This is a genomic window from Spirabiliibacterium falconis, assembly GCF_014885015.1.
Classification (GTDB): Bacteria; Pseudomonadota; Gammaproteobacteria; order Enterobacterales; family Pasteurellaceae; genus Spirabiliibacterium; species Spirabiliibacterium falconis.
On sequence record NZ_JABMIJ010000004.1, the window covers coordinates 115,344 to 173,014 of the forward strand.

A 57,671-nucleotide genomic window follows, 5' to 3' on the forward strand; every position below is an offset into this window, starting at 1 on the left:
TATATTTGCATGTGAAGAATCAAGTCGCTTCCGCTTTGCTACATTAGGAAGCAAAGTGATGTGTAATGTTGTCAGCCATGAGAAGCTCGCCAGCCTCAGCGACGAGCAAGGCATCTCATTTCCTGATGCCATTCAACAGGCTGGATTCAACCTTGGTAACATTGAATCCGCACGTTGTAAACCGCAACATTATCACGCATTTTTAGAATTACATATTGAACAAGGTCCGCTCCTTGAGCAAGAACATAAAACCATCGGCATTGTAACGGGCATCGCAGCACCTATTCGTGCCATTGCCCGTATTTATGGGCAAGCTGATCACTCAGGTGCCACCGCAATGCAATATCGCCATGATGCACTATTAGCTGGCTGTGAAATCGCATTGGCTCTGGAGCAAAGTGCGGTGAATGCCAAACACAGCAGTGTCGCGACCGTCGGACAAATGTCGGCAAAACCTGGCGTGATGAATGTTGTGCCTGGATTTTGTGAGCTATTGATTGATATTCGTGGTTGCCATCTTGACGCACGAGAATCCATTCTCACCGCACTTCAACAAAAAATCACCACCATTGAAACAACGCGGGGCGTACGCATTGAACTTGAGATCATCTCCAAAGATGGCCCTGTTATGTTAGATTCCGCCTTACAAGATGAACTCATTCGCCAATGTGAACGCCTAAATTACCGCTATGAATTAATGCCAAGTGGTGCAGGGCATGACGCCATGCATATGACCCTTATCTGCCCAAGTGCAATGATTTTTATTCCTTCTATTAAGGGCATTAGCCATAATCCTTTAGAAAATAGCCACTGGCACGATGTGTTAGCAGGTGCAAACCTCCTCAAAGAAACCGTTCTCTCCATTGCAAATACGACCGCACTTTAACGTGCGGTTTTTATGCTCCGCTAAAATAATTTGATATACATCACAAATTCGAAACAAAGCACTTTAACCTGCTGTTTCGTTCCCTGTACACTTCTATCGAAACGTTTCGATGAAAGTATAAGGATGACAGCATAATGAAAAAAACAGCCCTCTTAAATCAACCTATTTCATCACTGATTGCCAGTCTCGGGCACACGGATAGCCTTGTGATATGCGATGCAGGTTTGCCAATTCCAACGCATTCCACCCGAATTGATCTGGCACTAACGTCAGGCGTTCCATCGTTTATACAAACAGTGCAAGCCGTTTCCAGCGAGCTTTTTATTGAAAGTGCGGTTATTGCAGAAGAAATTAAACAGCACAGCCCTGCCATGCACACCCAGCTATTAACACTACTAACCCTGATAGAACAGCAACAGCAGCGTAAAATTTCAGTTACCTATGTTACCCACGCAATATTTAAACAACAAACACAGCAGGCAAAAGGCATTATTCGCACGGGCGAATGTACACCTTATGCCAACATTATTTTACATTCTGGCGTGCCATTTTAGGAGCGGATAATGTCTAACCCTATTTTACATATTCAAGGCATCAATAAAGCCTTTCCTGGTGTAAAAGCGTTAAATAACGCTTGCCTGAATGTTTACCCTGGGCGCGTGATGGCGCTGTTAGGGGAAAATGGTGCGGGCAAATCAACACTGATGAAAGTGTTGACAGGGATTTATCACAAAGACAGCGGCGTGATTCACTATCAAGGCAAAGAGGTTATTTTCGATAATCCTAAACATTCTCAAGAAGCTGGCATCAGTATTATTCATCAAGAATTGAATATTATTGATAATTTAACCATTGCCGAAAACATTTTTCTTGGGCGTGAATTTGTCCACCCTTCTGGTCGTATTAATTGGACAGAAATGTACGCACAAGCCGATCGTTTATTAGCAAAATTGGGCGTAAAGCATGCCAGTTCCACATTGGCAGGCTCATTGTCTATCGGCGATAAACAGATGGTGGAAATCGCAAAAGCCCTTAGCTTTGAATCTCATATTATCATTATGGACGAACCCACTGATGCGTTGACCGATACAGAAACCGAAAGTCTATTTAACATTATTCATGAATTAAAATCTCAAGGGCGTGGCATTGTTTATATCTCCCACCGCTTAAAAGAAATTTTTGAAATTTGCGATGATGTCACGATTTTACGCGACGGAGAATTTATTGCTGAAAAACCCGTCAATCAATTAGATGAAGATCACTTAATTGAATTAATGGTCGGTCGTCGTTTAGATGATCGCTATCCTCATCTGGAAAAACCGATTGGAAAAATAGCCCTTGAGGTTAAACATCTCAGCGGCAGTGGTGTTCACGATGTGAATTTTACGCTTCATCAAGGAGAAATTCTTGGCATTTCTGGGCTGATGGGAGCTGGGCGTAGTGAGCTGATGAAAGTTATCTATGGCGCACTACCTAAAAGTGCGGGTGAAATAGCCCTAAATGGAAAGGTCATTCACATTCGTTCTGCCCAAGATGGGCTGAAAAATGGCATTGTATATATTTCTGAAGACCGAAAAGGCGATGGCTTAATATTGGGCATGTCAGTTAAAGAAAATATGACCTTACCCGCACTTGACTATTTTTCTTGTGTCTTTGGCTATATCAATAAAAAAGAAGAGCACCTCACCGTGGATGATTTTATCCGCCTTTTTAATATAAAAACCCCTAAACGAGAACAAGAAGTTGGTCTCCTTTCAGGCGGCAATCAACAAAAAGTGGCGATTGCTAAGGGGCTGATCACTCGCCCTAATGTCCTTATTTTAGATGAACCTACACGTGGTGTTGATGTCGGGGCAAAAAAAGAAATTTATCAATTGATTAATCAATTTAAAGATCAAGGGTTAAGCATCATTTTAGTGTCATCTGAAATGCCCGAAGTTTTAGGCATGAGCGATCGCATTTTAGTGATGCACGAAGGACGAATAACAGGTGAGTTCACACGGCAACAAGCAACTCAAGAAGCATTACTCGCCGCCGCTATTGGAAAAATATCATAACGAGGATAATAACATGACCGCACTTTCTGCTAATAAAAAATCCTTTCACTTAGGCACATTTTTGCTTGAGCAACGTTCTATTATTGCTCTATTACTGCTCATTGCGATTGTTTCTACCCTAAATCCGCACTTTTTTAGTGTAGATAACTTAATGAATATTTTACGGCAAACCTCTGTCAATGCCATTATTGCGGTTGGGATGACCTTTGTCATTCTTATCGCAGGTATCGATCTGTCCGTCGGTTCAGTGCTGGCCTTAACTGGCGCATTTGCCGCCTCGATGATCAGTGTCGATATGTCTGTCTTTATCGTCATCCCACTCGTTTTATTAAGCGGCTTATTACTTGGTGGCATCAGCGGGCTCATTGTTGCCAAAGGCAATGTGCAAGCCTTTATTGCTACCTTAGTCACAATGACCTTATTGCGTGGTGTAACGATGGTTTACACAGATGGTCGCCCTATCAGTACAGGTTTTTCAGACAATGCTGAATTATTCAACTGGATTGGCAGTGGCTATTTTATCGGTATCCCTGTTCCCATTTGGATTATGGCGTTCGTATTTCTGATTGCGTGGTATATCCTGCAACACACTCGCATGGGGCGTTATATCTACGCACTGGGCGGAAACGAAGCAGCAACGCGACTGTCTGGTATCAATGTTACCCGCATTAAACTGTTTGTTTTTTCGGTTTGTGGCCTACTCTCCGCCTTAGCAGGACTCATTGTCACCTCACGCCTTTCATCAGCCCAACCGACCGCTGGTGTCAGCTATGAATTAGATGCTATTGCCGCCGTTGTTGTGGGAGGCACAAGTTTAATGGGTGGAAAAGGGCGTGTCATGGGCACACTGATTGGTGCATTAATTATTGGTTTTTTAAATAATGCGCTCAATATTCTGGATATTTCATCGTATTACCAAATGATTGCCAAAGCTCTCGTCATTCTTGCTGCCGTATTAGCAGATAACTACCTTGGTAGAGCCAAAGCATAAATTCTCACTCACCTCAAAGGAGATTACTATGAAAAAACTGACAACCATTGCCTCAACACTACTCATGGGGCTTGCCATTAGCACAAGTGCGGTCGCAAAAGAAACCATCGCTCTTGCCGTATCAACACTAGACAATCCATTTTTTGTCACCTTAAAAGAGGGCGCACAAAAAGAAGCCGACAAACTAGGCTACAATTTGCTTGTGTTAGACTCACAAAATGATCCCGCTAAAGAATTAGCCAATGTCGAAGATATTCTTGTGCGAGGAGCCAAAGTCTTGCTCATTAACCCAACTGATTCTCAAGCCGTTGCCAATGCAGTTATTCGTGCCAATAAAAAAGGCATTCCTGTTATCACACTGGATCGCGGTGCAGCAAAAGGCGAGGTCGTCAGCCATATCGCTTCAGACAACGTGGCTGGCGGGAAATTAGCGGGGGACTTTTTAGCTGAAAAATTAGGTGATAACGCCAAAGTGATTCAATTAGAAGGCATCGCAGGCACATCAGCAGCGCGTGAACGCGGAGAAGGTTTTGCCCAAGCGGTGAAAGCACACCAATTTAATCTGCTCGCCTCGCAGCCTGCGGATTTTGACCGCACCAAAGGTCTTAATGTCATGGAAAACTTACTAGCTAGTCATGGCGATGTGCAAGCCGTCTTCGCACAAAATGATGAAATGGCACTAGGGGCATTACGCGCCTTACAATCAGCAAAAAAAGAGGTTATTGTAGTTGGCTTTGATGGAACAGACGACGCACTGCGTGCCGTAAAAGCCAAAAAATTAGCAGCAACCATTGCACAACAACCCGATGTGATTGGGCAACTGGGTGTTGATACAGCAGATAAAGTCCTCAAAGGTGAACAGGTTGAGGCGAAAATTCCTGTTCCGTTAAAAGTGGTTACTGAATAATCTGCCAAAACCGCACTTTGATCTAAAAGTGCGGTTTTCATCTCAAGGAGCTAACATGAAAAAGCAAGCACACATCTGTGTATTGGGAAGTATCAATGTTGATCATATTATCAACGTACCGCACTTTGTTAAACCAGGGGAAACACTGCGTGGCCAGCACTATCATATTGCCTATGGCGGTAAAGGTGCAAATCAAGCCGTTGCCTGCGCCAGACTCGGGGCAAAAACTGATTTTATCGCATGTCTCGGTGATGACGCTATCGCACACGCGATGAAAAAAGCCTTTGAGAAAGATGGCATCACAACAGACTACATTCAAACGGTCAAAAACACGATGACAGGCATCGCCATGATCCAAGTTGCCCACTCTGGCGAAAACAGCATTGTGATTGCCTCTGGCGCAAATGCCGCGTTAGATAGCGATTTTGTTACCAAATGCCAAGCTGCTATTCATCATGCTGATGCGTTATTATTACAGTTAGAAACGCCATTAAGTGGCATCACGCAAGCCATTCATATTGCCAAACACCATAACACGAAAGTGATTCTCAACCCCGCCCCAGCTCAAGCTCTACCAGATGAATTACTTGCCCAGATTGACATTATCACGCCGAATGAAACTGAAGCGGAAATCCTAACAGGGATACACGTCCACGATCCATCCAGCGCACAAAATGCAGCAGATTATCTTCATCATAAAGGTATTAATATTGTCATGATCACACTAGGGGCGAAAGGTGTATTTCTCAGCATCTACAACCATCATGCAAGGTTAATTAAAGGTTTTAGAGTTGAAGCAAAAGATACCACAGCGGCTGGAGATACTTTTAACAGTGCATTTTTGACCGCACTTTTAGAACATGATAATCTTGATGAGGCGATTCGATTTGCACATGCTGCGGCGGCAATTTCTGTCACTCGAGCTGGTGCACAGCCTTCGATACCGACGCGTCAAGAAGTGAATACGTTTTTAACTAAAATGAATGCACCATGCCAACAATGAAAGATATTGCGAAACTGGCGCAGGTTTCGACCTCCACCGTTTCGCACGTAATGAATAATACACGTTATGTCAGCGATGAAGTGCGCCAAAAAGTCTTGCGTGTGGTTCAAGAATTAAACTACACACCATCATCACTGGCGCGTAGCCTCAAAATAAAAGAAACCAATACCATTGGCATGTTGGTTACCGCAAGCGATAATCCTTTTTTCAGCGAGATGATTCGCAGCGTTGAACGCTATTGTCAGCGTAATCACTATAATTTAATTCTCTCTTATACCGATGGCGATACACAACGCTTAAGCAAAAATGTCGATACGCTAATTCGCAAACAAATTGACGGCCTATTGCTAATGTGTTCTGAAAGTGACTGGAAAATTGATGAGCAATTATATCAACGCTTAACTTTGCCTATCGTTATTATGGATTGGTGGCCTACCCCACTTCGTGCAGATAAAATTCACGAAAATTCGGAATATGGCGGCTATTTAGCAACAAAAACGCTCATAGAACACGGACATACACACATTGCTATTATCACAGGAAATCTGAACAAATCAATCGCCCTCAATCGCTTACAAGGCTATAAAACCGCACTTTGTGAGTCGGGCATTGCACTTAATCACGCTTTGATTCTTGAAGGGGATTTCAGCGTAGAAAGTGGCATCAAAAATATGCACACACTCCTACAACAAAGCCCACGCCCAAGTGCAGTTTTTGCCTGCTCTGATACGATTGCTATTGGTGCTTATCACGCTATCTGGCAAGCTGGCTTACAGGTTGGAAAAGACATTTCCATCATTGGTTATGATGATATTCACATGACGCAATACCTCACCCCTCCCCTAAGCACCATTCATCAACCGAAAAACACCATGGCAAAAAATGCAGTGGAAATTTTATTAGATAAAATAAACCACCCACAGCGTGAAAATCGCATTATTCAATTTGAACCCATCCTTGTGCTACGAAATTCTATCTGCCAGCACAAATAATAAGTATAATTTTTTGCATTCTAACTAAATTATGCTATAAATATTATGTGATAAAGATCACATTTTTATAACATTGAAAGGAGAATACTATGGGCTGGATTGCCGCAATTATCGTGGGTGCTTTGATTGGTTGGATCGCAGAAAAATTGATGAAAAGCGATATGGGGCTGTTGATGAATATCATCATCGGAATCATTGGTTCTTCACTTGGCCGCTGGCTGTTTGGCACTATTCTTGGTTTTGACTCTGCGTATATGGCAGGGAGTTTCTCATTTGCAGGCTTATTCTTCGGCGTACTCGGTGCTGCCGTGCTGATTTGGATTTTACGCTTTTTCAAAATAATGAAATAACTGCACAAAAAAAACCGCACTTTTACTATAAAGTGCGGTTTGATTATCCGATTTTTATTATTGCCAATCCGCTAACGCGAATTCGCCATCGGTGAGATAAATCACATCATCCACATCACGCGCAACAATCGTTGCCAAATCGGCTCTGCCCACATAATGTGCAGGCGTTGACACTGCCATACGCAACGCACTACGAATATCAACGTGCATATAACGCACTGCATTTTGCACACATTGCAATAAATTAATATGCGCACCTGCAAGAGAACCGTGTTCGTTGACGAGGCGATCTTCTTTCACAAACACTTTCACGCCCATCAAGTCAAATTCTGTGATTTCTGGTGCGCCAATCGTGTGCATTGAATCCGTGACTAACATTAAATGGTGATCCCCTAGTAAACGATATGCTGTCGCTAAAGAATATGGGCTGCTGTGTACACCATCAGCAATAATGCCAGCATAAAGCCCCAAATCAGCAGCACAACCAATTGGTCCTGGATCACGCCCACTTAACGGACGCATAGCATTATAGAGGTGAGTAATCCCTGTCAGCCCTTCTGCACGCGCAGCCAGCAAATCTTCTGCTGTCGCCATGCTGTGAGCGAGATTAATTTGTGGAATAAATGGCTTAATTCGTGCAATTGTACCCGCTGGAACTTGATCTGGCGCAAGGGAAAGAATACTGTGTTGCAAATACTCGGCATATTTTTCATAACACGCAAAATCCTTTTCATCTGGAATGCGAATATAGCGGGGATTATGCGTCCCTTTTTTCTCTACACACAAAAATGGCCCTTCAAAATGTCCACCAACAAGCCCTTTCATGCCCGCTTTCACCAAATTTGCCACGCTGGCAATGGCTTGGTGATATTTCTCTTGGCTATCGGTAATAAAGGTCGGCAGCATTGCCACTGTACCGTATTGACGATGCCCCGCCAACACTTTGGACAATCCTTCATAATCGCACTGATCATTGACCAGCACACCGCCACCGCCATTGGCTTGGGTTTCCACAAACCCTGGGGTCAAAATGCCGCCCTTGAGGCGTTTGACTAGCGCCCCTTCTGGAACCGCACTTTCTGGCACGAGTTTCTGAGTTTTTCCCTCATCTACAACTAAAGCATAACCTTCTAACAGTGCGCCATTATCAAATACACGCGCACCAGCATAGTATTGAGCCATAACTGATCCTTAACATTACTGAATTGAGCTGACGATATTATGAACCTATTTTAGCAAATTTAATACGGAAAATAAGAAAATAAAACGTAATTTTAAAAGTGCGGTCACACTTTTGGTTTCAGTGCCATCATATAGTTTGCACTCACATCCTCATTCAGCCAAAACTGCCCTGAAAGTGGGTTATAGTGATAACCTCGCATATTCACGCATTGCAAGCGATTATCATCACACCACGCCAACAACTCAGCAGGCTTGATAAATTTGTCATAATCGTGCGTGCCTTTCGGCAACATTTTCAAAACATACTCCGCACCCAATACCACCAGCATCCACGCCTTAAAAGTGCGGTTAATCGTGGAAAAAAACAACACGCCATTTGGCTTAAGTAGCTGTTGACACGCACGCACAACCGCACTTGGGTCTGGCACATGTTCTAACATTTCCATACAGGTAATAACATCGAATTTCTCGCCTTGCTCAGCCACCAAGCTTTCAATCGTTTGCTGACGATAATCAATTTTCAGCCCTTGCATGCTGGCATGTTCACGAGCGATAGCAAGTGGCTGTGGCGACATATCAATACCCACCACCTGTGCTCCCAAGCGAGCCATGCTCTCACTCAAAATACCGCCCCCGCAGCCCACATCCAACACCCGCTTCCCGACAATCCCATCCGCATACTCGCAAATATAGTCCAATCGTTTCGGATTAAGGCGATGAATCGGCTTAAAATCCCCTTCTGGATCCCACCAACTCGCCGCCATTTTGTTAAACTTTTCCACTTCTGCTTGATCAACATTATCCATACTCAACGTCCCTCAACACCGCACTTTTACATGGTGCTAGTATAGCAAATTTTTGTGCAAGACCGCACTTGATAATCTGCTTGCAATGCACTGTTAAATAGGCTATAAACCTTGCAGTTTTATATAATATTCAGTATTACAAGCTGTTAAGGGCGTGCAATGGCAAATACAAGGCAAAAATGGAAATTAGAAACCGATGTGAACGACTGGGTTAAACAACAATTAAATACGCTCGGTTTAAAAAAACACACTGACTACAACGAAGAATCCGCCATGTCGGATTATCTGAAAGAAGCCTTGAAAGGCTCTGCCAAAACCAAAGACAAAACTGCCTTTGGTAAACCCGACTTTCACATCGAAAAATACGCTGTTCCCGTCATTATTGAAAACAAACTGTCTCTCAAAAAGTTGCTTGCTGAAACCAAAGACGGCATCAAAACAGACGACAAATCCATCAATGCCTATGCCGTTAACGGTGCCTTGCACTATGCGCGCAATATGATTGCCAGCAACAAATACAAAGAAGTGATTGCCATTGGCTGTGCGGGCGATGACAGCAGCAATATTGCTATCAAAGTCTATTACGTCTTTGGTAATGCCGAAAACGCCCATAAAGCGCTACCCACCGTTACCACGCTAGACTTTTTGGAAAACCAACAAAGTTTCGCCGAATTCTATCAAGCCGCCAAACTTAGCGAAGCCGATAAACACCGCATTCTCATCACCAGTCAGCAAAAACTCAAAGAATACGCCAAAAAGCTCAACAAACTGATGCACAACCACAACATCACAGCGCCGCAACGGGTGTTATATGTGTCAGGCATGTTGCTGGCGATGCAAGACATCAAAGACACAAACGACAACATCATTCAAGAAGGACTCACGCCAGACGATCTCAAAGGCACGCAAACCGCCAGCAAGCGTGATGGCATACTCATCTCTCAACAAATTAAGGAATATCTCACTGCAAAAAACATTCCTGAAACCAAAAAAAGTCTCATGCTTGCCTCATTCAGTGAAATCAGCAAAGACAGCCAGCGTGATGAAATCACGGAGCTCGATAAAGCCGTCAGCACGCTGCTTAAAGACAAAGCAAGCACCAACAAACAAATCTTCACCTTCATCTTTGAAAACATCTACCAATCCATTGATGGAATGGCTGGGCACATCGACATCATGGGTGAAATGTATTCCGAATTTCTCAAATACGCACTTGGCGACGGCAAAGAAATTGGCATTGTGCTGACCCCGCCATACGTCACCAAAATGATGGCACAAATCCTCAACATCGGCATGGATAACCGTGTGCTCGACCTTGCCACTGGTTCGGCTGGCTTCTTAATTAGCGCTATGGAGCTGATGATCGAACAAGCCGAAAATAAACACGGCAGACACACCACCGCCGCACAAAAGAAAATCCACACCATCAAAACCGAACAACTGCTTGGCATCGAACTCAACGCCGAAATGTACACCCTCGCCGCCACCAACATGATTTTACGCGGCGACGGCTCGAGCAAAATTGAAAAAGGCAGCGCCTTCAACCGCCCCGAAAATCTATTTACCGATTTCAAAGCCGACCGCATTTTGCTCAATCCCCCTTTTAGCTTTGAAGAAAACGGCATGCCCTTCATCGCGCACGGGCTGGATAAACTGCAAAAAGGCGGACTGGGCGCAATTATCATTCAAGACAGCGCAGGCAGCTGCAAAGCCGTTAACACCAATCAGAAAATGTTGAAAAAACACACTCTGCTCGCCAGCATTAAAATGCCAACCGACCTCTTTCAACCCATGGCAGGCGTGCAAACCAGTATTTATGTTTTCCAAGCGCACACACCGCATGACTTTGAAAGATCAGTCAAATTCATCGACTTTCGCAACGATGGCTACAAACGCACCGAACGCAGCCTAAATGAAATCGACTCGCCCAACGCGCGCTACCAAGACATCATCAAAATCTACAAAGCCGGTCTTGCGGCGAAAGTCCACGAAGGGCTATGGCATTTAAACGACATCTATGTTGAAGACTTCATCACCGATAGCGGCGCCGACTGGAACTTTGACCAACACAAAAAAATTGACACCCGCCCGACGCTTGCCGATTTCAAAAAAACTGTCAGTGAGTATCTCGCGTGGGAGGTCTCGAATATCTTAAAAGGACAAAATACGGAAAATGCCAAACTGGGAAAGCGGAAACCCACTTAACCGCACAATTACAAGCAGTTAAGTGGGGCGAATTTAAAATTGGGGATTTGTTTGAAATAGAAACATCAGCTAAACGCTTTGATGCCAATAAAATTACGCTCTCTGAAACAGGCTATCCCTATGTTGTCCGCACCTCACAAAATAACGGCATTAAAGGCTACCTGAAAGAAAACGAATGCTATTTAAATGATGGCAATACCATATCGCTTGGACAAGATACCGCCACCGTTTTTTATCAAAAAACCCCCTATTTTACGGGTGATAAAATTAAAATTGTCAAAGCCAAAACAGGATTTTTGAGTGCTAAAAATGCTCAATTTATTTTGACGCTGATGGAAAAAACGTTCAGCACCTTTTCATGGGGTAGCTCAAGTTTTAACGTAGAAATTTTAAGCAAGCAAAAAATCCAACTTCCCTTGAAACACGGTATTGAATACCAACCCTTGAGGCCGTCTGAAAAAACCGATTTCAGCGGAGAAAATGCCGATACAGACCACCAAAGTGCGGTTGACAAAGCCTATCAAGATTATATCAATCAAATTGATTTTGAATTTATCGAGCGCTTCGTCGCGGAGCTCGAAGCACTCCGCGTCGCGGAGCTCGAAGCGTATTTGCTCGCCACAGGGCTCACAAATACGCAACTTTCTGCTAGTGAGCAGAAAGTAATTGACGAGTTCGCATCAGATATGGTAGGGGGGGTAGAGCATGGCAAAAATTCCGTTTCGACCAAATATTCAACCAAATCAAACAAGGCAGAAGATTGAAAAAAGAAGACCAACTTTCAGGTAGCCTCCCCTTTGTTATGGCAGGCACAACCAATACGGGCGTGGTCAACTACATATCCAACCCCGTTGCCAGTTTTCCCACTAACGCCATTACCGTTGATATTTTTGGCAATACGTTTTATCGCAATTATGCCTTTGGTGCAGGCGATGATACGGGCGTTTACTGGCATGATAAAAATCATTACACCAAAGAAACCATGCTATTTTTCACCGCTGCCATGAGCCGAACATTAGCAGGACGTTTCTCATACGGTAAAAAACTCCGTAGTTCACAAAGTTTAGATATTGAAATGTGGCTGCCTGAAAAAAACGGCGCACCCGACTACGACTACATGCAAACCCTAATTTCTGCCGTGCAAAAATTGGTTATTAAAGACGTTGTCGCTTACGCCGACGCCAAAATCGCCGCCACTAAAGCCGTGATTAATAGGGCATAAATGTGCGGTCAACCGCACTTTCCTTCACGCACAAAAAAACCACGCCTTGGCGTGGTTTTTAAATGTTTGACGATTATAGGTCGTTGGCGTTTTTCTTGAGGTATGCCGCAACGCCGTCTGGGTTGTCTTTCATACCTTCTTTGCCTTTCGCCCATTGTGCTGGGCACACTTCGCCGTGTTCTTCGTGGAATTGAAGTGCGTCAACCATACGCAACATTTCGTCAATGTTACGACCTAATGGTAAGTCATTAACCACTTGGTGGCGAACCACGCCGTTTTTGTCGATAAGGAATGAGGCACGTAATGCCACGCCCGCTTCTGGGTGCTCAATGCCGAATGCTTTGGCGATGTCGTGACGCACGTCAGCAACGAGTGGATATTGCACTTCACCGATACCGCCTTTGTCGGTCGGAGTTTTACGCCATGCGTTGTGGGTAAATTGTGAGTCGATTGAAATACCAATCACTTCCACGCCACGATCTTGGAATTCTTTATAACGGTGGTCGAATGCGATTAGCTCAGATGGGCACACAAAGGTGAAGTCAAGTGGGTAAAAGAATACCACTGCTGCACGGCCTGCAACGTGTTTTTTGAAGTTGAAGTTATCAACAATTTCACCATTGCCTAATACAGCAGACGCTGTAAAATCAGGGGCTTGACGAGTAACTAAAACCATAATTTCTCCTGTTTTAACGTAAGTTTGGCTTGCGCCTTGAGAAAAGCATTGCTGCTTTATATCAAATCATTATACCGCACTTTTGATCAAAAATCCCTACACGAAATCTATTTTAGCAATAGATTTTTCCAATTAACCGCCAATCCTTGCACAATGGAAAATTAACGATTATTGTAATGCTATGATGTTGCAAAAGAGGTATTTATGCAAGAGAAAAAAACAAGTCAACTAGCAACCAGCGTGGTGCATGCTGGGCGTGATAAACGTTACACGCAAAGTGCGGTCAACCCTGTGGTGCAACGTGCGTCATCACTGACCTTTGAAAGCCTTGCACAAAAAAAAGAGGCGACCAAAAATCGTGCGAACAAAGCGTTATTTTATGGACGCCGTGGCACGTTGACCCATTTTGCACTGCAAGATGCCATGTGTGAACTGGAAGGTGGTGCGGGTTGTTACCTGTTCCCCTGTGGGGCTGCGGCGGTAACCAACACGATTTTAGCGTTTGTGAAAAGCGGTGATCACCTGCTTGTCAGTGGTGCCGCCTACGAGCCAACCCAAGAATTTTGCCAGCAAGTGCTCGCACGTTTTAACGTATCAACCACCTTTTATGACCCGATGGATGGGGCTGAGATTGCCAAGCTAATTCGCCCTGAAACCAGGGTGCTTTTTTTAGAATCGCCAAGCTCCCTTACTCTTGAAGTGCCTGATATTCCTGCGATTGTGCAAGCGGCACGAGCGGTCAATCCTGAGATTGTCATTATTATGGATAATACATGGGCGGCGGGTGTACTCTTCCCTGCACTAAAATTCGGGGTCGATATTTCTGTTCAAGCGGGCACCAAATATTTGGTGGGGCATTCTGATGTAATGATCGGTACTGCTGTGGCTAATGCGCGCACATGGGATACCTTGCGTGAGCAGGCCTATTTAATGGGGCAAATGGCAGACGCCGATAGTGCTTACACCACCTTGCGTGGGCTGCGCACCTTAAAAGTGCGGTTAGCACAACATGAAAAGAACAGCCTAGCCGTTGCCAAATGGCTCAGTGAAAGAGAGGAAGTCGCACGCGTATTTCACCCCGCTATGCCAAGCTGCCCAGGGCATAGCTGCTTCAAACGTGATTTTATCGGGGCTAGTGGGCTATTCTCATTTGAATTAAACCGCACGTTAACTCATGAAGAGCTTGAACGCTTTTTCGATCACTTTTCACTGTTCACGATGGCGTACTCGTGGGGCGGATTTGAATCGTTGATTTTATACAATCAACCAAGCGAAATTGCCCGTATCCGCCCAGGCATTACACGCACACTGCAAGGCACCTTAATCCGTGTTCATATCGGGTTAGAAGATGTCGACGATCTGATCGCCGATCTTGACCGTGCTTTTGCACGCATTCAATAAGCCAAACCGCACTTTTCATACAAAGTGCGGTCGAGTTTAACGATATTCGTGCTCGCTGACCGCACTTTTATTGTGTTTGAACATGGTATCTTTAATCACGCCCAAAAGCTCTTGATGGATAATGCTCAAGCGTGGTTTCTCATCAGGCATAAACGCCAATGGGCGGCAAAATTCCATGGTTTTGATGCCTAATCGCGCAGTCAACAAGCCTACCCCCAAGCCTTGCGCTGCACGGGCAGAGAGTTTCGCCATAAGATCTTTTGACAGCCAATCCATGCCAATTTCATGCACTAATTCCGTCGCCCCCGCAAATGCCATATTCACCAGCACCATGCGCAATAGACGAATGCGGCTAAAATAGCCAAGCTCAATGCCGTAGAGCTTAGCAATGCGGTTGATTAATGCCAAATTACGCCACGCCACAAACAGCACATCCACAATCGCCAGCGGGCTGACTGCCACAATCACAGCCGATTCCGCCGCACTTTTGCTCACTAATTTGCGAGCTTGTTTATCAAGATCACGCAAAATGTTCTGCGAAAATAAAAAACGCACTTCCGTTGCACTATGCTCATCGCTGACTTGCTCTTGCCAACGTAACACACGAGCATCGTCGGGGGAAAGTTGCATATTGTGAATAATGGCATGGCATAGCCTGCGTGCTTGTTCATTATCGGCACCAAGTGCGGTCGGGGCATGCAAAAGTTGTTCACTTTCCTGCTGTATTTGGGCACGGCGACGTAAGGTGCGTAACCGCCAATATTCACGCCAAAGTGCGGTTAATCCTAGGCAAACTACGCCGAAAGTCACGATCGCAAACACCAGTGTGATCCATTGATTATGAGAATAACTATCAATAATCCACTGCACCGATTGCGCCACCGTCGCCCCTAAAAAAAGAACAATAATCGCACTGACGAGGCGTTTCCACCAGCGTGGCTTAGGCGTTGCAATCCGTTCAAATTGTGTTTCGATTGGTGTTTCATCACTCAAATCGGGCGTAACTTTTGCTGCCTCAAACTCTTTTTTTGCCTTAAAATCGTCCGTTTTGTGTTCATTATCGGCTGGCAACGTAAAATATTTTTTATCCATATCACTCCAACTTATCGGCAAGCAAAAACTGTAATACACTATCCATACGCAAGTGCGGTATGCGTTCGCCATCAATCAGTGCTTGCGGTTCAAATTGATCAAATTCAAAATGGTTCTTTTCCCAAAAGTCGGCTGTCGGCAGACGCGCTGGCACGCTTCCTGGAAACACAACAACTGGCTTGCCATCTCGGCTGCGTACTCCCTGCAATGCTTTCATTTTTTCGCCGCCCTCTTCCACTAATACTGGCGTGGTGGCACGCACGGCGGCAATGGCCGCGTAATCATTCTCAACGCCAATAAAATTCATATGCTGCCCGCCCTCTTGCATTAATTGTCGCATTAACGCCACTAAATTTGGGATTTGATCGGCGGTAATGTGATCCGCTTTGCTTGCCACAAACAGCAATTTGTCTATTTGTGGCGAAAATAATCGGCTTAATAAAGAGCGTTGCCCGTAGTGAAAATTACTGAATAATTGCCGCAGACTTTCTTTCGTTTCCATAAACGCTTGTTGACTATAATTCAAGGGCGTTAAACAATCTGCTAAAATAATTTGACGATCAAACTGACTAAAATAGCGTTCGTAAAAGCCTTTAACAATCGTGTTACGGTAATACTCATAGCGTTTTTTGAGTATTGAAAAATAGCTATGCTTATCGCTTTTTTCATAGGCTTGCCACTGTGCTTCGCTCAATGTTAGCAGAGGAAAAAACTGCAACGCTGGTGCACCTTGCAATTCGCCTGGCAGGACAAAATGCCCTGGCTGAATATAATGCAATCCCTGTGCTTTACACTGGTGGAGAAAATCGGTGTAAAGCCCCGCCAATGTCGCCAGCACGTCTTCATTCGCCTTTGCACTTAAATCAAGCTGCTCAACCGCACTTTGCCATTTTTCACCGAGCGTAAGACGCACGCCTGAATGTATAGTTTGTAGGCTTTGCGACCACGCTTTAAAATCGAGCCCCAGTAAAGGTAAATCCAACAGCCACTCGCCAGGATAATCTAAGATATTGAGATATAACGTGCTTTCTGATTTAACATGACGTAATAAACTTTTGCTATGACGGTAGCGAATAGCAAGGCGAATAGCACTAATGCCCCGTGTGGACTGACACCACTGTGGTGGATTTTGCCGCAAACTTGCCATATTCGCTTCATAATCAAAGCGTGGGATACTCAAATTTTCTTGTTCCACGCGTTTAACGGCTACAATATCACCACGCCGTGCGGGTGCAAAAAACGGTAAATGAGCCCCATTCGTCTGATTTAAAGTCAACAGTTGGTTGACCAGGCTGGTGATAAAGGCCGTTTTACCACTTTGGCTTAATCCCGTGACCGCAAGATTTAACGAACGGTCAAGCCCTCGGTTGACGAAATCTTCCACTTCACGTTGCAGTTTGCTTAACATAATTAGGCGTTCTCTGATCTAAAGTGCGATGAATTAACATAATTTTCCAGCGTACTGACACGCTGTTTCAGGCTAGAAAGTTGCATCTCAAGCTCAGCAAGTTTGGCATGACTTGCCTGCCCACCCGCCAATGGAGTGCCGTTGAATAGCTGCTGAGAGTAAGGTTGTTCAAAATAGTGATCGGGGGCTTTTTCAAGCATAAATACGCCGGCAAGATAGGCCAATGGCACAAAGAAAAATCCACCAAATAAAAATAATACCACAGCAATCGTGCGTACAACCCATATTTCCAAGCCCGATGATTTCGCAATGCCAGCACATACTCCGGCAATCATACCTTGTTGTGGGTAACGATATAACATAAATCCTCCTGCCTTATTGCGTTTCACGCCAATGGGGTTGGTGATAATCCAATAACGCCTCAAGATTTTCCACCCGCGTACGCAGAGCTTTGCACTCCCGTTGAAGTGCGGTGAGCTGGTTTAAGTCTTCTTGGCTTACCCCCAAATTGATATGCTGCTTACCTTTATAATGGCGATATAACCACAGCGGTAGTACCATTAGGCAGCCAATAAACGCAATGACCGACAATGCGAGAATGTTAAAAATCATTGCAACTCCTCCATTCAAATAAACCGTTTGTATTCCTATTACGAGAAAATAGCAAAATTTCTCAAGATAAACTACAATTACCCTATACGAAGTTAAAACATAAATGATAAATGCGCTGTTTTTTTACCTCTTTTACTTTACCACTACTGCTGTCAGGCTTTGTGCTAACGGCTCACAGTGCGCCACGCGTGCCGACGAGCATTAGCGATAACGGCTTGATCTATTGTACCCATTCCACAGGATTTTCTTTTAATCCACAGACCGTTGATGTGGGTACATCTATGAATATGGTGGCGGAACAGATATATAACAAGTTATTTGAGATAAAAAACAACCAACGCAAAGAGGTCAGCGGTGTGCTTGCCAAGCATTATCGGCTTTCAGCCGATCGCAAAACCTTAATGATTGAGCTACGCAAAGGCGTAAAATTTCATCAAACAGCGTGGTTTACGCCAACACGCGAGCTAAATGCTGATGATGTGGTCTTTTCCTTAAACCGTGTGCTGGGGCGATTAAAAGGCTTCCCTACGCTCGAAAAAACAACGCACACCACCAGCAATAATCCGCAATATCGTATTTATTATGATTTTGCGAAGGAAAATCGCTATCCATACTTTGATAGTATTGATTTTGATAAAAAAATTAAAGCCGTCACTGCGGTTAATCCGTATTTAGTCAAAATTGAATTATTTACCCCTGATGCGTCGATTTTAGAACACCTCGCAAGCCAATATGCTGTGATCTTATCCCAAGAATATGCTCAACAATTAAGCACTGACGACAATATTGCCCAACTCGATACCCTACCCATAGGAACAGGAGCGTATCAAGTGGATGCCTATTTTCGCAACCAATATGTCCGACTAAAACGCAATACAGATTTTTGGGGCAAGCCTGCTCACATTGAGAATATCGTCATCGATCTCTCCACTAGTCACTCAGGGCGGCTTGAAAAAATGCTCAACAACGAGTGTGATATTATGGCATACCCTGAACCAAGCCAAATTAACAATTTGCTACGCAATCGGCGTTTCCATGCCGCAAAAATTGAGGGAATGAATTTGGCATTTTTAGCGTTTAATGTCCATCAAAGTGCGGTCAGCGACGTTGCAACACGCCGAGCCATTGCTCAGGCAATTAATCGCAAACGTATTGTTGAACGTATCTTTTTTAACGCCGCAACAGTGGCTAATTCAATCATTCCACCAAGCTCATGGGCTGCCCAGTTTGGACTGTCACAATTTCACTATGATTACGCCCCTGATAAAGCCAAAACCGCACTTTCAGATAAACATTTATCATTGAATTTTTGGGTGCTGACGGATAATCGTGTTTATAATCCTAGCCCTATTAAAATGGCTGAAATTATCCGCTATGATTTACGCCAAGCTGGCGTTCAGGTCAATATGCGCTACATTCAACGCACTGAGTTTGAGCACTTAATCGAGAAAGACGAAGCCAATTATGACATTATTTTAGGCGGTTGGTTAACAGGCAGCCTTGATCCTAATGGCTTTATGCAACCTATTCTCGGGTGCAGTAGCTCTGCTCACAGCAACAATGTGAGCAACTGGTGTAACCGCACTTTTGATATGCTATTAAGCGATGCACTGAAAAGTCATGCGCTGGAATCACGGGCACGCAACTATGAATTAGCTCAACGCTTAGCACTACATGAGCTTCCGCTAATTCCTATCGCCAATGCTGATCGCATTATGCTATATAATAAACGGGTTGAATCACTGAAAATGCAGCCACTGGGCAGCATTCAATTTTCAGAGTTAACCATAAAACGTAAGGGCAACTGATGTTTTATTATCTCTTTCGCAAAGCCTTGCTTACGGTTATCACGTTGCTGATTCTGTCTTTTATCAGCTTTCATATTTTATTACGCGATCCGCTCAATGACGTCTTAGCACAACCGCACTTTTTTAATGGTTTTTATGACTATGTTGTGCGACTTTTGCAGGGAGATTTTGGGATTAGTTACATTGATGGGCAACCGCTATCGGAGCAAATTCGCTCTGTTTTGCCTGCGACAATTGAACTTTGTTTTCTTGCACTGGCATTGGCCTTATTATTTGGTTTACCGATTGGCTTTCTAGGTGCATTTTATCGCAATCAGTTGTGCGGCAGAATCATTCGCTTTGGTGCTTCATTTGGTATTGCATTGCCGATTTTTTGGATTGCACCTATCGTTTTATATGTCGCTGCCAGCCGTCAATGGGAAATTTCCGCCATTGGGCAATATTATCCGCTGTATGAAATTAACAGTATCACTGGATTTGCTGCGATCGATGTATGGTTTATGGATAGCCCTTATCGTACCAAAATGATTCAAAATGTGTTCCAACACTTATTGTTGCCCGTTTTGGTTTTGATGATTGCGCCATTGATGGAGATTATTCAATCAACCCAATACCGTGCCGAACAAATTTTGCACGAAAATTATGTGAAATTTGCTGAGATTCGCGGTTGGTCACGCCTGAAAATTGCTTATCGTATTTTATTGCGTAATACACTAGCTCCAATGATCCCACAATTAACCCATACATTTACGATGTTGCTGGCGATGTGTATGCTCATTGAAACGATTTTTAGTTGGCCTGGTATTGGGCAATGGCTCATCAACGCCGTAGAACAACAAGACTATAATGCCATTTCGGCTGGCGTTGTGATTATTGGTCTATTCATTTTATTTATTAATGCGTTGGGTGGAATCATTATGTTTTTACTCGATCCATTTAATCGTAAGGGATGGTATGTCAGATAGAAATCCTGCACACTTTCGTCACACTACACCAGTACGTGATATTTGGCACTTATTCAAACAACGCCAAATCGGATTATTTTGTGGCTATATTCTAGCACTACTGTTAATTGCATTGATAGTGTCGCCTTTTCTTGCACCTTATGCTCAAGGCTCTCAATTCCTTGGACAAGAACTCTTGCCTCCCGCGTGGTCGCGTAATGGTAAATTGGCATTTTTCTTTGGAACAGATGATTTAGGGCGTGATTTACTCAGCCGCATTCTTTATGGTTTACGCTATACCTTTGGTGGAGGGTTGCTTGTTACCGTTCTCACATTGTTCATCGGGGGCATTTTAGGCATTTTATCCGGTAGCGGAAAAGGGTTAAGTTTCGGGATACTCGGGCATTTTCTCGATGCGTTTCTTTCTATTCCAATTTTATTATTGGCAATTGTTATTGCAACCCTGATGCAGCCAAGTTTACTCAATGCTATTTTAGCCATTTTGCTCGCATCTTTGCCTTATTTTATCCATCAAGTCTATCAAATGTTGCAGCGTGAAATTCATAAAGATTACATTCAAATGCTACGTTTAGACGGTGCATCACAACATTATTTGTTAAAGCACATTATTTTGCCAAATTTAATCCCACAATTTATTCGCCTTGGCAGTCGCATTTTTATTCTCGCGATTGTCGATATTAGTGCATTAAGTTTTATCTCCCTTGGTGCACAGCCACCTCTGCCTGAATGGGGCACCATGATTCGTGAATATATTGATCTGATTTACTTGGCTCCGTGGCTCGTGATTATCCCAGGGGTTATATTAACCCTGATCATTTTTGTGATTTTACTGTTTTCCGATAGCTTGGCAAAAACCATCGAAAAATACTATCACACCCGCTGATTGAGGAGTAATACATGGCACTTTTAGATATTCGTAACCTCACAGTTGAAGTGAAAACCCCAAACGGTTATGTCAAATTAATTGATAATGTTAGCCTTACCATCAATGAAGGCGATATTTGTGGACTCATAGGGGAATCAGGTTCAGGTAAAAGTTTAATCGCCAAAATTATCTGTAACAGTAGCAAACCAAGCTGGAAAATCAGTGCTGATCGCTTCCGTTTTAATGATATTGAGCTGTTAAAACTACCTGCGATTAAACGCCGCAAATTAATCGGCAAAGAAGTTTCTATGATTTTTCAAGATCCACTGTCTTGCCTCGATCCCAGTAAAAAAGTGGGCAAACAATTAATCTCAGCCATTCCTGCGTTTAGTTACAAAGGGCGCTGGTGGAAATGGTTTGGTTGGAAAAAACGTCGGGTAATCGAATTATTACACCGCATAGGCATAAAAGATCATCAAGACATCATGCGCAGCTACCCTTTTGAGATCACTGAAGGCGAAGCCCAAAAAGTAATGATTGCCATGGCTGTGGTCAATCAGCCTCGTTTATTGGTTGCAGATGAACCCACACACTCCTTAGAAGCAACCGCACAGTTGCAGGTCTTCAAATTGTTGTCAAGTATGAATCAGAATTTGAAAACATCAATTTTACTCACAAGCAACGATCTCAAAACCGTTAGCCAATGGTGCAATCAATTTACCATTTTATATTGCGGGCAAACGGTGGAAAGTGGTAGCCAAGAAGCTATTCTACAACGCCCTCATCACCCTTATACCGTTGCATTATTAAGCTCAATTCCCGATTTTAGCCAACCATTACCGCTTAAAAGTCGTCTCAGCACCCTGCGTGGCAGCATTCCACTTTTGAATAATCTCCCTATTGGTTGTCGTTTGGGGCCACGCTGTTCATATGCACAAAAAAAATGTATCCATAAACCTGCTATGCGTAGAATTAAACAGCATGAATTTGCCTGTCATTTCCCACTCAATTTCCGTGAGCATGACAGCCACAGCACACATATGCCATTTAAGCCATTGACTATTAATACTGATAACCCAATGACACAGGAATAGCACAGAATGGAAAAAAGCAAGTCCATACCATTATTACTGGTTGAGGATCTCAATAAATCTTATCGAGATAATAACACCTTCTGGCGTCCGAGCTATTTTTCTGCGGTCACCGATATTTCGTTTAGCCTTGAAAAAAGCAAAACACTTGCCATTGTAGGGGAAAGTGGCTCAGGCAAATCTACATTGGCAAAAATAATCGGCGGATTAATTGCCCCCGATTCAGGCAAAATTTTCTTTAAAGGGCGTGAATTAACATTTGGCGATTATCAATCACGTTGCCGTCATATTCGTATGGTATCACAAGATCCTGATACCACGCTGATACCGCACTTGAATATTGGGCAAGTGCTCGAAACGCCATTACTACTCACCACCAATTGGGATGAAGAACAACGCACACGCAAAATTTATCAAACGCTCTCATTAGTTGGACTTTATCCTGATCACACCCTCGCCCCGATTCATTCGCTTTCTCAGAGCCAAAAACAACGTGTTGCGCTTGCACGAGCGGTTATTTTAGAACCAGAGATTTTAATTTTAGATAGCGCGCTTGCCTCTATGGATACCTCTGTGAAAACCCAGCTAGTGAATTTGTTGCTAGAATTGCAACAAAAGTTAGGCATATCCTATATCTATCTAGGGCAGCATATGGGAATAATCAAGCATATTGCTGATACGATGCTCGTCATGCAGCAAGGCAATATGGTGGAATATGGCGCAACACGAGACGTATTATCCGATCCTGCTACCGCAGTCACACGCCGCTTTATCGAAAGCCATTTTGGACATAGTTTAGATGATAGTGCGTGGAACACACCATTTGATCGATAAAAGTGCGGTCAGAACGCACCGCACTTTTGATATATTAACGGGTTGAAAGTTGGAAAATCATACATTCCGCTTGGCAGCTAAATTCAAAATTCGCTTTTAATAACACGCCACCCTCGACCTCGGTCATCTCACTGTCAATTTTAACAGGGTCACTTTCTGCATCATGTGCTTTTTGGGTTAAATATGCAAGGGCTTCTTGGGCCTGTGTTTTGTCGGCATAGACTTGTTCAAACTGCACTGAGCAGTCTTCATTATCAATGATCGTGCCAACATCAACACAACAACATACTTTACTTTCTTCCGCTTTACATCTTTGTTCGCTCATATTATATCCTTAACTCAGTCAAAAAAATCTGTGAACATTTTACCATAACTCGCACTCATATTGCGCTTTTTCTTGTCTATTTTACCAGCAAAAAATTAGTAAAGTGGCGTTAATATCACATTATTAAACAAAAATAGTGAAAAAGGCTTGCCCTGTTTTAACCTCTTGTTTACAATCAACCGCACTTTTACTTCAAATGGGCGACATTCTCGCCTAACTTAACGTAATTTAGGAAATGCACTATGCCAACATTAAATAAAATCTCTCAAGCATTGTTAGCCTCACTCCTCACAGTCTCTGCCAGCTCTGCCTTTGCTGCTGCGTTTCAACTCAGTGAGGTGTCAACCTCTGGACTCGGGCGCGCCTATGCAGGTGATGCTGCAGTAGCCGATAATGCAGCGGTGCTTGCAACTAACCCAGCTCTTATGACTCAATTTCAACGCCCTGAAATTTCTGTCGGGGGTGTTTATGTGAGACCTGATGTCAATCTTGAAGGGGTCATTGGTCGAGAGGTTAATGGTCAGTTTATGTCTGCACCTAAAAATGCTAAAAATAATGCAGATCACAGCGACATTGCAAAAGGGGCGATCATTCCAAATCTTTACTATATCCACCCAGTAAATCCAAATGTGATGTTTGGTGGCGGCATTAATGTCAATTATGGACTTGCGACCGAATTTGATGATCACTATAATGCGGGCTTTTTTGCGGGGAAAACCGACTTAACCGCAATTAATTTTAATTTAAGCACAGCATTTCGTATTGACCGCCATTGGAGTCTAGGGGCTGGCTTTAACGCTGTGTATGCAGATGCCTTAGTAGAACGCCACCTAGGTGTAGGTGCATATGTATTGCAGCAACAAGGTATGCCCGCTTCTGTTGCCCAGCCACATACTACAGCGGCTCGCTTAAAAGGTAAAGAATGGGGCTTTGGTTATAACCTCGGCGTAACATACGAATTTAACGAAAATAATCGCTTAGGCTTAGCATACCACTCACCAGTAGATATTGATTTTAAAGGCGATTTTTCAAGTGATATACCTCGTCCACTCGGCACGAGTGGACATATTATCCCAGGTGAATTAACCTTAAACTTACCGGCTTACTGGGAGCTGGCTGGTTGGCATAAACTCACAGAAAAACTCGCATTAAGCTATAGCTATAAATACACCCAATGGAGTCGTTTTAAAGAGTTACGCGCCATTCACTCAGATAGCGGAAAAGTACTGTTCCAAAAAGATGAAAACTTTAAAAATGCAAGTCGCTTTGCCGTCGGTGTCAGCTACGATGTTGATCAAAAACTAACGCTTCGTGGTGGTGCTGCCTACGATAAAAGCCCTGTACAAGATGGCTATTACTCCATCTCAATCCCTGATGCTGACCGCATTTGGCTCTCAGTTGGTGCAACCTATCGCTTTACGCCAAATTTAAGTGCGGATATTGGCTATGCTCATCTCTTTGCTAAAGATAACACGTTTGTCGAGAAAGACAGCAAACTTGGTGCCGCAGCTAAATATGATTCCAAATCCCATGCAGATCTCTTTGGCTTAGCGTTGAACTATCGCTTTTAATTGAGCTAGATTTCGTCAATAATAAGCGCATTGACTACTCGATGCGCTTTTTTATGAGGAAATTTATGCCGCAAGCTCGCTATGTTTACCAATTGAATACTCCCATTGGAATCATGACGCTCCTTGCTGATGACAATGCCCTGAGGGGTGCATTCTTTGCGCGTGAAATGCCTCATATGCAACCACATTGGATCACGATGCCAAATCATCCTATTTTGGCACAAGCCTCAACCGCACTTTTACGTTATTTCAACGGCGAACATACGACCTTTCATCATTTGCCTATTGCCCCCATCGGCAGTGCATTTCAATGCAAAGTTTGGCAAGCATTGCAAAACATTGAGTATGGCGAGAGCCTAAGTTATGGGCAATTAGCCGAGCACATTGGGCGGAAAAGTGCGGTGCGAGCCGTTGCAAATGCGGTGGGGAAAAATCCACTGGGGATTATTATTCCTTGCCATCGTGTGTTAGGTAAGCAGCGTCAATTAACAGGTTTTGGCGGCGGATTGCCTGCTAAGCGTTATCTCTTGAATCTTGAAGGCATCGCGTTTACAGATCGTGGAAAAGAGTTCGTTAACCCGAAGCACCATCGGGGGCTTTAAGGGTTAATAACGTTAACACTTCATAGTGTGTTGTGTGGGGAAACATATCAAACAACCGCACTTTTTGGCAAACATAGTGCGTTAAGTGGGCGAAATCCTGCGCCATGCTCATCGCATTACAACTGGAATACACGATAAAGTGCGGTTGCAGTTGGTTAAGGTAATTTGCCAGCGTTGCCCCTACGCCTCGGCGTGGCGGATTAACAATCACTAAATCAGGCTTCTCACCATGATTGATCACACTCGCTGCATCCAGACTGGCAAACCGCACTTTCGTATTTTCATCAATTAGTGCCATTTCTTCTGCTGACTGCGTGGCACTCGCAATGGCTGATGCAGAAATTTCAATTCCAGTAAGCGACAACGTTGCATAAGGATTTGCCGCTCGCAACGCTTTCATACAATGCAAACCAAAACCGCCTACCCCACAAAACAGATCCCATACCCGTGTAATCGGCAAGTCTGCAATCCATCGCTGTGCCTGCTGATAAAGTGCGCTCGCCACTGTTGGATTCGTTTGAAAAAAGCTGTTCGGACGCAAAAAAAGAGGCACATCATTAAATTGCTCACACAACGCTGTTTGTACAGTCAATACAATCTCTTTTTCACCTTCCAAAATAGCGGCATGTTTAGGTTGAATATTGACACTCACCACCGCCAATTGTGGCAGGCGTGCTAGCAATGCTGGCAATTCACGCTCAATTAATGGCACTTTTTTCTCACTGTGCAATACCCAACGTAACATATACTGCTGAGCGTGTTGGCTAAAACTGAGCAAAATATATTTCAGATCGCCTTTTCGCTTCGCGGGATTGTATGGCACTAACCCTGCACGTGCGACAAAATCTTTCAGTGCGACCAACAATGCTTGCATTGTCGTAGGGTAAAGCGGACAGTGGCATAAATCAACCGCACTTTGTGGATTAAACGGTTCAGGCAGCACACCAAAAATCGGGCGTTCAACACTACCGCTGACCACCATTTTTGCACGATTGCGAAATCCAGCCAAGGCAGAAGGATAAGGGCGTTCATAGTGTGTATCAGGGTGCTGGAATGGCTGAAGCTGTGCTCGCAAATGTGCACTTTTTTGTGCCAGTTGTTCAGCATAGTCCATCTCAAGCCACTGGCACGATTGGCACTGCCCTTGGCGATAATACTCGCACGCAAGCCTAGCCATTGCGCGCTAACCATTGCTGTTGCAGTGCACTCAACATGCGCGAGCTGTCAAGCCAGCGTTGCGTGGCTTGTAATTCATGTAAACTGAATTGTTTTGGGTTATAAAGCCGTTGTAACCGCACTTTCGATTTTTCGCTTGCTGTATAGTGGAGGCGATCAAATACCTGTTCTACCCCTTTGCGTTCATTGCAGAGCAACAATATATCACAACCAGCCTCCAAAGCTCGCTGCGCACGCGCGACGAAATCGCCCATAAAACTCGCACCTTTCATGCCCAAATCATCAGAGAAAATAACGCCATCAAAGCCTAATTGTTTGCGTAAAATATGCTTGAGCCAATAAGGCGATCCACTGGCGGGATTGGCATCGCATTGGGTATAAATCACATGTGCAGGCATCATCGCATCCAGTTTATTTTGCGCAATTAGCTGAGCAAACGGCTGAATATCTTGGGCGAAAATATGTGCTTTGGGGCGTTCATCATAGGGCGTTTCAAGATGGGAATCAGCAAGCACATAACCATGTCCAGGAAAATGCTTCCCTGTTGCTGCCATACCCACTTCGTGCATACCGTCAATAAACGCACTTGCCAGTTCGACAACGTGTGTGACATCACAACCAAAACTGCGATCACCGATAGCTTTACATTCATGCCCCATATCTAACACTGGCGCAAAACTGAGATCAATCCCAAGTGCGGTCATCTCACAGGCCATCACCCACCCCGCCTCTTTGGCATACTGTATTGCGGTTGCTTTATTCGGTGCAAGCGCATCAAAGGCTTGCATTGCTGGCAACTGAGTGAAGCCTTGACGAAACCGTTGCACTCGACCGCCCTCTTGATCAACTGTAATCAGAAGCGGCTTTTTTACTTTTTTACGCACATCGTGCACTAACGCTTGCAACTGCGCAACATCATAAAAATTGCGCTGAAACAAAATCACACCAGCACATAACGGGTGAGCAAGCAGCTCCACTTCATCATGTGTTAACTCATAACTTTCAAGGTCAATAATCACTGTTGACATGTGTGTTCTCTTTCCTCTTTTACTGCATGCCATAACGCATTGAGCAACCGCACCCATGGCAAATAAGCAGTAGTGAGTTTTTTTAACTGCGTTGTTTTTTTAATCACCGTGTTATCGCGTAAATAATATCGCCATAATAGTTGTTGCTGTGTGTTGTCGAGTTGGTTATTAACAATGACACTGGCTAAATCAAACGCAGGATTCGACCAACTTGCGTATTCCCAATCTAACCAAACAAGATGATTTTCAGGCGTTAGAATCACATTATTGCGGTGCAAATCATGATGCCCGAGTGTGGCGATAGGGCTTTCTTTATAAGGTGGCAAATCATTAAGCGATAACAACCACTTGCCCTGATGTTCAGGCGATAATTGTTGTAATAAACCGAAAATATGCTGCATTAAGTCTAAGTGCGGTAACGTTTGCAACGTACTATACGCCGTTTGAGAAAATTGATGCAGTGTATTAAGTTGCATTGCCAATTTGGCTAATAATGCTTCACTCCAATACGCAACGGGCTGTCCTTCTACCCAGTGGTAAACAATCCCATTGTCATGCTGAAAATAGCATTGCGGCACAAAATCAAGCCCGTAGAGATGCGTCAATAGCTCCGCCTCAGTGCGACGATGCGAACCTAGCTCATCTAACGCATCACTAAAATACCGCACCACAAACGCAGCACCGTCGGCAAGGGTAACTTTAACCGTATTCCCCGCTAAATTCTCCACAGCGTGAACCGCACTTTGCCAACATGGAAAATCAGCACTCACGCGTGCAATCCGCTTATTCACTGCCTTTTCCCATAATATATAGGCGATAGTTTTTACTTGCTTCAGTGGGTTTATGTAGCCCAATGCGAACCGCACTTTGAGGTTGTAGCGTTAAACACGACCATTGTGGCGCTTGTTCCCAATTCGCTAACTGTGTCACGCCATTGGCATCATACCATGTGATTTGATAATGCAATGCTAGGATCTGCGCCGTCAGATTTTTCAACACCACCTGCGATAAATTCGCCTCAACTTGCGCTTGTGCCGCAATGTGCGAATCAATATTCACAATGGGTTCATCGCTTACCAAATAACGCTGAGGGCTGCTAGTGCAAGCACTTAAAAAAAGACAAAGTGCGGTCAGAAAGATCGTTTTTTTCATATTATTTCGCCAACATTGGACCTAACGGTTGCCCCCCTAATAGGTGCATATGAATATGAAACACCTCTTGCCCCCCATGACGATTACAATTCACTATTAAGCGATAGCCATCATCACTCACGCCCTGTTCTTTGGCAATTTTCGCAGCCACAACAAACAAACGCCCTAAGGCTTGCTCATCTTCAGCGGTAACATCATTCACTGTTGGAATCAATTTATTGGGAATAATCAGAATATGGGTTGGTGCTTGCGGTGAAATATCATGAAATGCCGTTACTAAATCATCTTGATAGACAATATTTGCTGGAATTTCGTTACGAATAATTTTACTAAAAATGGTTTCCTGAGCCATAATTCACCTCGTCGCATAGTTTGAATGGAATTAGAATAATCAAGTTTGGAGCCTTTAGCAAGGGCTAAGTGCATTGTAGCAAACCGCACTTTTAATCACTAAACTCATTATAAAAATTAACAATATTTTAACTTTATAACATTGATTTAACTTTATTTTTTGATCTAAATCACAATTTGGACGAACAGCTTATTTTAACGCAAAAAAGAGTTGGTCATACGCGAGTTGCCTCGTATAATGCTAAAAAAAATTAATAAATATTAAAATTTTTTTTAAATCAAAGGATCAAATTAAGTTTATGAGTGCAAATGAACAACCTAATAGCGTGATGTTAACACCCACTCAAATGACGGCTGTCGCTGTGTCGGCTGGTGCTTATAAAGCACGGAAAAATCAGTTTCTTTCTTTTGTATCCGCCATCGTATCTGGTGCATTTATTGCCATCGCTTTCGTTTTTTATACGACTACGCAAACAGGCAGTGCTGATGTAGCTTGGGGTTTAGCTAAATTTGTTGGCGGCATTGTATTCTCCCTTGGCATTATTATGGTAATCGTGTGTGGCACGGAGCTTTTCACTTCTAGCACTATGACCGTACTTGCCAAAGTAGAAGGAAAAATCAGCTTTGTGCAAATGTTTCGTAACTGGGTAGTGGTTTATTTGGGGAATCTGGTAGGAAGTCTTTTTATCGTTGCACTTGTTTGGTTTGGCGGGCAAACCATGGCAGACCACGGACAGTGGGGATTAACCATATTAAATACAGCACAACATAAAATTCATCATACTTGGGTTGAAGCATTTTGCTTGGGTATTTTCTGTAATATTATGGTGTGTATTGCAATTTGGATGGCATATTCAGGCAAAACATTAACGGATAAAATGTTAATTTCCATTTTACCAATTTCAATGTTTGTGGCTTCAGGTTTTGAGCACTGTGTGGCAAATATGTTTATGATTCCGATGGGAATTATCACCGCACACAACAGTAGTATAGAATTTTGGCAAGCGATTGGTCTCAATGCTGCACAGTATGCAGATTTGAATATCAGTCATTTCGTTCTCAATAATTTAATTCCTGTCACATTGGGCAATATTGTTGGTGGTTCATTTTGTATTGCCTTAGTACAATGGTTTTTAAATAGAGAACACCACTGAGTTTCTCGACACGCAATGCGTATCGAATAATTTTTTAATTTCTTCTTAAATAAGGAATGTTTATGACACAATTAACAGAGCAACAACTTAAAGCATGGGCTGGTTTCAAAGACGGTGACTGGCAAAAAGAAGTCAACGTGCGTGACTTCATCCAAAAAAACTATACCCCATATGAAGGTGACGAATCATTCTTAGCGGGTGCAACACAAGCCACCACTACCCTTTGGGATAAAGTAATGGAAGGCATCAAAGAAGAAAACCGCACTCACGAACCGTTGGATTTCGACACTGATCTGCCATCAACAATCACTTCTCACAAAGCAGGCTACATTGAAAAAGATCTTGAACAAATTGTTGGTCTCCAAACAGATGCACCTTTAAAACGTGCCATCATTCCATTTGGTGGGATCAAAATGGTGGAAGGTTCATGTAAAGTTTATGGTCGTGAACTTGATCCGCAAGTGAAAAAAATCTTTACTGAATATCGTAAAACCCATAACCAAGGTGTGTTTGATGTTTATACACCAGATATTCTACGTTGCCGTAAATCAGGTGTTTTAACTGGTCTTCCTGATGCCTATGGTCGTGGTCGCATCATCGGTGACTATCGTCGTGTTGCCCTTTATGGTATTGATTACCTTATGGCAGACAAAAAAGCACAATTCACATCATTGCAACCACGTCTTGAAAACGGCGAAGATTTGCAAATGACAATCCAATTGCGTGAAGAAATTGCAGAGCAACACAAAGCTCTAGCTCAAATTAAAGAAATGGCAGCAAGCTATGGCTACGACATTTCAGGACCTGCACAAAACGCAAAAGAAGCGGTACAATGGACTTACTTCGGTTATTTGGCAGCTGTGAAATCACAAAATGGTGCAGCGATGTCATTTGGTCGTGTTTCTTCATTCTTAGATATCTATATTGAACGTGATCTCCAAGAAGGCACATTGACCGAGGAACAAGCACAAGAATTAATCGACCACTTAGTAATGAAATTGCGTATGGTGCGTTTCTTGCGTACACCAGAGTACGATCAACTCTTCTCTGGTGACCCAATTTGGGCAACAGAATCTCTCGGTGGTATGGGCTTAGACGGTCGTACATTGGTGACTAAAAACACCTTCCGTTTCTTAAATACCCTATATACTATGGGACCAAGCCCAGAACCAAACATGACTATTTTGTGGTCAGAGCAATTACCTGACGCATTCAAACGTTACTGTGCGAAAGTATCCATTGATACATCATCTGTACAGTATGAAAATGATGACTTAATGCGCCCAGACTTCCACAGCGATGACTATGCTATTGCATGTTGTGTAAGCCCGATGGTTGTGGGTAAACAAATGCAATTCTTCGGTGCACGCGCTAACCTTGCCAAAACCATGCTTTACACCATCAACGGCGGCATTGATGAGAAAAATGGTATGCAAGTAGGGCCAAAAACTGAGCCTATCATGTCTGAATATTTAGACTTCGATGAAGTCATGACCAAAATGGACAGCTTCATGGATTGGCTTGCTAAACAGTACGTAACCGCACTTAATATTATCCACTACATGCACGACAAATACAGCTATGAAGCCTCACTGATGGCATTACATGACCGTGATGTTTATCGCACAATGGCATGTGGTATCGCAGGGCTTTCTGTGGCAGCGGATTCACTTTCAGCCATCAAATACGCCAAAGTGAAACCAGTTCGCGGCGACATCAAAGACAAAGACGGCAATGTGGTAGCGAAAAACGTAGCACTTGACTTTGAAATTGAAGGTGAATATCCACAATTTGGTAACAATGATCCACGCGTAGACGAATTAGCTTGCGACTTGGTTGAGCGTTTTATGAAGAAAATTCAAAAACTCAAAACTTACCGCAACGCTGTGCCTACACAATCTGTGTTGACCATCACCTCAAACGTGGTTTACGGTAAGAAAACAGGTAACACCCCAGACGGTCGTCGTGCTGGCGCACCATTCGGACCAGGTGCTAACCCAATGCACGGCCGTGACCAAAAAGGTGCGGTTGCATCACTGACCTCTGTGGCTAAATTACCATTTGCCTACGCGAAAGATGGTATTTCATACACCTTCTCAATCGTACCAAATGCACTGGGTAAAGATTACGAAGCACAAAAACGCAACCTTGCAGGCTTAATGGACGGTTACTTCCACCACGAAGCCACTATCGAGGGCGGACAACACTTGAACGTGAACGTAATGAACCGTGAAATGTTACTCGACGCGATGGAAAATCCTGAGAAATATCCTCAGTTAACCATCCGTGTATCGGGTTATGCTGTACGTTTCAACTCGCTCACTAAAGAGCAACAAAAAGACGTGATCACCCGTACCTTTACACAAACTATGTAATAAAGTGCAATAACACCAAAAACCAAACGCCCCTTATGGGGCGTTTTTTATAAAAGGAATAATAAATATGCTAACTGATAGTATAGGATTTTTTATTTGTTTCACTAGTATTATTGCTATGTTAGCTGATTACGATGTATTCTCCGATTATAAGGATAATAAAAAATTATATTTTTATATGGCAATTATATTTATTTTAAATATAGCTACTTTTATTTACCTTAAAAACAATTATTTTAATATAAAGACCATTAATTTCCTTAATATCATCCATATAACTTTTTTTCTTTATATCGTAAATACAATTTATCTTATCATATCCATAACGCACAAAAGAAAACTAAATATTACTATCACAATAATTACACTTTTTATACCACTAGTTAGTTTAACTTTTTCTTTATTTTACCCCACATTTTTAAGTTATATCTCTGAATCAATAAATATAACAATTGCAGAAAAAACATACTTACCAACTTCAGATTTCAGCATTTTTAAACTATTAACAACATCAATTTTAACCTCACTGTTTTTATTTTCTATATTCATTATTACATTATAAATAACATGCTTTATATTTATAATAAAATATATTAAAATCAGCAAAACACCCCATATACTCATGACATTATCAATTTTTATATTTTGCGTACTTTACTATTTTATTACCTATAAATGGTTGACGTTTTCATTTTATGATACAGAATTAACAAAAGTTATTGTATATACTGAATACACAACAATTCCAGAAAACTGTGATAATCTTAAAAAACTAAAATTACACGAATATACAAAAATCAAATTCATTGAATTTAATAATGTTTCAATTGCACAGCCAATATGGAAAGACAATATGCCACAAGATAGTCAAGAGCATATTCTTAAATATCAATTTAGTAAAAAACTCACACCATGCTATCAGTAGTAATATCAATACCGCACTTTGCTATTTTGTATAAGGCACAAACTGATATTGTGCGGTGCTGAGATCATAACGCAGGTGATAGACAGATTTTTCCGCCACAGTAACACGCATCTGATGTGGATCAACAATGTCATCGCGTTGGGCTTGTACCACGAGGCTAACCTGCCCGACGGGTAAATAAATGGCTTGCTCACCTTGATAAGAAAACGGGCTGACATGAAGACCATTATATGACAATACATTAACCCTATCAGCAAAGCCTGACTGATGAGATGAAAGCACCGCCACACTCTGTTCATGCTGTTCAAGGCGTGCTTTTTCTCGACGATTACGCCGTATATTGCCAATAAACCACACTCCCACCAACGCTAAGACCACAGCGACAACCATTCCTAAAGTCACATTCATAATCTCTCCTCATTATTTGATATAGTACCACTATATCACTATATCAAAATGAAACTCAAATCGTGAATGTCAAAGTGCGGTCAACCACACTTTAGATCAGTTATCCAGTGTTTGATACTCCGCCTGCGTAATGGTGGTGTTCCACAAGCCGATATGTTGCTCATATTGATGGCGTTCGATAACCGTATAATTCAGGCTGGTAGCTTCCTCCACAAAATAACGCACCATGAAACAAAAAAACCGCACTTTAAAAGTGCGGTTTTGTCATCGATATTACTATTATTTTTTCTTTTTCGCTTTGGCATTTGGCAAGTCAGTGATAGTGCCTTCAAACACCTCAGCGGCAAGTCCTACGGATTCATGCAAGGTTGGGTGAGCGTGGATAGTGAGTGCAAGGTCTTCTGCATCACAGCCCATTTCAATCGCAAGACCGATTTCACCAAGCAATTCACCACCGTTAGTGCCGACAATCGCACCACCGATCACCCGGTGAGATTCTTTGTCGAAAATTAACTTGGTCATCCCGTCTGAACAGTCAGAGGCAATTGCACGCCCTGATGCCGCCCACGGGAATGTCGCCACTTCGTAGTTAATGCCTTCGGCTTTGCATTCTTTCTCGGTTTTGCCGACCCACGCCACTTCAGGTTCGGTGTAGGCAATCGATGGAATAACTTTCGGGTCGAAGTAGTGTTTTTTGCCGGCAATCACTTCTGCTGCCACATGACCTTCATGCACGCCTTTGTGTGCTAGCATTGGTTGTCCAACAACATCACCGATAGCAAAAATGTGGTCAACATTAGTACGCATTTGTTTGTCGGTGCGGATAAAGCCACGTTCGTCCACTTCTACACCCGCAAGGTTGGCGTCAATCAATTTGCCGTTTGGCGTACGACCAATGGCAACCAATACCGCATCATAGCGTTTGGTTTCGTTAGCTTTGCCTTCCATTGACACATAAATGCCATCTTCTTTGGCTTCTACAGCAGTCACTTTGGTTTCAAGCATTAAGTTGAATTTATCACTGATACGTTTGGTGAACACTTTCACGATGTCTTTGTCCGCGGCTGGGATCACTTGGTCGAACATTTCCACTACATCAATATTCGAGCCTAACGCGTGATAAACGGTCCCCATTTCAAGTCCGATGATACCGCCGCCCATGATGAGCAAGTTTTCTGGCACTTCTTTTAATTTTAGTGCGTCGGTTGAATCCCAAATACGTGGATCTTCATGCGGGATAAATGGCAACTGAATTGGGCGTGAGCCTGCAGCGATGATGGCATTGTCAAATTTAATGGTAACGTCTTCTTTTTCACCCGCTACGATAATGGTATTCGGGCCTGAGAATTTACCGTAGCCGTTGACTACTTGCACTTTACGCATTTTTGCCATGCCAGCCAAGCCGCCAGTTAATTGGCTGATCACTTTTTCTTTCCAGCCACGGATTTTTTCAACGTCGGTTTTTGGCTCACCGAACACAATGCCGTGTTGTGCCAATGCTTTGGCTTCTTCAATCACTTTCGCCACATGCAACAAAGCTTTAGATGGGATACAACCCACATTCAAGCACACACCGCCGAGTGTTGAATAACGTTCAACAATCACGGTCTCTAAGCCCAAATCAGCACAACGGAATGCCGCGGAATAGCCCGCAGGCCCAGCACCTAAAACAACAACTTGGGTTTTAATCTCTTTACTCATAATTTCCCCTTTTGTGTGCGTAACCGCACTTTGGTTCATTATCCCACGCTCGAGAGCGTGGGCTGGATTTCGATTACATGACTAAACGACGTAAATCAGATAATACGCTGCCAATGTAGCTAATAAAACGGGCACCGTCTGCACCGTCGATCACGCGGTGGTCAAACGATAATGATAATGGCAACATTAAGCGTGGCACAAATTCTTTACCGTTCCATACTGGTGCCATATCAGATTTTGATACCCCTAAGATAGCCACTTCAGGCGCGTTCACAATCGGCGCAAAGTGGGTTGTACCCAAACCGCCGAGGCTTGAAATGGTGAAACATCCGCCTTGCATATCGCTAGCGGTGAGCTTGCCTTCGCGAGCTTTTTTCGACACGTCCATCAATTCACGAGAAAGCTCGATAATGCCTTTTTTGTTGACATCTTTAAACACAGGCACAACCAAGCCGTTTGGCGTGTCCACTGCCACGCCGATGTTGACGTATTTTTTCAGCGTCAAGCGTTGACCGTCTTCTGAAATCGAGCTGTTAAAGCGTGGATACGCCTCAAGTGCTTTGGCAACCGCTTTCATAATGAACACCACAGGCGTGATTTTTACGCCCCATTTTTGTTTTTCAGACAACACGTTTTGCTCTTTACGGAAAGCTTCTAAATCCGTGATGTCGGCACGGTCAAAGTGGGTCACATGTGGGATCATCACCCAGTTGCGGTGTAGATTTGCACCAGAAATTTTGTTGATGCGTGTTAATTCAACTTCTTCCACTTCACCAAACTTGCTGAAATCCACTTTCGGCCATGGTAACAAGCCCAAGCCTGCACCATTAGCAACACCGCCTGATGCCGTAGGTGCTTGACCTGATTCCACTTGTTTGATGAGATTCTTAACGTAGTTTTGTACATCTTCTTTCAAGATGCGACCTTTGCGACCAGTGCCTTTCACTTTATCAAGGTTGACACCAAATTCACGCGCAAGGCGGCGAACCACTGGTGTGGCATGTGCATAAGTTGCGCTGCTAACCACATCTTGTTGTGAAGAGGTAACCGCACTTTCACGTTGCGCCACTTGTGGAGCCGATTTTTCTTCCGTTTTTTCAGGCGTAGCAACTGCAGCCTGCGCTGGCGCGGCGCCTGCCACTTCAAAACGCATAATCAGGCTACCCGTAGAGACTTTATCGCCATCTTTGACCAAAATTTCTTTGACCACACCTGCAAATGGGGCTGGCACTTCCATTGAAGCTTTGTCGCCCTCCACGGTAATCAGTGACTGCTCTTCGCTAACACTGTCGCCAACTGCCACCATAATTTCAGTGACATTGACCTCATCACCACCGATGTCTGGCACGTTCACATCAACCACGCCACCAGCCGCTTGTGGAGCGGCATCTTGTTTTTCAGCTGCTGGTGCTGCAACCGCACTTTCACCGCCTTCGGCAGTTTCAAAACGCATGATCAGGCTACCAGTAGAAACTTTATCGCCGTCTTTGATCAAGATTTCTTTTACCACGCCAGCAAATGGGGCTGGCACTTCCATTGAGGCTTTGTCGCCTTCTACGGTGATAAGAGACTGATCGGCATCTACTTTATCGCCAACAGAGACCATAATTTCAGTCACGTTCACTTCATCGCCGCCAATATCGGGCACGTTGACATCCACAACCGCACTTTGGGTTGCTTGAGCAGCTTTTTCAACAGGCTTTTCTTCCGCCTTAGCTGGCACAGCTTCTGCTGCGCCGTTAGCTTCGAGCTCCATCATTGGGCTGCCGGTGGTTACTTTGTCGCCCTCTTTCACTAGCAACGCTTTCACCACGCCCGCCTCAGGGGACGGCACTTCCATCGAGGCTTTATCACCTTCAACGTTGATAATGCTTTGATCAACGTCTACTTTATCGCCCACTTTCACCATTACTTCGGTGACAGTAACTTCATCACTGCCGATATCGGGCACTTGAATTTGTTTAGACATAGTATTTCCTTTTTCCTCGCTGATTAGGCATACAATGGGTTAATTTTGTCTGCATCAATGCCGTATTTCGCAATTGCCTCGGCAACCACTTTCTTATCAACATCACCTTTCGCGGCCAATTCTGTTAATGCAGCCACCACAACATAGTGTGCATTCACTTCAAAATGTTCACGTAAGTTTTCACGGCTGTCTGAACGACCAAAACCGTCTGTACCTAGCACGCGATAGCTCGATGCAGGAACAAATGGACGAACTTGTTCAGCAAATAATTTAACATAGTCAGTTGCTGCAATTGCAGGTGCATCGTTCATTACTTGCGCAATGTATGGCACGCGTGCGCTGTCCGTTGGGTGCAACATATTATAACGCTCAACATCAGCCCCTTCACGTGCAACTTCAGTGAATGAGGTTACGCTATACACGTCAGACGTCACGCCAAAGTCATCAGCCAATAATCTCGCCGCATCACGAACATGACGTAAAATTGCACCAGAGCCAAGCAACTGCACTTTACCTTTGCCTTGACCATTGACCGTTTCAAATTTGTAAATACCTTTACGGATACCTTCTTCTGCACCTTTCGGCATCGCAGGTTGATCGTAGGTTTCGTTCAAGGTGGTGATGTAGTAGTACACGTTTTCTTGCTCTGGGCCATACATACGACGCACACCGTCTTGAATGATCACCGCCACTTCAAACGCAAATGCAGGATCATAGGAGATACAATTTGGAATCACTGCCGATTGAATATGGCTATGTCCGTCTTCGTGTTGCAAACCTTCACCATTGAGGGTGGTGCGCCCTGATGTACCGCCGATCATAAAGCCGCGGGCTTGTTGGTCGCCAGCTGCCCACATCAAATCACCCACACGTTGGAAGCCAAACATTGAGTAATAGACAAAGAATGGAATCATTGGCACGTTATTGGTGCTATAAGAGGTAGCAGCTGCCAACCATGAGGCAGTTGCGCCTTGCTCGTTAATCCCTTCTTGTAACACTTGCCCATCCACAGCTTCACGATAATACGCCACTTGTTCACGATCTTGTGGGGTATAATTTTGACCGTGAGGATTGTAAATACCGATTTGGCGGAACAAGCCTTCCATACCAAACGTGCGGGCCTCATCGGCAATAATTGGCACAATGTGTTTGCCCACCGATTTATTTTTCAATAATACATTCAAGGAACGCACAAACGCCATCGTCGTTGAAATTGGGCGATTTTGTGCTTCGAATAATTGAGAGAACTCATCTAACGCTGGCACATCAAGCTCAGTGGTAAAACGACGTGCACGCGTTGGTAAATAGCCGTTGAGGGCTTGGCGACGTTCGTGGAGATATTTATACTCGTCTGAGCCTTCTTCAAATTTGATATATGGCAATTTCTCAATATTGTCATCACTAACTGGAATTGAGAAGTAATCACGCACGTGACGCACACCTGACATATCCATTTTTTTCACTTGGTGAGCAATATTTTTACCTTCCGCAGCCTCACCCATGCCATAACCTTTAATGGTTTTCACCAACAATACTACAGGTTTGCCTTTGACTTGTTTCGCTTTATTAAATGCTGCAAACACTTTGATTGGATCATGACCACCACGGTTTAACGCCCAGATTTCATCATCAGTCATATCTGCAACTAATGCCGCAGTTTCAGGGTAACGTCCAAAGAAGTGTTCACGTACATAAGCGCCATCTTTGGATTTCATTGTTTGGTAATCACCATCCACCACTTCGGTCATCAACTGCAATAATTTGCCTGAGGTATCACGTTGTAATAAGCGATCCCAACGACGTCCCCAAATCACTTTGATCACTTCCCAGCCACAGCCTGTAAACTGACCTTCTAATTCTTGAATGATTTTACTGTTTCCTGTAACTGGACCATCTAAACGTTGCAAGTTACAGTTGATCACAAACACGAGATTATCAAGTTTTTCACGGGCAGCAAATGCCAATGCACCACGTGATTCCACTTCATCCATTTCGCCATCACCTAAGAAGGCATAAACAGTTTGATCAGAGGTATCTTTTAAGCCACGATGCTCAAGGTATTTCAAGAAACGTGCTTGATAGATGGCATTTAGTGGACCAAGTCCCATTGATACGGTTGGGAATTGCCAAAACTCTGGCATTAATTTTGGATGTGGATAAGATGAAAGGCCACGTCCATGAACTTCTTGACGGAAATTATCTAATTGCTCTTCACTTAAACGACCTTCAAGGAATGCACGTGCATAAATTCCCGGTGAAATATGACCTTGGAAGAACACCAAATCACCACCATTTTGCTCAGTGCGTGCTTTGAAGAAATGGTTAAAACACACTTCATACATTGTTGCAGCCGACTGGAACGAAGCCATATGCCCACCCAATTCCAAATCTTTTTTCGAAGCGCGCAATACCATCATAATGGCATTCCAACGAATAGCACCACGAATACGACGTTCAATGTCTAAATTACCAGGATAATTTGGCTCTTCAGCCGTTGGAATAGTATTCACATAATCCGTTGTCGTGCCTGTTGGCAAGGAAACATTGTTAGCTCGTGCACGCTGCATTAATTGCTCAATGATAAATTGTGCACGCTCAACGCCTTCTTCACGGATAACGGAATCGATCGCTAGTAGCCAATCATTAGTTTCCACTGTATCCACGTCATTTTTAACCATATCGGACATAGTATTTCCTTTTAGTTGTTCAAAAGTGCGGTCAAACCACAAATTTGATGATCATTTAACGAAAAGCAGATTTATTTTACCTATAAAAATAAATATTAATGGTTTGTAATAAAAATGCTAAAAATTATCTCTTCTAATATAGCCTAAATTTGCAAAAAAATTAATCTTTATCTGTAAAATATCCGCCAACTCTTAAACTTTTTTTGTAAAAAATTACCATTTTTTATAATTTGACCGCACTTTGCACGTTGCATATGAGAATTCATAGCCTTTTTATCAGAAATTCTCTAAAATAGTTCGTTTATTTTGTCAGCACCGCAAATCAAGTGCGGTCATTGAGAATGGGATTAGAGATGCAACATACCCCCAATATTGGATTTTTAAGTTTAGGCTGCCCCAAAAATTTGGTCGATTCCGAGCGGATTTTAACCGAGTTACGTACAGAGGGTTATAACATTGTGCCAAGTTATGAAAACGCCGACTTGGTGATTGTTAATACTTGCGGGTTTATTGATTCCGCCGTGCAAGAATCCCTTGAAGCGATTGGCGAAGCATTAAATGAAAATGGCAAAGTCATTGTCACAGGCTGTCTGGGTGCAAAAGAAGATCAGATTCGCCAAGTCCACCCTAATGTGCTTGAAGTGAGTGGACCACACAGTTACGAAACTGTGCTTGAACAGGTACATAAATATGTGCCTCGTCCAGAATTTAATCCCTACCTCAGCCTTGTGCCGAAACAAGGAATAAAACTCACGCCTAAACATTATGCGTATTTAAAAATTTCCGAAGGGTGTGACCATCGCTGCACCTTTTGTATTATTCCCTCGATGCGGGGCGATCTTGATAGCCGCCCAATCGGGCAAGTGCTTGACGAAGCTAAACGTTTAGTTGACGCGGGAGTAAAAGAATTATTGGTAGTCTCTCAAGACACGAGTGCTTATGCGCTTGATAAAACGAAAAAAGAGAAAAGCAAAATCGCGTTTTGGAACGGCATGCCACTGAACAATTCGTTGCTGTCATTATGTGAGCAACTTAGCACGCTGGGGGTGTGGGTTCGTTTACACTATGTTTATCCTTATCCACACGTGGATAAATTGATTCCCTTAATGGCACAAGGCAAAATTTTGCCGTATTTGGATATTCCACTGCAACACGCCAGCCCGAAAATTCTGAAAGCGATGAAACGCCCAGGTAGCATTGACCGCACTTTAGAACGCATTAAGCAATGGCGTGAAATTTGCCCACAGCTAACCTTGCGGTCAACCTTTATCGTCGGATTTCCTGGAGAGACAGAAGACGACTTCCAGCAACTACTCGATTTTTTAGACGCTGCGCAACTTGACCGTGTAGGCTGTTTCAAATTCAGCCCCGTGGACGGTGCTGCTGCCACAGCAATGGCAGAGCAAGTTCCAGAGGATGTCAAAGAAGAACGCTACCATCGCTTTATGCAAACTCAACAGCGTATTTCCACCGCCCGTTTGGCGCAAAAAGTGGGGCAAACCCTCACGGTATTGGTTGACGAAATCGATGATGAAGGCATCATCGCACGCTCTATGGCGGATGCGCCCGAGATCGACGGCCTCGTGTATTTGCAAAACCCAAACCAAAGTGCGGTCAAGGTAGGCGATTTTGTACAAGCAACGATAACCCATAGTGATGAGTATGACCTTTGGGGTGAGATTATCAACTAAAAAAGGGGCTATTGCCCCTCTTTCATTAACCAAACATCCACGGCACAATGATGATCGTGGCGATCATCACAATGACAGTGAACGGCACACCTACTTTCAAGAAATCGCCAAATCGATAACCACCTGGCCCTAACACCATGGTATTAACCGGTGATGCCACAGGGGTCATGAAGGCTGCCGATGCCGATACTGCAATGGTTATCACAAACGGGACTGGAGAAGTATCAAGTTGTTGTGCCATGGCCACTGCAATAGGTGCCATTAAAATGGCCGTAGCGGTATTCGAGATAAAGGAGCTCACAACCACACATAAAATAAATAAGCTGGCAAGAATAGCATGAATGCCAAGCCCCCCCACTAAATCAAGCAACCCATTGACCGCAAGGCTAATCCCGCCTGTTTTGGTCAATGCAGTCGCAAATGGCATCATCCCCACGATCAGTACAATACTTGGCCAGTGAATGGCTCGATAGGCACTTTTTGCGTCAACACAACGGAATTTTGCCAACAGCATACACGTAATTAATGCTGCCATAACGTTAGAAACTACCCCACTGACCATCATCGCTACCATAAAAGCCACCGAGAGGATAGCATGGGGTGCTTGACTCGCCGCTGGGGCAACGTTATCAACCTCTGCGGGATAATTGAGAATGAAAAAATCTCGGTTTTGACTACGCATTTCTTGAATTAAACGCCATTCACCGATAACCAGATATTGATCCCCTGCCGTCATTTCAATCTCACTTGGATCAATGTCTAGCACATCACCACCACGTTTCACACCGACAATAATTAAGCCATAACGCTGTTGAAATTTAATATCTCGCACGCTTTTTCCGATCACTGTGCTATCGGGAATAGGTGAAATTTCTGCCATACCAACGGTTTTTGATTTTTCACTAAAGTAGCTTCCGCGTACGTCCATCGGTTTTAAGCGATTTTCAGCACAAAATGCCGCCCAATCCAGATCGGGCGAGGAAATATCAAGCAACAAAATATCTTTCGCACGCAACTCTGACAATCCAAATGCACTCACAACAATCCGACGGATACGCCGCCAACGCTCAATTGCCACCACCAAAATACCATGTTGTGAATGTAGATGTAATTCATCAAGCGTTTTGCCTACAAGTGGCGAATCAGGTAAAATCAGAGCCTGTTTCGAGCGACCTTGCAGATGGTAACTATCAATCAAATCATTCATTGAGGTGCGGTTATAATTTGTTTTTAAATCATTACTCTCGTTACCATCCAGCAAATGACGAGCAAAAATCATATATAACGCACCAAGCACCAGCACTATTATGCCGATTGGCGTGAAAGAAAAGAAATTTAGTGCAGGCAATCCTGCACGCACCAATTCCGCATTGGCAATTAAGTTAGGTGGGGTAGCAATTAACGTCATCATACCACTGATTAAACCCGCTATGCTCAGTGGCATCATTAAACGACGTGGGGAGATATTCATTCGAGAACAAATTGCCAATACCACAGGGATAAAAATTGCGACAATCCCTGTTGAGCTCATAAATGCCCCCAAACCACACACGGTCACCATCAACAATAATAGTACTTTTAGCTCGTTATTATTGGCGACTTTTAATAGCCACGCACTCACTTGGTAGGCAACGCCTGTTCGCAATAACGCATCGCCGACAATGAATAGTAGTGCAATTAAAATGACATTCGGATCACTAAATCCCGCCAAAATTTCATGAGTAGAAAGAATTCCGCTGACACTAAATGCCACCATCACCAATAAGGCGACCACATCCATTCGCAGTTTATTGGAGATAAATAATATAATAGCTGCACTTAAAAAAAGCAGTACTAACCAAAGATCAGAGTTGATTGCAGAAAGTCCAGAAAATGTACTCACAACGATGCCATAAGAAAATTTACAATAGTAATATTATAGCACTAAAGTGCAGTTTTCTGTACTTAATTTGACCGCACTTTACATTATTTATGCCGCATGCCGACGACGAAATTGATGAATTGTGTTCGTCACCACACCTTGTATTTGTACCTCATCTAATGAAGTAAGATATAAACTGGTTTTGGTTGAATCTAGTGGAAATAATACCCATTGATTTGGCTGCATTGAAAATACCTCATATAGTGACAACTTATCACCGTCCAACACGACCACCAAATCCCCTTTACTCGGCGTGGTATTACGTTCCACCACAAGCACATCGCCCACATCAATACCCCATGCTGTCAGATTGGTGTTACTGATATGCATAAAAAATGTATCCTGTGGTTTTTTAATACAATATGCGTTTAAATCCAATTTATACTGCACCGCACTTTGTACATTTTTGTCATAGCACAATGGGATAGGTTGATAGCTATACATGCGGTTTGCCGCTTGGGTTGTCATCAGTTTCATCATCTACTCCTTGCTCAACAGTAGCACTGTTTTTTTATACAGCTATTTATACTGTTTTTTTATACAGCTTGCAACCCTTTTTTTGATCTTTTTAATGCGCCTTAAAAATAAAAAGTGCGGTCATGGCTGATTTGATGCATTTGGTGCTTTTTTATTTTGCATTATCCACGTTTTCAGGTAATCTTTTGGCGTAGGAGTTTTGCCATGGCAAGACGGATGATAAACCCATTTTTACAATAATAAACATATGAGTAGCTCACATCGCCTAACCGCACTTTTATTTCAAGGCAGTCTAATTGCCAAAATCGCCGTTGGTCTTGTTTTAGGACTTATCGTTGCACTTATCAGTGCACCGCTTGAACCAACATTGGGATTTAACCTTGCCAATAGCGTTGGCGTATTAGGCGAGTTGTTCGTGCGGGCGTTACGTTCGATTGCGCCAATTTTAATTTTTATTCTTGTCCTTTCGGCTATCAGCAATAAAAAGAAAAGTGACAGCGATCGCAGTAGTCAGGTAATGAAATCTATCATTGTATTATATCTCCTTGGTACATTTCTTGCAGCATTTGTGGCTGTCATTGCCAGCTACCTTTTCCCAACGTCACTCTCCTTGGTCACCACAGATGCCGAACTTAGCCCACCACAAAATGTGGCAGAAGTCATTATGGCGGTGTTAATGAACATCGTAGATAATCCTATCAAAGCCTTATATAACGCCAATTATATCGGAATTTTAGCGTGGGCAATCGGTTTAGGGTTTGCACTACGCCACGCCAGCGATAGCACCAAGCGTTTCATCCACGAAATGGCGGAAGCGGTTTCCATGCTTGTTAAAGTGGTCATTGCTTTTGCGCCATTTGGTGTGTTTGGCTTAGTGGCAATATCTATTGCCTCCCAAGGCTTGAGCGAACTCAGCACATACGCCCGTTTAATCGCCGTATTGGTTGGAGCAATGCTTTTTGTTGCATTTATCATTAATCCTATTTTGGTGTTTTGGAAAACTCGCCAAAATCCATTCCCACTGATTTGGGTATGCGTTCGTGAAAGTGGTTTAACTGCCTTTTTCACCCGTAGCTCTGCGGCGAATATTCCCGTGAACATTAACTTGTGTAAACGCCTCAATTTAGATGAAGAAACCTATTCCGTTTCTATTCCACTCGGCGCATCCATTAATATGGCAGGGGCGGCAATTACCGTGACCATCTTAACCCTTGCAGCCGTTAATACGCTCGGGATTGAGGTGAGTTTCATAACCGCACTTTTACTGAGTGTTGTCGCCAGTATTTGTGCCTGCGGTGCATCAGGTGTGGCGGGCGGCTCATTGTTGCTCATTCCATTAGCGTGTAGTCTGTTTGGTATTTCAAACGACATCGCCGCACAAGTGATTGGCGTTGGCTTTATCATCGGCGTTATTCAAGACTCTGCCGAAACCGCACTTAATTCATCAACGGACGTTATTTTTACCGCCGCTGCCGATATCGGTGAGCGAAACAAACATCAGTAATGACATCAAAGCGAATCATTAGGTTCGCTTTTTTATTATGGAGAGATTATGTTACGTCTGCACAATGCAAAAATTAAAATCGCACCGCAACGCTATCTTGAGATAACTGAATTTCAATTACACACACCGCACTTTGCTGTTGTGGTGGGGCATAATGGCTCTGGGAAAAGTACTTTAGCCCAGTTTCTTAGCCAACATCATTCCTGCGAACAGGGGGAATATTATTCACATTTTCAACGCCCTGCTCTACTGTCATTGCGTACCCATCAACAGCTGATTGAGCGTATTGCTCACGAACTGAATGATGATACTCGCTCTCCCGACGATCACGGTCCAAGTGCAAAAGACATTATTCTGGCTGACAGCACTCACTCAGAAAAGCTCACCGAGATCGCTGAAATGCTAGGTATAACCGCACTTTTAACACGCGCTTTCAAGCAATTATCCACAGGCGAAGCACGCAAGGTTTTGCTCGCCCAATGTTTAATTGATGAACCTGACTTGCTGATTTTAGATGAGCCATTTGAAGGTTTAGACCACGCAGCCCAGCAACAATGGCGGCATCTCATTGCACAATTAAGCCAAACTCGCTGTGTTGTTCTTATTCTTAACCGTCTAAATGATATTCCGCCCACAGCACAAAGTGTTACGCTACTCAGTCATTGCCACCAAGTGCTGCAAGCGTCATTTTCTGACATGCAGAAAAACCCTTTGTTCCAGCAACTGTGTTATGCCGAAAACGCCACCCATCGTGCAATTCCTGCTCCACTAAATCCGCCAGCCTTGCCTGATGGCGACATCCTTTTTGCATTGAAAAATGTTACTGTGCAATTCGGCGAAAACGTCATTTTAAATAAACTGTCATGGCAAGTAAAAAAAGGGGAGCACTGGTGGATTAAAGGCAATAATGGCTGTGGTAAATCCACCCTGCTTTCATTAATCACGGGCGATCATCCACAAGCATTCAATAATTATGTGCATATTTTTGGGCGACAACGTGGTAGCGGTGAAACGGTGTGGGAAATTAAACAACATATCGGTTATGTCAGTAATCAACTGCATTTGGATTACCGTGTCAACTGCTGTGCACTAGATGTGATTATTTCAGGTTTTCTCGACTCTATTGGTGTTTACCAACAGGTGGACGAACCAACTCGCTTACGGGCCCTGCAATGGCTGGAGCGACTCAATCTAACAGCGATTGCACATCGCCCATTTAAAAGCCTTTCTTTTGGGCAACAACGCTTATTACTGATCGCAAGAGCCATGGTTAAACATCCCCCCGTTTTAATCTTAGATGAACCTTTAATGGGGCTAGATGCGCTCAACCGCCACTTAGTGCTCACCTTCATTGAACAGCTCATTGACAATAGCCAAACACAGCTTATTTTTGTTTCTCATCATGATGAAGATGGTCCTCATTGTATCAACCGCACTTTGCATTTTATTGCAAACGAGGCGGGTTATGATTATCATCAACATCATTAATCACCGTGGAGTTTGTTATGGAATTTTTAGATACCCTACCAACTGCTGTTATCTTTTTTATTATTTTAGTTGTCATCACGCTCTTTTCCAGTTTAAAAACCGTACCACAAGGTTATCACTGGACGATTGAACGTTTTGGTCGCTATACGCGCACCCTAACCCCAGGGCTGAATTTTATTGTGCCATTTATTGACCGCGTAGGACGCAAAATCAATATGATGGAACAAGTTATCGACATCCCCTCACAAGAAGTGATTTCAAAAGATAACGCAAATGTGTCTATTGATGCCGTATGCTTCGTTCAAGTCATTGACGCTCGCAATGCCGCTTATGAAGTCAACAATTTAGAACAGGCGATTATTAATTTAACACTAACTAATATCCGTACTGTACTAGGTTCTATGGAGCTTGACGAAATGCTCTCGCAACGAGATTCAATTAACTCTCGCCTTCTGACTATTGTCGATGAAGCCACCAATCCATGGGGTGTGAAAGTGACTCGGATTGAAATTCGAGATGTACGCCCACCGCGTGAACTGATTGATTCAATGAATGCGCAAATGAAAGCCGAACGGAATAAGCGCGCAGAAGTGCTAGAAGCAGAAGGGATTCGTCAAGCCGCTATTTTGCGTGCTGAAGGGGATAAACAATCCCGCATTTTACAAGCAGAAGGGGAACGTCAAGAAGCGTTTTTAAAAGCGGAAGCACGTGAACGTGAAGCACAAGCTGAGGCTCGTGCAACTAAAATGGTTTCAGATGCCATTGCCCAAGGCGACACAAAAGCAATCAATTATTTTGTGGCGCAACGTTACACTGAAGCCTTACAAAAAATTGGGCAGGCAGAAAATAGTAAAGTGGTGCTAATGCCGCTGGAAGCTGGCAACTTAATCGGCTCTATTGCTGGCATTGCAGAATTACTGAAAAACGAGAAACACTAGGAGGCACACTATGGACTGGCTCACCCATTGGGGCGTGTGGCACTGGTTAATTTTGGGCTTTATTTTGCTGATAGGAGAAGCCCTCCTACCCGGCATTTTCCTCTTGTGGTTCGGTGTTGCAGGACTTGCCATGGCTGGAATAACCGCACTTTTTCTGCTTTCACCTGCCACCAGCTGGGTGCTATTCGCCTGCCTTGCTATTGCCTTTAGCCTACTGTGGTGGCGTTATCAACACCGCAAAGATCAAGTCGATGATTCCCACAATGAACTTAATCAGCGTGGCATTGCTATGTTAGGACAAACAGGGCAAGTGCTTGAATTTTTTGATAATGGTATCGGGCGAGGACAATTTGGCGACACAACATGGCGCATTCAAGGCGTGCATTTGCACGCTGGTGATGCCATCAAAGTCACCGCCGTACATGGCATTACCTTAACCGTCGAGAAAACATCATTGTGAAACAACATTTAATTATTTACGCACACCCTAACCCTGAAAGTTTCAACCACGCACTCTTGGAAACCGTCGTGCTCGCCACTGAAAAGTGCGGTTGGTTACCCGTGGTGCGCGATCTATATGCACTAAATTTTGATCCCATCTTATCGTGGCAAGAGCTCGCCGATAGCTATCGCGGCGTCATCGCCGACAGCATAGCAATAGAGCATCAATATCTTCGCCAAGCGGATCTAATCACCCTCATTTACCCCCTATGGTGGATGGGTTATCCCGCAATATTAAAAGGCTACCTTGACCGCACTTTAACCTTTGGCTTTGCTTATAAAACCCTTGATGGACAATCCCACGGGCTACTGGGTGGAAAACGGTTACAACAATTCATCACCATTGGCAGTAATTGGCAAGAATATCAAGGATTTGGATTTGATAAATCCATTCGTGATATGCTGGCTGATGGCTTATTTAATTTCTGTGGCATAACCGATATTGCTCATCAGGTATTTGATGACATTCATTTAGTCGATAATACTACCCGTAAAGGTTACTTAGAAATCGCTTATCAAACCACGCAAACACGCTTAAGTGCGGTCTGACCGCACTTTTATTTATGTTGTTTAACCGCAGGTGGACCAGAATGTCCAAATGGTGGTTTCGCCAGCCAAATCACGATAAACAGCGACAAGAAAATCACCGCTGATAGCCAGAAAATCTCATTCGCCCCTAAAATAAAGCCTTGTGCCGTGATTAAGTTTGAAAGATAAAGCCCAATTTGCGTATCATTCATACCGAGTTGGTGCATCTGCTCAAAAAACCCGTGCGAATTCACATTATAAGGCGTAATAAATTCAGTCAATTGTGAATGGTGTAACGCCTCACGCCGATACCACAAAAAGGTGGTTAATGATGTCCCCACTGAGCCTGCCAATGTTCGAAGGAAATTGAACAAACTGGAAGCAGATGCCATTTTTTGTGGCGGAATTTCAGATAATGTGATCGTGGTAAGTGGCATAAAGAAGCAGGCTACCGCCAAACCTTGCACGAATTGTGGTAACGCCACATCTGCAAAGCTCATATTGGGCTCAAATGTTACCGCACGCCAATAAAACGTGGCAGCATACACGAAGAAACTTAACGTGACTAACAAGCGCATATCAATTTTAGCACCGTATTTCCCAATGATAGGCGAAAGCAAAATCGGCAAAATTCCAACAGGTGCTGCGGCAAGACCTGCCCACGTTGCCGTGTAACCAAAGACATTTTGCAACAACAATGGGATTAATACCACTGAGCCAATATAAACCAAAAACGCTAAGCTCGTGCTTAAACAACCAATCGTGAAGTTGCGTGATTTAAATAAGGAAATATCCACCACCGGGTTGTCTTCCGTCAATTCCCAAATAATCAAGGCAATTAAGCTAATAACGGAAATAATCGTTAGCACAACAATCTCTGTGGAGTTAAACCAATCCTGCTCTCGCCCTTGATCGAGCATTAATTGCAAACACCCTACCCCTAAAATTAACAACACCAGCCCCATGCTATCCACTGGCTGCTGTATAATTTCACTTTCACGTTTGCCAATGGTTTTCCACGCCATCAGCACCACCGCTAACCCGATAGGGACATTGATAAAAAAGATCCATCCCCAGTGGAGATTATCGCTGATCCACCCGCCCAAAATTGGCCCAAAAATGGGAGCAACCACCACCGTCATCGACCAAAACGCCAATGCCATGCCACGCCGTTCAGGTGGGTAATTATTTAATAATAAACTTTGTGAAAGTGGAATAATCGGCCCTGCCGCTAAGCCTTGCATAATACGGCAGAAAATGAGCATGCCCAAACTGTGAGAGATACCACATAACCACGAAAATAACACAAAAAGTGCGGTTGCAATTAAAAATAACCGCACTTCACCCATGCGTTTTGCTAACCACCCCGTGATCGGAATGGCGATCGCATTCGCCACACCAAATGAGGTAATCACCCATGTGCCTTGGCTAACTGATGCCCCTAAATCCCCCGCAATAGTGGGAATAGCAACATTGGCAATGGTGGAATCTAGCACCTGCATAAAGGTGGCTAACGCCAGCCCTAAGGTGAGTAAAACTAACGCCCCGCCTTTTAGCGGAGGATATGCTTTTTGCATAACATCACCCTATTGATGTGCATTCTCACGAATAATGCGCTCAATGAGCATATCCGCTTCTTGCTGATCATAATTGAGCGTATTGGTTGTAAATAATGGCTCTCCGCCAGCAACACTTGCAATGTTGTCGCCATCACGCTCTGCTGTATGCACCTCGACTTTGGCTGAAAGCCCTATACGCAATGGGTATTTCTCCACTTGTTCTGGCTCAAGGGCAATGCGGACAGGTACACGCTGAACCACCTTGATCCAGTTCCCCGTTGCATTTTGTGCTGGCAACAATGAAAATGCGCTACCGGTACCTGGCTCAATCCCCACCACACGCCCATCAAATTCAATATCACCATACATATCAAAATAGAGTTTAACGCTCTGTCCAATACGCATATCTTTGAGTTGCGTTTCTTTAAAATTCGCATCTACCCACACTTCTTTGCTTGGAATAATTGCCATTAATGGTGTACCAACAGCCGCCATAGCCCCCACTTGCGCACTACGTCGCGCCACATGCCCACTCACAGGAGCGACAACTTTTGTACGTTGCAAATCAAGCCACGCTTTACGCAAAGCAACAGAGGCTTGCTGCACACTCGGTTGCGATTGCAGATCACTCTCTCCTAATAATGCACGCGTAGCTGAAAGCTGGTCTTGTGCTGCTTTCAAGTCAGCGCGTGCTGCCGTTGCATTATCTTTGGCATGTTGTAATGCTTCTTGGGCAATTGCACCACTTTTACCTAACGCAATACGCCGCTCAAGGTCAGCCTGTGCTTGGTTATATGCAATCTGTTTTGCCTGCACAACCGCACTTAATTGTGATACTTGATAATGTAACTGCCCGATTTGACGAACCGCACTTGCAAGATTGGCTTTCGCTTGTTCAAACGCCAGATTTGCATTGGTATCGTCTAATGTCAGTAACACATCACCTGCGGCAACATAATCCGTATTTTCATAATTTATACTCGCAATATTGCCCGGCACTTGAGCTGAAACCATCACCTGATTGCCATTAACATAGGCATCTTCCGTTTCTTCATAGTCTTTTAGAAAGAAAAACCAGTAAAGCGTCCCTATAATGGTAATAATAATTAATAACAGAATAAAAATACTTAACGCTTTTTTACGTTTACGGGCTTTACTACTTTTTGTTTTCATTGCCACTGGTGCGGTGTTATCGCTTGTGGCAACATCCTGAGTGTTTGACATAAGTTTACCTTGTATTCTTTTTATACTGCGTTACGCTACACCGACATTATTCGCTAATTTATGTAAAATCGTGTAGAGCTGTTCAATTTCTTGTTTACTTAATCCTGCAAATGCCGCATTAATGTTTTCCCATTGTTTGGGTAAGCGTGCATTGATAAATTCGTGCCCTTCTGGGGTTAGTTTAAGCAAAAAACAACGACGATCAGACGGGCTCATCACACGTTCAATCCAGCCTCGCTCAACTAAATCGTCTGAAATGCGCGTTGCATTAGTACGTGATGAACCGAGAATTTCACTCAATTTTGATGGCTGAATCGTATAATCAGGTTGAGTAAATAGCACCGCTAACGCCATAAATAACGTATCATTCAATCCCCACTGTTTTAACAATTTATTACGATGCTCCAAATAGCCATTGACGCAGTGCATCATCAAACGAATGGTAAGCACTTTTTCAATCGGCATATCTGGCTCTGATTGAGCACATTGCTTAATAGAATTTTCTATATCAGAAAAATTGATCATCTTGTGTGGTATCTCCTTAAAATTCTTCACAAACACATAATAATGGTAGCAATAATAACATAGGTTACTATAAAAATAAATAACCTTTCATGCCCTTTACGAGAACGTACATGAACAAAAATGACGCAAATACCACAAAAGAGTGAATTAGTTGTTAAATTTTTGCGAACGAGATCAACTTTTCAGAAAAAGTTAATTTACTAAAATTTATCCATTGCTATTGTATAAAGGCAGTTTTAAGCAATTTAACTTAATAAATGAAAAGGATCGCCTTATGAAATTGAAGAAAAATCTACTTAGCGTACTCATTTCGGCAACCGCACTTGGTGCTGTATTCTCCTCAAACGCCTTTGCCGCAGAACCTATCGTGATTAAATTCTCTCATGTGGTTGCAGATGAAACCCCGAAAGGACAAGGCGCATTACTCTTTAAAAAATTAGCTGAAGAAAAATTTCCTGATCAAGTGAAAGTCGAAGTGTATTCGAACTCATCGCTTTACGGTGACGGTAAAGAAATGGAAGCATTATTGCTTAACAATGTCCAAATGCTCGCACCATCACTGGCAAAATTTGATAAATACACCCCAAAAATCCAATTATTTGATTTGCCATTCTTGTTTGATGACATTGAAGCGGTGCAACGTTTTGAAAAAAGTGACGCAGGCAAAAGCTTACTTAACAGCATGAAAGATAAAGGTATCACAGGGCTTGGCTACTGGAATAATGACTTAAAACAACTTTCCGCCAACAAAAAATTGGTTGTACCAAAAGATGCGCGTGGCTTGAAATTCCGTGTACAAAATTCAGAAGTTCTTGATGCACAATTTAAGCAGCTGCATGCCGTACCACGAAAAATGGCATTCGGTGAAATGTATCAAGGATTGCAAACAGGTGTAGTGAACGGAGCTGAAAACCCATACTCCAACATCTACTCACAAAAAATCAATGAAGTACAAAAATATATCACAGAATCCAATCACGGTTTGCTTTCCTATATGGTTATCGTCAATTCAAAATTCTGGGATGGCTTACCTGATGATGTACGTCAAGGATTAAGTGAAATCATGGAAACTGTCAGTGATAGCGTAAATAAACAATCACACGAATTTAATTTGGCAGACAAAAAACGCATTCAAGAATCTGGCACCAGTGAAATTATTATCCTGACGCCAGAGCAACGTAAAGAATGGCGTGAGGCTATGCGTCCTGTTTGGAAAAAATTTGAAGGTGCCATTGGCGCAGATCTCATCCAAGCAGCAGAAGCATCAAACACTAAATAATATATCTACACTAAAAGTGCGGTCTAACCGCACTTTGTCATACCTTAGAAGGCATAGTTATGCAGTGGTTTAATTACTTTTGGGGAAAACTAGAAGAGTTCATGATTGCAACATCACTGGCTGCAATGACGCTGGTGACGTTTAGTTATGTCATGTTCAATAATCTCTACACACCGTTTTACGATCTCGCCGACGCATTCCCATCACTAGAAACGCTCTTTTTATCAATTGGTGATTTCTGTATCACGGTGGCACAAGAGATGACGTGGAGTGTAGCATTAACAAAACTATTATTTGCTATGCTCATTTTCTTTGGTGCATCTTATGGTGTTCGTACCGCTGGGCACATTGGCGTCGATGCCATTGTGAAAAAATTCTCAACCCCCGTACAACGTGGATTAAGCATTATCGCTTGTGCGGCTTGTTTAGTATACGCAGGTCTGATTACTTTCGCCAGTTATGAATGGGTAAAAGCTCTCTTAATTGCCAATGTGGGCGCAGACGATCTACACGATTTCGGCATTCAACTATGGCATATTGGGCTTATTATTCCAATTGGTTACGGTATGATTTTTGCACGCTTTTTAGAAATTTTTGTTCGTATCTTGCAAGGTAAACAAAACGATCTTGGGCTCGCAGATGAAGCTAAAGATGCTGTGAAATTGCAAGAAGAACATCATTAAGGGGCGGTTATGACGATTTTATTTTTATTCGTATGTCTTTTTATCTTAATGCTAATTGGCGTACCGATTGCTGTGGCGTTAGGCTTATCGGGCTCACTGACTATTATTTTCTTCAGTCAAGATACGCTAAGCTCCGTTGCAATCAAACTATTTGAAACATCAGAGCACTACACATTGCTTGCGATTCCATTTTTCTTGCTCGCTGGCGCATTTATGACCACAGGTGGTGTTGCACGTCGCTTAATTGATTTTGCCAACGCAACAGTAGGTCATATCCGTGGTGGTTTAGCTATTGCTTCCGTTCTGTCCTGTATGTTGTTTGCTGCCCTTTCAGGTTCAAGTCCTGCAACCGTAGCTGCCGTTGGCTCAATTGCAATTGCGGGCATGGTGCGTTCTGGCTACCCAAAAGAATTTGGCACAGGCATTGTATGTAATGCTGGAACGCTTGGCATTTTAATCCCACCATCGGTTGTAATGGTCGTTTACGCCGCAGCAACCGAATCCTCCGTTGGGCGTCTTTTTATGGCTGGTGTCGTGCCAGGACTGCTACTTGGTGGCGCATTAATGATCGGGATCTACCTTGTTGCTCGCATAAAAAAACTTCCCGCCTTACCACGTGCCAGCGTCAAAGAATGGTTTAGAGCTGCTCGTAAAGCCTTGTGGGGCTTAATTTTGATGGTCATTATTTTAGGTGGTATTTACAGTGGTGCGTTCACACCAACTGAAGCTGCTGCCGTCGCTGCGGTTTACTCTTTCTTCGTTGCCGTATTTATTTATAAAGACATCAAATTACGCGAATGTCCTAAAGTTCTCCTTGAAGCAGGTAAATTAAGCATTATGCTCATGTTTATCATCGCTAATGCAATGCTCTTTGCACATGTACTAACAACCGAGCAAATTCCACAACAACTCACATCGTTAGTCATTGACATGGACTTGCAAGCGTGGCAATTCTTAATTGTGGTCAATATTATCTTATTAATGGCAGGGGCATTTATGGAGCCATCAGCCATTATTTTGATTTTAGTACCTATTTTATTCCCTATTGCCACGCAATTAGGCATCGATCCTATTCATCTTGGGGTGATAATGGTGGTTAATATGGAAATCGGCATGATCACGCCACCTGTCGGCTTGAATTTGTTTGTCTCATCAGCCATCACTGGTTTAACATTACCACAAGTTATCAAGGCGGCAACACCTTGGCTACTCTTGATGCTGACATTCTTAATTGCAATTACATATATCCCCGCCATTTCACTGGCACTGCCAAACTGGATTGGCGCGATGTAGCTATGCCGACAAAACAAAAACCGCACTTTAACGTGCGGTTTTTAATTTGCCTTTTTTTCTAACCATGCTTTGGCTTTGTTTTTTAGCTCTTGGCCGAGGGCTTTGTCTAACCGCACTTTGTATTGCAGGGCACTACATGGGCCGAAAAGAGACAATGGCAGGACGAGGTTTTCAAACTCCGCACGGCGCGCGTTGAGTTTGAGCTCAAACAAACATTGATGGGTGTCTAAATTCACTTTTCCTGCGCCATTGAGCCCGAAAATTGCGTTCTGCCCTTGCATTTTGCGGAAATAAAGCTCATCGCCACGCCAATCTAGGCTAACATCCAGCTGCTCAAGGGGCAGCTGTTTTTCATTGAGTTTGTCGGCGTTGTAGTACTTCACGGGTACATATTGACCGAGAATATCCAATAAATTTAAGCTATTCGCAGTAGCATTATGCACATTTAGTTGTAGATTGCCTTGTAATGGTAAATGATTTTCGCGCACAATCACACCACTAATATCAGCACGCCCCTGTACGACCACGGGGCGATCAAAAAATGTGAACCAAGGCGCAAGGGCTAAATTCTTGCCATCAATGTTGGTCATAATCCGCTCTTTTTGAAGACGCTCGGTTAACAACAATTTTCCACCCTGTTGATACAATGCCATTTCTAGCAATGAACCATTGTCTTGATTGGCAGGCACATTCACTACTGCTTTATCTATCAGCATTTGATTCAGTGCGCCTTGTTTTAGCAAAATCTGTAGCGCAGACGGTTTATACGCCACGCTCAATTCATTGGCTTCCAGTGCAAACGATTTCAATGTTTCTCGATAACTCGCACGGCTTAAACGGAATACGCCTTGATGAATTTTCACCCCATTATTAAAACGCTGCAACCAGCCACTCATTGCAATGGGGTTTTCGCCGTAATAACCTTGTAGCTGTACTTTACCAAAAGCATAGTGGCGGGGATCAATCTCACTGATCTGCATACGAATCTGCTCCGCTTGCACATCGCCTTGTTGCCACCACTGTCCGTTCGTCACAAGAATCTCACGAATATTGGCTCGCAACGTAAGCAAATGCCACCAATCAAGGCTTATTGCAATCTGCCCTGCTCGTAGCTGATGTGCATCTAGCTGATAGCGTACGTTCTCTAGGCGAACTTGTGGGGTAGGAAAATAGGCAAGATGTAGGTCAGCATACTGCAACTGCGAAATGGCACTTAAACTTTGCGCCAACCGCACTTTCGCTTGTTGCAACTGCGTAAATCCAACATAGCCAGCACCCGCTAA

At 43.4% G+C, this 57,671-nt stretch carries 54 protein-coding genes (2 of these 54 cut by a window edge); 30 read left to right on the forward strand and 24 right to left on the reverse strand.

Annotated elements, in window-relative coordinates:
- The 8 genes from HPC40_RS01560 to HPC40_RS01595 all read left to right on the forward strand — a co-directional run.
- Window positions 1-886 carry the 3' portion of a Zn-dependent hydrolase gene (locus HPC40_RS01560; protein ID WP_208117727.1) on the forward strand. Its footprint begins 350 nt before the window's first position, so only the last 886 of its 1,236 coding nucleotides appear in the window; its start codon lies off the left edge, out of view; it ends in the stop codon at window positions 884-886.
- A gap of 134 nt (window positions 887-1,020) precedes the next feature.
- A complete protein-coding gene (gene rbsD / locus HPC40_RS01565) occupies window positions 1,021-1,440 on the forward strand; it encodes a D-ribose pyranase (RefSeq protein ID WP_208117728.1) in 420 nt (139 codons plus the stop codon).
- Between the two features lie 9 nt (window positions 1,441-1,449).
- Entirely contained in the window at window positions 1,450-2,943 is a 1,494-nt protein-coding gene (gene rbsA, locus HPC40_RS01570) for a ribose ABC transporter ATP-binding protein RbsA (RefSeq protein WP_208117729.1), read from the forward strand.
- Window positions 2,944-2,956: 13 nt separating this feature from the next.
- Window positions 2,957-3,934 carry a ribose ABC transporter permease gene (rbsC, locus tag HPC40_RS01575; protein ID WP_208117730.1) on the forward strand — a complete coding sequence of 326 codons (978 nt, stop codon included), beginning with the start codon at window positions 2,957-2,959 and terminating at the stop codon, window positions 3,932-3,934.
- Window positions 3,935-3,962: 28 nt separating this feature from the next.
- Window positions 3,963-4,841, forward strand: coding sequence for a ribose ABC transporter substrate-binding protein RbsB (gene rbsB / locus HPC40_RS01580; RefSeq protein WP_208117731.1), 879 nt, complete (start codon window positions 3,963-3,965; stop codon window positions 4,839-4,841).
- A 55-nt stretch (window positions 4,842-4,896) separates the two neighbouring features.
- Window positions 4,897-5,844, forward strand: coding sequence for a ribokinase (rbsK, locus tag HPC40_RS01585; protein WP_208117732.1), 948 nt, complete (start codon window positions 4,897-4,899; stop codon window positions 5,842-5,844).
- Window positions 5,832-6,836, forward strand: coding sequence for a substrate-binding domain-containing protein (locus HPC40_RS01590; RefSeq protein ID WP_208117733.1), 1,005 nt, complete (start codon window positions 5,832-5,834; stop codon window positions 6,834-6,836). Before rbsK ends, HPC40_RS01590 begins: the two co-directional genes overlap by 13 nt.
- Before the next feature lie 89 nt (window positions 6,837-6,925).
- Window positions 6,926-7,186 (forward strand): GlsB/YeaQ/YmgE family stress response membrane protein, encoded by a 261-nt coding sequence (locus tag HPC40_RS01595; protein ID WP_208117734.1) that lies wholly within the window; start codon window positions 6,926-6,928, stop codon window positions 7,184-7,186.
- A 57-nt stretch (window positions 7,187-7,243) separates the two neighbouring features.
- Here HPC40_RS01595 and HPC40_RS01600 read toward each other — a convergent pair whose 3' ends face one another.
- Together HPC40_RS01600 and ubiG are read right to left on the reverse strand one after the other, a co-directional pair.
- Window positions 7,244-8,368: an N-acetylglucosamine-6-phosphate deacetylase gene (locus HPC40_RS01600; protein ID WP_208117735.1), complete on the reverse strand. Its 1,125-nt coding sequence runs from the start codon at window positions 8,366-8,368 to the stop codon at window positions 7,244-7,246.
- Between the two features lie 104 nt (window positions 8,369-8,472).
- Window positions 8,473-9,174, reverse strand: a complete 702-nt coding sequence (gene ubiG / locus HPC40_RS01605) for a bifunctional 2-polyprenyl-6-hydroxyphenol methylase/3-demethylubiquinol 3-O-methyltransferase UbiG (RefSeq protein ID WP_208117736.1) — start codon at window positions 9,172-9,174, stop codon at window positions 8,473-8,475.
- A gap of 159 nt (window positions 9,175-9,333) precedes the next feature.
- On the opposite strand from ubiG, the gene HPC40_RS01610 reads away from it, so the two are divergent.
- From HPC40_RS01610 to HPC40_RS01620, 3 genes are read left to right on the forward strand one after another with little or no spacing between them, the layout of a single operon-like run.
- Entirely contained in the window at window positions 9,334-11,379 is a 2,046-nt protein-coding gene (locus HPC40_RS01610) for an HsdM family class I SAM-dependent methyltransferase (RefSeq protein ID WP_208117737.1), read from the forward strand.
- The gene (locus HPC40_RS01615) at window positions 11,307-12,143 is read left to right on the forward strand and encodes a restriction endonuclease subunit S (RefSeq protein ID WP_208117738.1); all 837 of its coding nucleotides are present in this window, start codon (window positions 11,307-11,309) and stop codon (window positions 12,141-12,143) included. The genes HPC40_RS01610 and HPC40_RS01615 overlap by 73 nt, the downstream gene beginning before the upstream one ends.
- Window positions 12,140-12,601 (forward strand): hypothetical protein, encoded by a 462-nt coding sequence (locus HPC40_RS01620; RefSeq protein ID WP_235972263.1) that lies wholly within the window; start codon window positions 12,140-12,142, stop codon window positions 12,599-12,601. The genes HPC40_RS01615 and HPC40_RS01620 overlap by 4 nt, the downstream gene beginning before the upstream one ends.
- Window positions 12,602-12,674: 73 nt before the next feature.
- On the opposite strand, the gene HPC40_RS01625 is transcribed toward HPC40_RS01620, so the two are convergent.
- On the reverse strand, window positions 12,675-13,277 hold the full coding sequence (locus HPC40_RS01625; protein ID WP_208117739.1) for a peroxiredoxin C: 603 nt from the start codon (window positions 13,275-13,277) through the stop codon (window positions 12,675-12,677).
- A gap of 204 nt (window positions 13,278-13,481) precedes the next feature.
- Between HPC40_RS01625 and metC the strand changes: the two genes are divergently transcribed.
- Entirely contained in the window at window positions 13,482-14,678 is a 1,197-nt protein-coding gene (gene metC / locus HPC40_RS01630) for a cystathionine beta-lyase (protein ID WP_208117740.1), read from the forward strand.
- Between the two features lie 36 nt (window positions 14,679-14,714).
- On the opposite strand, the gene HPC40_RS01635 is transcribed toward metC, so the two are convergent.
- Genes HPC40_RS01635 through pspB form a run of 4 tightly spaced genes read right to left on the reverse strand, consistent with a single transcriptional unit; the run spans window position 14,715 to window position 17,790 of the window.
- Window positions 14,715-15,770 carry a YcjF family protein gene (locus HPC40_RS01635; RefSeq protein WP_208117741.1) on the reverse strand — a complete coding sequence of 352 codons (1,056 nt, stop codon included), beginning with the start codon at window positions 15,768-15,770 and terminating at the stop codon, window positions 14,715-14,717.
- Window position 15,771: 1 nt separating this feature from the next.
- Window positions 15,772-17,178: a YcjX family GTP-binding protein gene (locus HPC40_RS01640; protein WP_208117742.1), complete on the reverse strand. Its 1,407-nt coding sequence runs from the start codon at window positions 17,176-17,178 to the stop codon at window positions 15,772-15,774.
- A gap of 2 nt (window positions 17,179-17,180) precedes the next feature.
- Window positions 17,181-17,540: an envelope stress response membrane protein PspC gene (gene pspC / locus HPC40_RS01645; RefSeq protein WP_208117743.1), complete on the reverse strand. Its 360-nt coding sequence runs from the start codon at window positions 17,538-17,540 to the stop codon at window positions 17,181-17,183.
- Between the two features lie 13 nt (window positions 17,541-17,553).
- The gene (gene pspB / locus HPC40_RS01650; RefSeq protein WP_208117744.1) at window positions 17,554-17,790 is read right to left on the reverse strand and encodes an envelope stress response membrane protein PspB; all 237 of its coding nucleotides are present in this window, start codon (window positions 17,788-17,790) and stop codon (window positions 17,554-17,556) included.
- A 110-nt stretch (window positions 17,791-17,900) separates the two neighbouring features.
- Here pspB and HPC40_RS01655 point away from each other — a divergent pair, with 110 nt between their 5' ends.
- Genes HPC40_RS01655 through HPC40_RS01675 form a run of 5 tightly spaced genes read left to right on the forward strand, consistent with a single transcriptional unit; the run spans window position 17,901 to window position 23,353 of the window.
- Window positions 17,901-19,598: an ABC transporter substrate-binding protein gene (locus tag HPC40_RS01655; RefSeq protein WP_208117745.1), complete on the forward strand. Its 1,698-nt coding sequence runs from the start codon at window positions 17,901-17,903 to the stop codon at window positions 19,596-19,598.
- Window positions 19,598-20,563, forward strand: a complete 966-nt coding sequence (locus HPC40_RS01660; RefSeq protein ID WP_208117746.1) for an ABC transporter permease — start codon at window positions 19,598-19,600, stop codon at window positions 20,561-20,563. Before HPC40_RS01655 ends, HPC40_RS01660 begins: the two co-directional genes overlap by 1 nt.
- Window positions 20,553-21,446, forward strand: a complete 894-nt coding sequence (locus HPC40_RS01665; RefSeq protein ID WP_208117747.1) for an ABC transporter permease subunit — start codon at window positions 20,553-20,555, stop codon at window positions 21,444-21,446. The genes HPC40_RS01660 and HPC40_RS01665 overlap by 11 nt, the downstream gene beginning before the upstream one ends.
- Before the next feature lie 14 nt (window positions 21,447-21,460).
- The gene (locus HPC40_RS01670; protein WP_208117748.1) at window positions 21,461-22,522 is read left to right on the forward strand and encodes a peptide ABC transporter ATP-binding protein; all 1,062 of its coding nucleotides are present in this window, start codon (window positions 21,461-21,463) and stop codon (window positions 22,520-22,522) included.
- Between the two features lie 24 nt (window positions 22,523-22,546).
- Complete coding sequence (locus tag HPC40_RS01675; protein ID WP_208117886.1) at window positions 22,547-23,353, forward strand: peptide ABC transporter ATP-binding protein; 807 nt, start codon at window positions 22,547-22,549, stop codon at window positions 23,351-23,353.
- A gap of 34 nt (window positions 23,354-23,387) precedes the next feature.
- Here HPC40_RS01675 and HPC40_RS01680 read toward each other — a convergent pair whose 3' ends face one another.
- A complete protein-coding gene (locus HPC40_RS01680; protein ID WP_208117749.1) occupies window positions 23,388-23,678 on the reverse strand; it encodes a YfcZ/YiiS family protein in 291 nt (96 codons plus the stop codon).
- Window positions 23,679-23,920: 242 nt separating this feature from the next.
- On the opposite strand from HPC40_RS01680, the gene HPC40_RS01685 reads away from it, so the two are divergent.
- Both HPC40_RS01685 and HPC40_RS01690 read left to right on the forward strand, forming a co-directional pair.
- Window positions 23,921-25,249, forward strand: a complete 1,329-nt coding sequence (locus tag HPC40_RS01685) for an outer membrane protein transport protein (protein WP_208117750.1) — start codon at window positions 23,921-23,923, stop codon at window positions 25,247-25,249.
- Between the two features lie 65 nt (window positions 25,250-25,314).
- Window positions 25,315-25,851, forward strand: coding sequence for a methylated-DNA--[protein]-cysteine S-methyltransferase (locus tag HPC40_RS01690; RefSeq protein ID WP_208117751.1), 537 nt, complete (start codon window positions 25,315-25,317; stop codon window positions 25,849-25,851).
- On the opposite strand, the gene rlmC is transcribed toward HPC40_RS01690, so the two are convergent.
- From rlmC to hinT, 5 genes are read right to left on the reverse strand one after another with little or no spacing between them, the layout of a single operon-like run.
- Window positions 25,823-27,028, reverse strand: coding sequence for a 23S rRNA (uracil(747)-C(5))-methyltransferase RlmC (gene rlmC, locus HPC40_RS01695; protein WP_208117752.1), 1,206 nt, complete (start codon window positions 27,026-27,028; stop codon window positions 25,823-25,825). The genes HPC40_RS01690 and rlmC overlap by 29 nt on opposite strands.
- Window positions 27,021-28,055 (reverse strand): beta-N-acetylhexosaminidase, encoded by a 1,035-nt coding sequence (gene nagZ, locus HPC40_RS01700; protein WP_208117753.1) that lies wholly within the window; start codon window positions 28,053-28,055, stop codon window positions 27,021-27,023. The genes rlmC and nagZ overlap by 8 nt, the downstream gene beginning before the upstream one ends.
- The gene (locus HPC40_RS01705; RefSeq protein ID WP_208117754.1) at window positions 28,043-28,846 is read right to left on the reverse strand and encodes a phosphotransferase; all 804 of its coding nucleotides are present in this window, start codon (window positions 28,844-28,846) and stop codon (window positions 28,043-28,045) included. The genes nagZ and HPC40_RS01705 overlap by 13 nt, the downstream gene beginning before the upstream one ends.
- Window positions 28,839-29,207 carry a YcfL family protein gene (locus tag HPC40_RS01710; RefSeq protein WP_208117755.1) on the reverse strand — a complete coding sequence of 123 codons (369 nt, stop codon included), beginning with the start codon at window positions 29,205-29,207 and terminating at the stop codon, window positions 28,839-28,841. Before HPC40_RS01710 ends, HPC40_RS01705 begins: the two co-directional genes overlap by 8 nt.
- A 1-nt stretch (window position 29,208) precedes the next feature.
- Window positions 29,209-29,559 carry a purine nucleoside phosphoramidase gene (hinT, locus tag HPC40_RS01715; protein ID WP_208117756.1) on the reverse strand — a complete coding sequence of 117 codons (351 nt, stop codon included), beginning with the start codon at window positions 29,557-29,559 and terminating at the stop codon, window positions 29,209-29,211.
- Between the two features lie 328 nt (window positions 29,560-29,887).
- On the opposite strand from hinT, the gene focA reads away from it, so the two are divergent.
- Together focA and pflB are read left to right on the forward strand one after the other, a co-directional pair.
- Window positions 29,888-30,712: a formate transporter FocA gene (gene focA, locus HPC40_RS01720; RefSeq protein ID WP_408021815.1), complete on the forward strand. Its 825-nt coding sequence runs from the start codon at window positions 29,888-29,890 to the stop codon at window positions 30,710-30,712.
- A 62-nt stretch (window positions 30,713-30,774) separates the two neighbouring features.
- On the forward strand, window positions 30,775-33,087 hold the full coding sequence (pflB, locus tag HPC40_RS01725; protein WP_208117758.1) for a formate C-acetyltransferase: 2,313 nt from the start codon (window positions 30,775-30,777) through the stop codon (window positions 33,085-33,087).
- A gap of 946 nt (window positions 33,088-34,033) precedes the next feature.
- Here the strand turns inward: pflB and HPC40_RS01730 are convergent.
- From HPC40_RS01730 to aceE, 5 genes are all read right to left on the reverse strand, one after another.
- Window positions 34,034-34,420: a hypothetical protein gene (locus HPC40_RS01730; RefSeq protein ID WP_208117759.1), complete on the reverse strand. Its 387-nt coding sequence runs from the start codon at window positions 34,418-34,420 to the stop codon at window positions 34,034-34,036.
- Between the two features lie 96 nt (window positions 34,421-34,516).
- Window positions 34,517-34,648: a hypothetical protein gene (locus HPC40_RS09435; protein WP_268932797.1), complete on the reverse strand. Its 132-nt coding sequence runs from the start codon at window positions 34,646-34,648 to the stop codon at window positions 34,517-34,519.
- Between the two features lie 51 nt (window positions 34,649-34,699).
- The gene (gene lpdA, locus HPC40_RS01735; protein ID WP_208117760.1) at window positions 34,700-36,121 is read right to left on the reverse strand and encodes a dihydrolipoyl dehydrogenase; all 1,422 of its coding nucleotides are present in this window, start codon (window positions 36,119-36,121) and stop codon (window positions 34,700-34,702) included.
- Window positions 36,122-36,194: 73 nt separating this feature from the next.
- Window positions 36,195-38,090 (reverse strand): pyruvate dehydrogenase complex dihydrolipoyllysine-residue acetyltransferase, encoded by a 1,896-nt coding sequence (gene aceF / locus HPC40_RS01740; RefSeq protein ID WP_208117761.1) that lies wholly within the window; start codon window positions 38,088-38,090, stop codon window positions 36,195-36,197.
- A 23-nt stretch (window positions 38,091-38,113) separates the two neighbouring features.
- Window positions 38,114-40,777 (reverse strand): pyruvate dehydrogenase (acetyl-transferring), homodimeric type, encoded by a 2,664-nt coding sequence (gene aceE / locus HPC40_RS01745; protein ID WP_208117762.1) that lies wholly within the window; start codon window positions 40,775-40,777, stop codon window positions 38,114-38,116.
- A 353-nt stretch (window positions 40,778-41,130) separates the two neighbouring features.
- Here aceE and rimO point away from each other — a divergent pair, with 353 nt between their 5' ends.
- Window positions 41,131-42,468, forward strand: coding sequence for a 30S ribosomal protein S12 methylthiotransferase RimO (gene rimO, locus HPC40_RS01750; RefSeq protein ID WP_208117763.1), 1,338 nt, complete (start codon window positions 41,131-41,133; stop codon window positions 42,466-42,468).
- Window positions 42,469-42,493: 25 nt separating this feature from the next.
- On the opposite strand, the gene HPC40_RS01755 is transcribed toward rimO, so the two are convergent.
- Both HPC40_RS01755 and HPC40_RS01760 read right to left on the reverse strand, forming a co-directional pair.
- Window positions 42,494-44,350: an SLC13 family permease gene (locus HPC40_RS01755; RefSeq protein WP_208117764.1), complete on the reverse strand. Its 1,857-nt coding sequence runs from the start codon at window positions 44,348-44,350 to the stop codon at window positions 42,494-42,496.
- Between the two features lie 87 nt (window positions 44,351-44,437).
- Window positions 44,438-44,866 carry a LexA family protein gene (locus HPC40_RS01760; RefSeq protein WP_208117765.1) on the reverse strand — a complete coding sequence of 143 codons (429 nt, stop codon included), beginning with the start codon at window positions 44,864-44,866 and terminating at the stop codon, window positions 44,438-44,440.
- A 247-nt stretch (window positions 44,867-45,113) separates the two neighbouring features.
- On the opposite strand from HPC40_RS01760, the gene sstT reads away from it, so the two are divergent.
- Genes sstT through HPC40_RS01785 form a run of 5 tightly spaced genes read left to right on the forward strand, consistent with a single transcriptional unit; the run spans window position 45,114 to window position 49,846 of the window.
- On the forward strand, window positions 45,114-46,370 hold the full coding sequence (gene sstT / locus HPC40_RS01765) for a serine/threonine transporter SstT (protein ID WP_208117766.1): 1,257 nt from the start codon (window positions 45,114-45,116) through the stop codon (window positions 46,368-46,370).
- A 48-nt stretch (window positions 46,371-46,418) separates the two neighbouring features.
- Window positions 46,419-47,858, forward strand: a complete 1,440-nt coding sequence (gene modF / locus HPC40_RS01770) for a molybdate ABC transporter ATP-binding protein ModF (RefSeq protein ID WP_235972266.1) — start codon at window positions 46,419-46,421, stop codon at window positions 47,856-47,858.
- 17 nt (window positions 47,859-47,875) lie between these two features.
- Window positions 47,876-48,796, forward strand: coding sequence for an SPFH domain-containing protein (locus HPC40_RS01775; RefSeq protein WP_208117767.1), 921 nt, complete (start codon window positions 47,876-47,878; stop codon window positions 48,794-48,796).
- Window positions 48,797-48,806: 10 nt separating this feature from the next.
- Window positions 48,807-49,256: an NfeD family protein gene (locus HPC40_RS01780; protein WP_208117768.1), complete on the forward strand. Its 450-nt coding sequence runs from the start codon at window positions 48,807-48,809 to the stop codon at window positions 49,254-49,256.
- A complete protein-coding gene (locus tag HPC40_RS01785) occupies window positions 49,253-49,846 on the forward strand; it encodes an NAD(P)H-dependent oxidoreductase (RefSeq protein WP_208117769.1) in 594 nt (197 codons plus the stop codon). The genes HPC40_RS01780 and HPC40_RS01785 overlap by 4 nt, the downstream gene beginning before the upstream one ends.
- Before the next feature lie 8 nt (window positions 49,847-49,854).
- On the opposite strand, the gene HPC40_RS01790 is transcribed toward HPC40_RS01785, so the two are convergent.
- From HPC40_RS01790 to mprA, 3 genes are read right to left on the reverse strand one after another with little or no spacing between them, the layout of a single operon-like run.
- Window positions 49,855-51,402, reverse strand: a complete 1,548-nt coding sequence (locus HPC40_RS01790) for a DHA2 family efflux MFS transporter permease subunit (protein ID WP_208117770.1) — start codon at window positions 51,400-51,402, stop codon at window positions 49,855-49,857.
- A 9-nt stretch (window positions 51,403-51,411) separates the two neighbouring features.
- Complete coding sequence (locus tag HPC40_RS01795) at window positions 51,412-52,608, reverse strand: EmrA/EmrK family multidrug efflux transporter periplasmic adaptor subunit (RefSeq protein WP_208117771.1); 1,197 nt, start codon at window positions 52,606-52,608, stop codon at window positions 51,412-51,414.
- A gap of 30 nt (window positions 52,609-52,638) precedes the next feature.
- Window positions 52,639-53,133 (reverse strand): transcriptional repressor MprA, encoded by a 495-nt coding sequence (gene mprA / locus HPC40_RS01800; protein WP_208117772.1) that lies wholly within the window; start codon window positions 53,131-53,133, stop codon window positions 52,639-52,641.
- 274 nt (window positions 53,134-53,407) lie between these two features.
- Between mprA and HPC40_RS01805 the strand changes: the two genes are divergently transcribed.
- The 3 genes from HPC40_RS01805 to dctM are packed head-to-tail and all read left to right on the forward strand — an operon-like array spanning window position 53,408 to window position 56,388.
- Window positions 53,408-54,412, forward strand: a complete 1,005-nt coding sequence (locus HPC40_RS01805) for a TRAP transporter substrate-binding protein (RefSeq protein WP_208117773.1) — start codon at window positions 53,408-53,410, stop codon at window positions 54,410-54,412.
- A gap of 59 nt (window positions 54,413-54,471) precedes the next feature.
- Window positions 54,472-55,095 (forward strand): TRAP transporter small permease, encoded by a 624-nt coding sequence (locus HPC40_RS01810; protein WP_208117774.1) that lies wholly within the window; start codon window positions 54,472-54,474, stop codon window positions 55,093-55,095.
- 9 nt (window positions 55,096-55,104) lie between these two features.
- Window positions 55,105-56,388: a C4-dicarboxylate TRAP transporter large permease protein DctM gene (dctM, locus tag HPC40_RS01815; protein WP_208117775.1), complete on the forward strand. Its 1,284-nt coding sequence runs from the start codon at window positions 55,105-55,107 to the stop codon at window positions 56,386-56,388.
- Window positions 56,389-56,429: 41 nt separating this feature from the next.
- Here the strand turns inward: dctM and HPC40_RS01820 are convergent, their stop codons facing one another.
- Window positions 56,430-57,671, reverse strand: the 3' portion of a protein-coding gene (locus HPC40_RS01820) for a hypothetical protein (RefSeq protein WP_208117776.1). The gene runs 42 nt beyond the window's last position; the window shows 1,242 of its 1,284 coding nt (coding positions 43-1,284); its start codon lies beyond the right edge, outside the window — the gene reads right to left on this strand; it ends in the stop codon at window positions 56,430-56,432.

What these genes read in the sequence shown, in the direction of transcription:
- metC (WP_208117740.1), top strand. Translation starts at nt 13,482, where the DNA reads ATGCAAGAGAAAAAAACAAGTCAACTAGCAACCAGCGTGGTGCATGCT.
- ubiG (WP_208117736.1), bottom strand. Translation starts at nt 9,174, where the DNA reads ATGGATAATGTTGATCAAGCAGAAGTGGAAAAGTTTAACAAAATGGCG.
- HPC40_RS01680 (WP_208117749.1), bottom strand. Translation starts at nt 23,678, where the DNA reads ATGAGCGAACAAAGATGTAAAGCGGAAGAAAGTAAAGTATGTTGTTGT.
- rimO (WP_208117763.1), top strand. Translation starts at nt 41,131, where the DNA reads ATGCAACATACCCCCAATATTGGATTTTTAAGTTTAGGCTGCCCCAAA.
- rbsA (WP_208117729.1), top strand. Translation starts at nt 1,450, where the DNA reads ATGTCTAACCCTATTTTACATATTCAAGGCATCAATAAAGCCTTTCCT.
- hinT (WP_208117756.1), bottom strand. Translation starts at nt 29,559, where the DNA reads ATGGCTCAGGAAACCATTTTTAGTAAAATTATTCGTAACGAAATTCCA.
- focA (WP_408021815.1), top strand. Translation starts at nt 29,888, where the DNA reads ATGTTAACACCCACTCAAATGACGGCTGTCGCTGTGTCGGCTGGTGCT.
- HPC40_RS01795 (WP_208117771.1), bottom strand. Translation starts at nt 52,608, where the DNA reads ATGTCAAACACTCAGGATGTTGCCACAAGCGATAACACCGCACCAGTG.
- HPC40_RS01790 (WP_208117770.1), bottom strand. Translation starts at nt 51,402, where the DNA reads ATGCAAAAAGCATATCCTCCGCTAAAAGGCGGGGCGTTAGTTTTACTC.
- nagZ (WP_208117753.1), bottom strand. Translation starts at nt 28,055, where the DNA reads ATGTCAACAGTGATTATTGACCTTGAAAGTTATGAGTTAACACATGAT.
- HPC40_RS01690 (WP_208117751.1), top strand. Translation starts at nt 25,315, where the DNA reads ATGCCGCAAGCTCGCTATGTTTACCAATTGAATACTCCCATTGGAATC.
- HPC40_RS01610 (WP_208117737.1), top strand. Translation starts at nt 9,334, where the DNA reads ATGGCAAATACAAGGCAAAAATGGAAATTAGAAACCGATGTGAACGAC.
- HPC40_RS01710 (WP_208117755.1), bottom strand. Translation starts at nt 29,207, where the DNA reads ATGAAAAAAACGATCTTTCTGACCGCACTTTGTCTTTTTTTAAGTGCT.
- HPC40_RS01625 (WP_208117739.1), bottom strand. Translation starts at nt 13,277, where the DNA reads ATGGTTTTAGTTACTCGTCAAGCCCCTGATTTTACAGCGTCTGCTGTA.
- modF (WP_235972266.1), top strand. Translation starts at nt 46,419, where the DNA reads ATGTTACGTCTGCACAATGCAAAAATTAAAATCGCACCGCAACGCTAT.
- mprA (WP_208117772.1), bottom strand. Translation starts at nt 53,133, where the DNA reads ATGATCAATTTTTCTGATATAGAAAATTCTATTAAGCAATGTGCTCAA.
- rlmC (WP_208117752.1), bottom strand. Translation starts at nt 27,028, where the DNA reads ATGGCTAGGCTTGCGTGCGAGTATTATCGCCAAGGGCAGTGCCAATCG.
- HPC40_RS01665 (WP_208117747.1), top strand. Translation starts at nt 20,553, where the DNA reads ATGTCAGATAGAAATCCTGCACACTTTCGTCACACTACACCAGTACGT.
- pspC (WP_208117743.1), bottom strand. Translation starts at nt 17,540, where the DNA reads ATGTTATATCGTTACCCACAACAAGGTATGATTGCCGGAGTATGTGCT.
- rbsK (WP_208117732.1), top strand. Translation starts at nt 4,897, where the DNA reads ATGAAAAAGCAAGCACACATCTGTGTATTGGGAAGTATCAATGTTGAT.
- HPC40_RS01775 (WP_208117767.1), top strand. Translation starts at nt 47,876, where the DNA reads ATGGAATTTTTAGATACCCTACCAACTGCTGTTATCTTTTTTATTATT.
- HPC40_RS01760 (WP_208117765.1), bottom strand. Translation starts at nt 44,866, where the DNA reads ATGAAACTGATGACAACCCAAGCGGCAAACCGCATGTATAGCTATCAA.
- pflB (WP_208117758.1), top strand. Translation starts at nt 30,775, where the DNA reads ATGACACAATTAACAGAGCAACAACTTAAAGCATGGGCTGGTTTCAAA.
- sstT (WP_208117766.1), top strand. Translation starts at nt 45,114, where the DNA reads ATGAGTAGCTCACATCGCCTAACCGCACTTTTATTTCAAGGCAGTCTA.
- HPC40_RS01635 (WP_208117741.1), bottom strand. Translation starts at nt 15,770, where the DNA reads ATGGATAAAAAATATTTTACGTTGCCAGCCGATAATGAACACAAAACG.
- HPC40_RS01640 (WP_208117742.1), bottom strand. Translation starts at nt 17,178, where the DNA reads ATGTTAAGCAAACTGCAACGTGAAGTGGAAGATTTCGTCAACCGAGGG.
- dctM (WP_208117775.1), top strand. Translation starts at nt 55,105, where the DNA reads ATGACGATTTTATTTTTATTCGTATGTCTTTTTATCTTAATGCTAATT.
- aceE (WP_208117762.1), bottom strand. Translation starts at nt 40,777, where the DNA reads ATGTCCGATATGGTTAAAAATGACGTGGATACAGTGGAAACTAATGAT.
- rbsC (WP_208117730.1), top strand. Translation starts at nt 2,957, where the DNA reads ATGACCGCACTTTCTGCTAATAAAAAATCCTTTCACTTAGGCACATTT.
- HPC40_RS01730 (WP_208117759.1), bottom strand. Translation starts at nt 34,420, where the DNA reads ATGAATGTGACTTTAGGAATGGTTGTCGCTGTGGTCTTAGCGTTGGTG.
- HPC40_RS01600 (WP_208117735.1), bottom strand. Translation starts at nt 8,368, where the DNA reads ATGGCTCAATACTATGCTGGTGCGCGTGTATTTGATAATGGCGCACTG.
- lpdA (WP_208117760.1), bottom strand. Translation starts at nt 36,121, where the DNA reads ATGAGTAAAGAGATTAAAACCCAAGTTGTTGTTTTAGGTGCTGGGCCT.
- HPC40_RS01780 (WP_208117768.1), top strand. Translation starts at nt 48,807, where the DNA reads ATGGACTGGCTCACCCATTGGGGCGTGTGGCACTGGTTAATTTTGGGC.
- HPC40_RS01810 (WP_208117774.1), top strand. Translation starts at nt 54,472, where the DNA reads ATGCAGTGGTTTAATTACTTTTGGGGAAAACTAGAAGAGTTCATGATT.
- HPC40_RS01660 (WP_208117746.1), top strand. Translation starts at nt 19,598, where the DNA reads ATGTTTTATTATCTCTTTCGCAAAGCCTTGCTTACGGTTATCACGTTG.
- HPC40_RS01595 (WP_208117734.1), top strand. Translation starts at nt 6,926, where the DNA reads ATGGGCTGGATTGCCGCAATTATCGTGGGTGCTTTGATTGGTTGGATC.
- HPC40_RS01590 (WP_208117733.1), top strand. Translation starts at nt 5,832, where the DNA reads ATGCCAACAATGAAAGATATTGCGAAACTGGCGCAGGTTTCGACCTCC.
- pspB (WP_208117744.1), bottom strand. Translation starts at nt 17,790, where the DNA reads ATGATTTTTAACATTCTCGCATTGTCGGTCATTGCGTTTATTGGCTGC.
- aceF (WP_208117761.1), bottom strand. Translation starts at nt 38,090, where the DNA reads ATGTCTAAACAAATTCAAGTGCCCGATATCGGCAGTGATGAAGTTACT.
- HPC40_RS01670 (WP_208117748.1), top strand. Translation starts at nt 21,461, where the DNA reads ATGGCACTTTTAGATATTCGTAACCTCACAGTTGAAGTGAAAACCCCA.
- HPC40_RS01655 (WP_208117745.1), top strand. Translation starts at nt 17,901, where the DNA reads ATGCGCTGTTTTTTTACCTCTTTTACTTTACCACTACTGCTGTCAGGC.
- HPC40_RS09435 (WP_268932797.1), bottom strand. Translation starts at nt 34,648, where the DNA reads ATGGTGCGTTATTTTGTGGAGGAAGCTACCAGCCTGAATTATACGGTT.
- HPC40_RS01805 (WP_208117773.1), top strand. Translation starts at nt 53,408, where the DNA reads ATGAAATTGAAGAAAAATCTACTTAGCGTACTCATTTCGGCAACCGCA.
- HPC40_RS01685 (WP_208117750.1), top strand. Translation starts at nt 23,921, where the DNA reads ATGCCAACATTAAATAAAATCTCTCAAGCATTGTTAGCCTCACTCCTC.
- rbsB (WP_208117731.1), top strand. Translation starts at nt 3,963, where the DNA reads ATGAAAAAACTGACAACCATTGCCTCAACACTACTCATGGGGCTTGCC.
- rbsD (WP_208117728.1), top strand. Translation starts at nt 1,021, where the DNA reads ATGAAAAAAACAGCCCTCTTAAATCAACCTATTTCATCACTGATTGCC.